The following is a 57,671-nucleotide window of genomic DNA, read 5'->3' on the forward strand; positions in this document are numbered from 1 at the left end:
AATATTGATAATCACGATAACATAAGCTTTATGATCAATAATGAAGGGAGTGGCTATTTCTGGGCAAGATACTTGATGCAAAAGCACTAACAAGTGCCATGGATACAAGGGCAAAACATTATCAGGCACTCCGTGAAGAAATGGTTGATTTAAAAAAGGCATTACAAGGTGTTCCCAATCTCGGTGACGACTTCACTGGAAAAGGTGCCGATAACATTAAAAGTTTTTATAAAGAACTAGCAGGTAATGTGGACATGTTTATTAGCTTCATTGATAAGCAAAAAGCCTTTCATGAAGGTGTTTCTGGGACATTGGATGATACGAGCTTTGACGGCGATACCTTTATAGAGGAACACTTTTTAGACAACGCAGTCCATATGGGCATCAAAAACGCGAAAAGCATTGTGAAGGATCAAAAAAAGGCACTCAAAACCATTTTTCAAGACATTGATGACCTCATTTCCCTAGAGGTATTTGATAGCCAAACCTTTGATGAAAAAATAGAAGATGCGGAAGATGAACGAAAAAAGACGGTCAAAGATCTGAGAGAACTTGATCAAAATCTAAAAGATGAATATGCATTGTCAGAGACGGAGCAGCAAGCTACAATGGCATTGTACGCTGAAATGATCAATGCGACAAATGACGGAAAAGCGATTTCACCTATGAATTTTGATAAGAAAGCGTATCAAAATAGCGACATCTACAAGGCAAAAAGTGATATTGAAAAGCAAACTTCTGAATATCTGAAAATCAAAAAAGAACAAGAAGAAGCCCGTGAGATTGCGAAGGAACAAGAAGCACTCGCCAAACGTCCTTGGTATGAAAAAGCGCTCGATTATGGTGGGAATATTGTCAATGAGCTGACAGGTGTGAACGATGCAAAACGTGCCGCAACCGGCGTCGATCCAATCACAGGGGAAGAGCTCACCGCAGGCCAGCGAGTCGCCGCAGGCGGCATGGCAGCAGCAGGCTACATCCCAATTGTCGGCTGGGCAGGTCGCATTTTCAAAGGCGGAAAAGCCGTCTATAAAACCACCCAAGCGACATCAGCCGCAGTCAGAGCAGTCGACATTTACAAGGATGCTGAAAAATATAATACCCATACAATGAAGCACATTTATCATGGCGAAATAAACAAACGAGGAAAAGCAGTTGGTTATCATCATGAAAGTATGCAGGGTGGTAAGGTTATTCCAGGAAGTGAAAGTTTACCTGATAAAAACGGTATTTATAGAGCTAAAGTTGAAATTGATGGAGTTGAAAAAGTAGCTAAATCAAGTTTCTTTCCTAAGGAATGGAATCGCGTTGATGTGTTAAAAGCTATCGATGAAGCTTACCAAAATAAACAACAGATAGGTCCTAACAAATTCAAAGGTGTAACATCATCAGGAATGAAAATAGAGATGTATCTGAATAAAGATGGTTCAATAGCTACAGCATATCCACTATATAAAAAATAATATGAAGGTGATTAACATATATGAGATATTCATATGAATTTAAGGAAGACCAATTTGGTGATTTAGCAATAATACTACCAGAAGAAATAAGTATTTTCTCAGATTTTATTCAAGATATTTCAACAGAAGACGAAGTGGATGAGTATATAGGATATATTCAAAATGTGATAGATGGAGTATATGAAAACTTTGAAATTACATTGAATGCTACCAGTGTCAATATCAAAAAATATGAGACAATAGCTGAACATCATTATAGGATTGAAGAACCCCATGAAAATAAAATTGAAACGAAGGAGTTCAGAGAGCTGTTGTTAATTTGGAGAGAGAAAATACCAGAAATATTCAAAGATTAAACATCATTATTGATGATTATCAACATAATGATTCAGGCACTGTATTGCTACAAAGTGCCTTTTATTTGGTTAGAAATCTTAAGATGTTTGAATATAAAAAGAGTAAGGTAACCCTAAGATAGGTGACTAACATGAGTAAGGTCCGAAAAGAGAAAATGGAGAAATTAAAAAGAAAAAGCAGAAGAAAGCACTTAATGAACGAATTAAGCTACATGACACTTCCAGAAAACCCTTTTTTAGATATCGAAGAAAATCATTTGTTTTGTCAGAAGGTATTTGCTTTCCTTCACTCGAGAGAACATAAAATTCAAATACATGGAGATAACTATCGAGAGCATATTGAAAAGTCTACACAAATGTTAAAGGAAATCGTCAGCAGGGTGAAAGTGACTCCTAAACAAGGTAGACTGATATTTTTTCGGGAGCATGAGATTGAAGCGATATTAGTGAATGTGAATGAATGCTTTACTCATTTAAATCAACTTCTTGAGCAAACGAAATTTTCAAGTGGATATGGGGATTTCATTTTAGGTTGTGTATAGAGCGCACAGAGTATTTTTATGAGCTAAGTACTTGGGGGCTGTGAGAGCTCATTAAATTTAACATCACGAATTTACTTATGATACCTCTAATATCAAAAAGTCCCCTGTATCGATCAAGCGATTTTTCTCTAGAATCATTTCCCTCAAATTTAAGCAATTCACTATCATTACCTTTCACATTCGTATAAAATAAGAGCTAGTGAAAAATTGAAGAGATGCTTGATAAATGAAGGACATGTAAGCTGTGAGCTGCATGAGATGATAGATGTTTGCACGTGAAGGTTGCGAAGCGGTTTCTCCTCACACATGAGATCTTGTAAGCGTAACCATTATTTGTCACTTCATTGAGATGGTGTTGAGGAGTGTGTCGGCATGAGGAATCCGTATGTGAAAACGGCTTCTAGTCTTTATATGAATTATTTTTTATTAGGTATGGTCAATATTATATTGGCTTCAAATATGCCATTTTTAATCAAGCAGTTAGATACCAATAGTGCGGGAATTAGTTATATGATCTCGGCACTCGGCATTGGCAGGGTGCTCACGTATGGTCTATCAGGCGTGCTGTCAGATCGGTTTGGCCGAAAGCCGGTGGTTTTGGTTTCAGGTGTGCTGATGGCGGTGTTCCTCATCGGGATTCCATTGTCTCCAAATTATCAAATCGCCTTTGCGTTTGCGATTTTGGCAGGGGTAGCGAATTCAGCGATGGATGCAGGAACGTATCCAGCCTTAATGGAGGCTTTTCCGCAAAACTCGGGCTCTGCGAATGTAATGGTGAAGGCTTTTATTTCGATTGGGGCGACCATTCTGCCACTGGCTATTTTCTTTTTAGCGGAGCATGATTTGTTTTATGGAATTGCGTTTTTTGTTCCTGCTCTGATCTATCTGGTGAATGTCTTGATGCTCTGGACATTGCCATTTCCGAATCATCGCAAAGTAGAGCAAGTCCAAGTGACGGAGCATGATGGACTTCCGCGCTTCTCGTCAGAGCCTACATTTTGGAGAGAAGGGGTCGCACTCATTGTGATCAGCTTTACGTCAAATGGTCTTTATGCCTTGCCGCAAATTTGGCTTCCTACGTACGGTGAGGCCATATTGGGGATGGCTTCTGGCAGTGCAGTGAAACTGCTTAGTTACTATAGCATGGGTGGTTTGCTGTCTGTCTTATTGCTCGCATTTCTTTTGCGCCGCTTTGTCCGTCCGGTGACCGTACTGCTGATCTATCCAATCATTACACTTGCTTCTATCTGTGTGCTATTGGTCGTGAAATCCCCAGTCTTAGGAACCATCAATGCATTTGTATTGGGATTTTCAACAGCCGGTGTCTTCCAGCTGACATTAACGGTGATGGCTGAGTTCTTCTGGAAGAACAAAGGAACGATGACTGGGATTATCTCAACAGCCGGCGGGGTATCGGCTATCGTCATCCCGGTCGTAACAGGATTGATTGAAAGTCACTCGACCATTTTACAAATCTTTATGTTTGATGCGGTTGTGGCTGTTGTGGCGATTATTGGTGCGATGTATATTCTGTATCGATACCGTCAAATCATGATACATGAATAAAAAAAAGACGACCTCCGCTCAGGAAGTCGTCTTTTTTTTGTTTAGAAACGGTCGTTTTCAAAAAGAATCTGTTTCACTTGATCAACTGGCATATCTTCACCAGTAAAGAGTTTGTAAGCAAGAGCACCTTGCCATAGCATCATGCCAAGACCGTTAATGGTTTTTGCGCCAGCTTCCTGTGCTTGAGCAAGGAGCTTTGTTTTTTGCGGGTTGTACACGACATCTGTCACGATTAAATCTTTACGCAATACATCAAGCGTATCATCGATGATGCTGAGTTGATCTAATGGTTTCATGCCAAGGCTTGTCCCATTTGCTAAGATCGCACTCTCTGCTACTTCACGACGGAAAGCGTCTTTGTCTTCAAGTGGGAAAATGTTTGCTTTAACACCGAATGATTTCATTTCTTCGTTAATGTACGTCACATTTTCTTCAGCTTGAACAAAATATTGATCATTGCGAGCGAAAATACTAATTTCACGAATACCAGATTGTGCAAGTTGAATCGCAATCGGAGTAGCGGCACCGCCTGAACCAACCAGTGTCACCTTTTGTCCCGCTAATTCAACGCCATGCTCAATCAAGTTTCTCACGTAGCCAAGACCATCTGTGTTGTAGCCAATTAGTTTGCCATCTTTGTTCACGACGGTGTTACTTGCGCGAGTATATCTGGCAGAATCGTCTAGTTCGTCTAAGTAATCCAATACTTTCATTTTGTTTGGCATGGATACGTTAAATCCAGTTGCACCCATCGCTTTCATTCCGTTTACTGCTGCTTCTAGTTCATCATTTCCTACTTCAAATGCTAAGTAAGCATAGTTGATGCCTGTTAATGTATAGCCAAGGTTATGCATCCGTGGTGAAAGGCTGTGTCCAATTGGTGTAGCAAGAAGACCGACTAATTTTGTTTTTCCATCAATATTTCGTTCATGTATGTTTGTCATCGATTGACATCTCCTTTAATTATCTAAATAATTTTTTCATACGTCCAAGAACAAAGACTGCTAACAATACGCTAATGACCGCAATGATCATATCGAAAAATAACGTCATTTTTATATCGTACGTGCTGACCAACCCACTTGTAATGAGTGGCACAAGAATAAACGCTGAGCTTGCTGCAATGTTGACGTATGATGAAGCGGTTGCTTTGTTTGTAGGGAATAATTTCATCATAATACTCATGGCTAGCTGGAAGATTCCTGCTGTAAATAATCCTAAGAAAAAGGTGCTGACAATCACAATGCCGTATGTTTCAATTTGGAATAATGCAAGCATCGCAAGAAATGCTCCAATTGGATAAATGATTGCCACCATAATAGGTGAAATGAATTTATCTAATACGATCGAAAGCAATAGAACAGACACAAGTGCACCAATACTAAAATAAGAAAGAAGCTGTGTCGCTTGTTCTGTGCCAAGCCCAATCAATTTCAACCCAAGTTGTGGAAGCCACGTTTGCCATACGACAAACAATGCAGTAGACGTGAACCCCATGAGTACAACAGCTAAGCCTTCACCAATCATTTTAGGTTCTTCCTTCAATTGATCCTGTACTGGAAGATCATCTTGTGAAGAGATTTGCTTATGGTTCGGGAACGGCATAAAGACTAAGTAAATCCCTACGAGTAAATAAAGAAGTCCTAGTCCAAAGAACGCCCAGCCCCAGAAGATGTCATGTGCAATAAGGAACGCCAAGATAAATGGAAGAACAGTCGCTCCAATTGAAACGGACGCCTTCACTAAAACAGAAGCTGAACTTGCCTTTTTAGGAAACGATTCTGTCAAAGCAGGATATGTTCCCGAATCAAGTAATGAGTTTGCAATCCCAGCAGATATCGCAAAGATAAATGCCAGTGTATAACTCGTTGTCGTTGGAATACCGATTAAGAATAATAAGTAAAGAAAGTTTCCTGTAATAATGACAGGCTTACGTCCCCAGCGGTCTGCTAACCGGCCTGAGAAAAAGAGAGCAACCAGTTTACCAATTCCGATCGCCGATACAAGCAAGCTGATTTTCGGAATATCCACATGGTAGCGTTCAGATAAGCTGTCCATGTTGGATGCCACAATAATATTGATCATGCCGAGCATGAAGTAGTTTAAATACATGCCAAGTGACGATTTAATATAAGGATTTTTCATGTTCCCACTCCTATATTTGAAACCCCTTTAGGGTCAAATTCTTTGTACACCCTTTGTTATTTCCTTAAAAGTAAATAATATTATGCCCATCACAACACCCCTTGTGTGATTGATGAAAAAATAATGAATATTCATCTGTTCTTCAATTAAGTACATCGTTCTACTATAAATATAAAAAATAATAACAGTCTTAATAAGAAAGTGGATCTTTATGATTTGATCAGAATCAGAAATGATCAATTTTAACTGTTGTTGAATAAAAATAACGATCTGATGAGATGGGTATAACGATATACTAAAAGAAGCAACGAGATAAATATACTCCTGCGTTTTAAATGTGTCAAGTTTATGACTTTGTGATTTAAAAAAATAAAAATGAAATAAAGAAATGGTTGACTTGATCAATAAAAAAAAGAGAATTGCTGCACGCAATTCTCCCTTTCATGATGATGTAGAGGTTTCTCTAATATGAAGTTGAGGCTTTAAGATCACTCGCTGTAGCTCTTCATCCTGCTCGTTCATTTTTTGATATAAAAGGTTCGCTGCTTTTACCCCGATGGATCGTGGGAATGATGAAACAGTGGTGAGCGGCGGGTGATATAGCTCCGCTTCAGGGATGTTATCGAATCCAACAACATCAATGTCTTCACCAGGCTTGATGTCACGAGCTGCCAGTTCCTGAATGACCCCAAACGCGACTAAGTCACTAAAGCAAAAAATAGCAGTAGGAGGCTCGGGCTGGTCGATGACTTGGGTAAGGGCTTCTTTCCCGCCTTCACGAGTAGGTACCATATCGATAATAAGAGATTCATCAATCGTCAGGTTCGCCTCATCATGGGCTCTTTTGAATCCTTTCATACGTTCAATCCAAGTCGATGAGGATTTGATGCCGCCTAAAAAGGCAATACGTCGATGTCCTTTTTGAAGAAGGTGATGTACCGCCATCCAAGTGCCTTGTTCATAATCAGCGCCGACATAGTCACAATGCACATCCGCTAATTCACGGTTTGCCAGTACTTTTGGGGTGCGAATTTGATTTAACTGTTTGACCGTCCGAGTTGAGCTTTTCGAAGCTAGGTTTAAAATAATCCCGCCAACTCGGTGCTCTATCATTGTAGAAATGAGCCGTTCCTGCTTATCGACACTGTCAAAGGTTGTACCAAGTAAAACGGTATAGCCAAGTGATTCAAGTGTGGTTTGCACGCCGATTAAAAACTCAGAAATAAAGGTATTTGAAATATCCGTGACGATAACACCGACAATATTGGAGCTTTTTGACCGCATGTTTGCAGCAACGCGGTCGTACACGTATCCTAAATCCTCCATGGATTGCAGTACTTTCTTTCGAGTGGCTTCAGAGATTCTAGGATTGTTTCGAACAACGAGTGAGGCCGTTGAGGTCGAGACACCGGCATGCCGGGCGACTTCCTGTAATGTGACACGTTGTTTGTTCAATTTTTTCATTTGTCTTCACCAACTTCAAAGGATTGCCTAACTTGGTTCATGATCAAGATGGATTTCTCCATCAAACGAGCCGAACATTCTTTGTTTTATTATACCTTAATCAGGTGTGTTGATGAAGTGATGTCATCTTACGTCAGATAGGGAGGGAATAAAATCTTAAAAGATTACCATTGACAGCTTTCTTCTAGAGGCGTAAAATATAAAATTATTCAGAAATAGCAACATTTTAAGTAAATAACGAAGGCTATGATTGCTGTGGGTCACACTATGGCAGGAGCAGCTTCTGGAGAGACCGCATGTATGTGCGGCGCCGAAGGGTTCACAATCTCAGGCAAAAGGACAGAAGAGTACGAAATATTGTATTTGTGATGCATGGATGATGCCATGTATTGCTTTTCTCTATTTTGCTATTCTTTTATGACCATGAGATTGGAGCGCATCCAATCTCTTTTTTTATGGACTTTTTCAGGGTTCATTATATCAGTATAAGATCGTGTCGTAGGAGGGCGTTGAAATTGGCACAACAAGAGTTAAAGCGAGATTTATCAAACCGCCATGTTCAATTGATTGCAATTGGCGGAACCATCGGAACAGGGCTTTTTTTAGGCTCCGGAAAGGCCATTCAATTGGCAGGTCCGTCGATCATTTTTGCCTATTTAATTGTCGGAATGGCCATCTTTTTTGTCATGAGGGCACTTGGAGAATTGCTCTTATCAAGGGCGGGCTATCAGTCATTAACCGATATTGCAGAGGACTATCTTGGCCCATGGGCTTCCTTTGTGACAGGGTGGACGTATTGGTTTTGCTGGATTATGACAGCGATGGCTGATGTCATTGCGGTCGGTGTGTATGTGCAGTATTGGTTTGACATTCCACAATGGATTCCTGCAATCATTTGTTTGTTGATTTTACTAGGGTTTAATTTATTAACGGTGAAGCTTTTTGGAGAAATGGAATTTTGGTTTGCATTGATTAAAGTCATTACGATTCTACTGTTAATTGGCGTAGGGATTGTCCTATTAATCATTGGATTTCAAACAGATGCCGGGCCTGTGACGGTCACGAATCTTTGGTCACATGGCGGGTTATTTCCAAATGGTGTCACAGGCTTCTTATTGTCATTCCAGATGGTGATTTTTGCGTATGTGGGAGTGGAACTTGTCGGTGTTTCCGCAGCAGAAACAGCAAACCCTCAAAAAAACATTCCGTCTGCGATTAATAAAATTCCATTAAGAATTCTATTTTTCTATGTGGGTGCCATCTTTGTATTACTATGTATCAACCCATGGACCGAGCTCAGTGCATCAGAAAGCCCTTTTGTGAAAACCTTTGGACTGATTGGTATACCAGTAGCAGCAGGGCTTATTAACTTTGTCGTCCTGACTTCTGCGGCTTCCGCTTGTAATAGCGGCATGTTCTCGACGAGCCGTATTTTGTATAATCTCAGTCATCAAAAGCAGGGACCATCTTCCTTTGGCCGTCTAAATAAGCACGCTGTCCCAAGCAATGCACTTTTTGTTTCAACGATTGTGGTATCGGTCGGGGCTCTTTTAAGCAAGCTGATTCCCGAACAAGCCTTTGGCATTGTCACAACAATCAGTGCCATTTGTTTCATTTGGGTATGGAGTATTATTTTAATTTGTCATTTGAAATATAAGAAGACTCGGCCTGAACTGCATGAGGCATCTACTTTTAAAGCGCCATTCACTCCTTTTGTGAATATCGTTGTCCTTGTGCTATTTGCGGCCATTCTTGTCATTATGCTATTCGCTGACGCAACACGCCCAGCACTGCTATTGACACCCGTATGGTTCGGATTCCTATTCTTCATTTATGCACGAAAGAAACGCCGTTCAGCATAATGTACGTATAAAGCACAGCCTTTTCAAATAGCTGTGCTTTTGCTTATTTACCGATTTCTAATTTTCAACATATAATATGCATTTAAAATGATCATAACAAGTCCAATGACGATAATGGAGAAGAGCTGAGAGTGATTGGCTCCGAGGGAATACAAAATCATAATAAACATGGCACCAGTCAATAAAATATTCATCATTTGATAGGTATGAAATAGCCCGTCGAGCATCACATGTTTTTCACCTTCGTCAGAAATAGCGAGCAGTTTTTTGCCATAATCCTTGTCGGATGGACTTGGTAGATTGCGATTCGGATAGACGAGTTTTAGGACAGAGATCGCCGTATAAGAAAGGATAATGGTGATCAAAAATAAAGCAGCATTTACAACAATCAGCCAGATTAGTTGCTCGGTTACAATGGCCATTCCAATAGCAACAATGGATAAAATCGTACTCACGGTATTGGCTAACGTTAAATCAGTAAAAGTTCGGTACTGCTTTGCCTCGAGTTCATCCTCCTCATCACCAGACACGGAAAGAGAGACTCTTTTCTTCATACGTGAAATTCCTGAAAAACAATAAATAATGAATAGGATCGTCAAGCCAGTGATCACAAGCGTTGCTTCAAACGCAGCATCTAGAAGTGCCAACTCAAATTCGGCTGCCAGCAAACAGTAAGCGCCGAGAAAGCCAAGGAGAGCACCTAAGAGCATTTTATATACAGTTTTCATGTGAGTTCATCCTCCTCGAATAGAAAAATACGTTCAATGGGTTCCTGAAAAATGCGTGAAAGCTTAACAGCGAGCAAGAGAGACGGCATTAATTCATCTCGTTCCATTAAGCTGATGGTCTGACGAGAAACCTTTGCACGCTTTGCAAGCTCAGTTTGGTTCAAACCATCACGTGCACGAAGCTCTTTTAGCCGATTTTTCATTCTGTCACCTCAACTTTGATCGAAATCTTTCCTTGATTGTAAAGCATGATATTCATTTTGACAAGTAAAGTTGTCAAAATGATAAAAATAATTGTCAGAAAGATCATCTTTATTCAAAAGGTGAACAATGATACGCTAAAGGAAAGAGAAACAGAAAACAGGTGAGGCCCGTGTTTATTGATCAATTAAAAAATGACTTACATCAATCACAGCCGTTGTTTATTGGAGAAGAGACAGCGTTTAAAGCGGCAGTCCTTGTCCCTTTGGTGCAAGTAAACGGAGAATGGCATATATTATTTGAGGTACGATCGCTGACCATGAGAAAACAGCCTGGTGATATTAGTTTCCCTGGAGGCAAACTCGACGGCGGTGAAACAGCACAAGAAGCTGCACTGCGAGAAACACATGAAGAACTAGGCATTCCGCCTGAATCAGTCGAGATCCTTGGGCAGCTCAGCCCTTACATTGCTTCTCCATCCTTCGTGGTCTATCCATATGTCGGCATCATTGATGAGCAAAAGGTAAAGCACTCGTTTAATCAAGAGGAAGTGGAGGAGACCTTTACTGTACCTTTATCATGGCTCAGCCAATATGAGCCGTACTTACATCATGTGTCCGTTCAGCCAACACCAGCTGAGGATTTCCCCTATGAAAAAATCATGAATGGTGAGAAGTACCGCTGGGGAAGTCGTTCGATGGAGGAATGGTTTTATGATTATGAAAACTACACCATTTGGGGATTAACAGCCCGTATATTAAAGCATTTTGTGACCGTTGCGAAAAGAAATTCCTAGAGAATCGCTCTCTAGGAATTTGTTGTATCCAGACGTTCTTTCGCTGTTTGTTTTCCTTTACCAATTGGAATAGGAGCTCTCGCTTGGCTCAGTCCGTAGGAAGGCATGTTCACGTAGACAGATTCATACGAGCCGGCTTGAACTTGATACGTTTCATGATAAATGCCCACTGCGTCATTGGTCCGTGCTCTTTGGTTAAATGCCTTCCAAGCCGCCAAATGCTTTTCCATCTTGGCATAGGCAAGGAGGTCATCTGTTGACTTCCAATATTGGATCATGGCTGTATTGCGTAAGCCGAAGTAATTTTCTGTCCCGAGGAAACCAAGCTCGTCTTGATGGGTATACAGTTCTTTGATCATGCCAGGCATCGCCATGAACACAGGCAGCCATTGGTGGATGGCCCAGCGTTTGTTGATCCTCATTCCGATGATGAACACAACAATCGAGTCAGAATTGTCTGTTGTAAACCTGCCAGCACGTATGTCTTTTTTCATTCGTTCACCCTTCTTTCTTCATCTGTTCATATGTTTCCACGCACCAATCAATTCCTGCTTGAGCCACTCTTTTGCCATAATCTAAAGTAAACAGCCAGTACTTCGCATCAGCTTCATCTGGATAGAGCTCCTTGATGTTTTGTTCAATCGAAACGTATGTCTCATAACGGATACGGAGCCCCCTCTCATAATCCTGTAGAAGCACCAGCTTTTTCTCAAACGAAAGATATTGTCCAAAGAATAACTTTAATAACACTTCATTTCGTTCTGCTGGTAACTGATCGAGCGGCTGCGCCAGCCATTGCCTCAAAGTGTCCAGTCCTTTTTCAGTCAGATGATATTCCCGCTTGTCTGAGCGGCCAGTTGTAGAAGCAGGTGAAACCTCAGCAAGTCCTTCTTCGACTATAAACTTTAAAGCTGGATAAATTTGTCCATAACTAATTTTCCAAAAATGATGCAAGCTCTTATCAATTAATTGCTTCACTTCGTAACCTGACTTACAATCTGTCGTTAAAATCCCTAAAATCGCATACGTCGTATCATTGTATTTTTTCATTACATCAGCACACCTATCTAAAAGATATATCATTTAGATATATAATAAATTTGAAATGAATAAAAAGCAAGAAAATAATAATTGATAGATTTATATTTTTGAAATATAGGAGATAAATCATAAATATGGTAATATATACTTGATGTGTAAAGAGCTTGCGCATCTATTCATAAAAGAATGGAGGGTGTACAAATGAAGTTGAGGAACATAGGAATATTGTTCATGATTGTTGCACTATTGATTGGTGTTGGAAGTTTTGGAGGAAACAAAGCATCTGCTAAAAAAGAATCACTGAATCAATCTTATGCATATGCCTATAAAACAAAGGACAATGTCAGTTGGCTGAAGGTGACTGAAAAGAAAGGCAAGGTCACGGGTTACCTAAACGGTAAGGGTGTGAAGATTGATCCAATTGAACCGTTTATGGTGAAAACAAAATACAAACTAACGGGGAAAACCACCAAAAAAGGATACAAACTTAAAGTCAAACAAAAGAAGAAAACAATCGTATATGACATCTATTTTTCTGGAAAAGATCTCATGGTCAAAAAGCAAGGAGCAAAGAAAAGTAAACGCTATCAAGCTGTTGATGAGAAGAAATTAAAAAAATACAAAAAAGCCATTGATAAGCGCTATGATGAGTACGTGGATACAGCAGAAGACCGTTACTATGAGATCATAGGGAAATACACAGATAATTTAAATAAAGCCTACGGCTATCTGTATACAGCAAAAAACAATTCATATCAAATTTTTCTTGATATCGAAGAAGCCCTTTTTGAAGGGGAATTTTCAGGGGCTATTACAATCTCCAAAGCCACAGGGAAGAAAAGCAAGCCATTGAAAAAAGAAAAATATCAAGCAGATGGAATCACAGGCTTTAAAAGCTTTTGGGTCTATCCCACACCAAAAATAAAGGGTGGCCTGTCTAAGATGATCGGATCATCTGATGTAAAAGCTGCCTATATTGAGTTGCCGTTTTGGAAAAAGAATGAAAAAATGAAACTCAAAGCTGTGAATAAGAAACAATATAAAAAGCAAGTAGAAGCATTTAAAAAAGCCGCAAAGAAAAAAGCAAAGAAAAAATAAAGATAACATTCAATCAAGTCAGATAGGACATATAAGACTATCTGACTTTTTCTATTTCAATTTCCTCTAAAGTAAAACGAGGTCGTTATGGTGACATTAGACTTATAAAAAATATTTTTTAAATTCAAAAATATATGTTGACGCTTACATTAACTCAATATATACTAAAAACAAATCCAATATTGATAAATTAGACATGTGACTGGTCATGCAGGCAGGATCTAAAAACGATGAATTTCTTGAATTTGTCGTTTTAGGTCCTTTTTTTATTGCTAAAATATAGGTCTCATGTATGAGAAAAGGGGGAGAAAAGATGGATTATACACAGGTTGCCAAAGACGTCTTACAGCATGTAGGTGGCAAAGAAAACATTGCTCATCTTGAACACTGTTCAACAAGACTTCGCTTCACACTGATTGATCAGAAGAAGGCAGATGTACCGGCTCTAGAAAAAACACCAGGTGTCATAGCTGTCAGAATGTCAGGTCAATGCCAAGTAGTCATTGGGAATGATGTCATCGAAGTGTATCAAAAAGTTACAAGTTTAATGGGGGGCAGCTCATCAGGGCAAGAAGTGCCTTCCAATCAGCCAAAAGAAAAAAGAAAAGCAGGCGCAGTTCTGTTAGATTTCATTGTCGGTGTCTTCCAACCGCTAGTTCCAGCTATCGCAGGTGGAGGGATTTTGAAATCATTTCTTCTCCTTTTCTCTTTATTAGGCTGGGTGGATGCAAAGGGTCAAACATATCAAATACTAAACATGGTCGGTGACGCACCTCTTTACTTCCTGCCTTTACTAGTTGCCGTCACGACTGCAAATAAATTAAAAGTAAATCCACTCGTTGCCCTATCGGCAGTCGGTGCACTCCTTCTTCCGAATATGACAGCAATGCTCACTGAAGGAGCGCAATTACTGTCGTTTGACGTAAAAAATATAGCCTATGCGTATCAAGTATTTCCGGCAATCCTATCTGTATTGCTTTACGCACAGATGGAAAAATTCTTTACTCGATTTTCACCAAAACCGATTCGTATCTTCTTCGTACCAATGATGTCATTGGTCATTACAGTACCAGTTACGTTACTTCTGTTAGGGCCGCTTGGTTTTACAGCAGGACAAGGTTTTTCATCTCTCATTCTTGCAATGTTTAATACAGTAGGCTGGGTAGCTGTCGCTATTTTAGCAGCAGTTCTTCCATTCATGGTGGCATCAGGCATGCACAAAGCGATGGTTCCTTATGCGGTCACAACGATGGGGAACCTTGGCAAAGAAGCGCTTTACCTACCAGCATCACTTGCGCATAATATTGCGGAAAGTGGAGCATGTTTCGCTGTTGCACTACGGACAAAAGATAAAGTACTCAGATCAACAGCCATTTCGGCAGGAATTTCAGCATTTTTTGGGATCACAGAGCCGGCTTTATATGGTGTGACACTTCAAAATAAGCGAGTCCTTGGGAGTGTCATGATTGGTTCGTTTGTTGGCGGGATCTTCATTGGATTAGTTGGTATACAAGCCTTTGTGCTTGTTGGTCCTGGATTAGCAAGTATGTCGATGTTCATATCAGACGAGCTCCCGCGAAATCTTATGTTTGCTGTCATTGGGTTCGTCATATCGTTTGTTGTCGCATTTGTCGCTGCCTTTATTTTAGGTAAGGATCGCACAGTAGAAGAAAAAACAACTGATCAAGATGCATTTGCTGAACAAATTGGAGCAGGTGAAACATTCAAGAGTCCTGTCATTGGTCAAATGATCTCCCTGTCTGAAGTGAAAGATGATATTTTCTCTTCAAAGGTTATGGGAGAAGGAATTGCCATTGTGCCTTCAAAAGGAGCACTTTATGCACCAGTAGATGGTGAGGTCACCTTGCTGTTCGAAACAAATCATGCACTTGGTATGAGAACAGATCAAGGGGTTGAAGTATTATTCCATATTGGCATCGACACCGTTCAGTTGGAAGGTCAGCATTTCGATCCGAAAGTACAGGTAGGAGATCGTGTTCAAGCAGGAGACTTACTAATTGAATTTGATCTAGAAAAAATCATAGAAGCAGGATATGATCCAGTTACACTTGCTGTGATCACAAATACAGATCAATATGATATTAAAGTACAGCCATTACAAGAGGTTAATCGTCAAGATACATTGATGGTTGTAACACAATTAGGAGGCTAATCATATGACAACAATTAAAGGTTTTCCAAAAGGATTTTTATGGGGCGGTGCAATTGCCGCAAACCAAGCAGAAGGCGCCTGGAATATAGATGGAAAGGGCCCGTCTGTTGCAGATATTGCGATGTACCGTTCAAATTTGAGTGTAGAAGATTATGAAGGACACCTAGCAGTTTCTTCTGAAAATATAGATCGTGCCATTAAAGATCCAGACGATAAAAAGTACCCAAAACGTAGAGGCGTTGATTTCTATCATCACTATAAAGAGGATTTGGCTCTCTTTGCTGAAATGGGCTTTAAAACACTTCGTATCTCAATTGCCTGGAGTCGCATTTTCCCAACTGGTGAAGAGACTGAACCGAATGAAAAAGGGCTGCAATTTTATGAGCGTGTATTTGCAGAAATGAAAAAACACAACATAGAACCGATCGTGACGCTGTCTCATTATGAAATGCCATTAGCACTTAGTGTGAAATATAACGGCTGGGTTGAAAGAAAAGTCATTGATCTTTTTGTTAAATTCGCCAATGTGTGTTTTGAACGCTATAAAAATGATGTGAAATATTGGCTCACCTTTAATGAAATTGATAGTATTCACCGCCATTCTTTTATTACAGCAGGAATTATTCCTGATCGTTGTCCAGAAGGAAAAGAGGAAGAGATGGTTTACCAAGCACTGCATCATCAATTTGTCGCATCTGCTCTCGTAACAGCAGATTGCCATCGCATCATACCAGGCAGTCAAGTAGGGTGTATGCTGACAAAATTAACAACGTATCCGCATACGTGTCATCCGAATGATGTGGAACGAGCTTTGAAACAAAACTTAGAAAACTATTTCTATGCAGATGTTCAGGTATTTGGTGAATACCCGCCACTGATCAAGCGCATGCTTGAGAGAAAAAATATTCATATCCAAATGGAAGCAAATGACCTTGCCATTTTAAAAGAAAACACAGTAGATTTCATCTCGTTTAGCTACTATATGTCTTTAACTGAGTCAGCCGATGAAGGGTTAGAAAAGACCGATGGCAATACCATTCGTGGGGTCAAAAATCCTTACCTTCCATCTACTGATTGGGGCTGGCAGATTGATCCGGTTGGTCTGAAAATATCTTTGATAGAATTGTATGATCGTTATCAAAAACCTCTCATTATTGTAGAGAACGGCATGGGTGCAAAGGATGTTGTTGAAAGTGATGGATCTATCCATGACGACTACCGTATTAACTATTTCAAAGAGCATTTCCGTCAAATGAGAGAAGCAATTGAAGAAGGCGTCGATCTCTTTGGATATACGAGCTGGGGCTCAATTGATATTATTAGTGCAGGTACATCACAAATGTCAAAACGCTATGGCTTTATTCACGTAGATCAGGATGACGATGGAAATGGTACATTAAAACGTTCTAGGAAAGACTCATTTTATTGGTACCAAAAGGTCATGGAAACAAATGGTGAATCGCTTGATTGAAAAACCACAATCATGAAAACAGGTGATGACGATGTTTAAAATCAAAAAAGTTTTAAACTCGAGTGTGGTCCTGGCTGAAGATCAGAACCAACAGGAGATGGTTTTGTTCGGCCGAGGGATTGGCTATGGACAGAAACCGGGTCAAATGATAGAAGAGAAGAAAGCGGACCAAGTCTTTATGTCAGTCGATAACATGAGAGCAAAAGAATTTCTTCAACTGTTAGATTCAATGCCTCATGAGTTTATAGATTTAACACAGCACATCGTCCAATTTGCAGAAAAACGTTTAAACTCAAAACTAAATTCAGGTGTTTATTTTACCTTAATGGATCATTTGAATTTTGCAGTCGAACGACATAAAAAGAATATTAATATTACGAATCGCGTGTACTGGGAAATTAAAAATTACTATACTGAAGAATTTGAAGTAGGGAATTACGCACTTGAGTTAGTCAATGATACATTGGGCATTCAATTACCAAAAGAAGAAGCGGCCAATATCGCCTTTCATTTAATTAATGCATTAGGTGAAGAATCTGATTCGACAGATGGCATGAAATATGCCAAGATGATCGGGAGTATTGTCAATCTCGTGCGATATACGTTAAATATGAAAATGGATCAAGAGAATATTCATTACAGTCGGTTCATTACACATGTGAAATTCTTTGTAGAAAGATTTTATGCAAATAAATTATTATCAGATCAAGAAAATGAGTTATTTGAACAAATTGCACACTTGTATCCTCAAGCGATGGATGTTGCTTTTAAAATCAAAGATTATATTAAACAGGTGCATAGTATCGTTATTCCTAATGATGAGCTTACTTATCTTGCGGTGCATATACACCGCCTCATGTCTTATCAACAATTAAAATAAATGTGGAACCACTTGCCTTGTGATGAGGCGAGTGGTTCTTTGTATTGCGCCAGTTTATGTCCCGATTGGCCGTTCTGTTGTACCAGGATTCGTATCATTTAATGTATTGAAAGACACTGTTTGTCCGAAAACAACGATGGCTAAAGTGAAAATCAGTAAACTCATTTTTTTCATCAGAATTCCTCCAGTCAATTATAGGATGTTCCATGTGATAGGCTTCCTTTAAAAAGAGATAGGCTTGATGAATTGCTCCCAACTCTTCAAAGTGTCTGGCAGCCAGTGCACTTAATTCACGGGCACCCTCAGCATCTTTTAATTCTTTCAAAATGCTGATTTCATCGAAACAGGTTTGAGCTTTTTTGACCATATCTTCAGTGAAATATAGATGATAAAGCAAATTCATTTTTGCTGTATAGATGGGGTTTTTCTCCGTTGCATGTTTTTGTTTGACCAATTCGAAATAATAGAGAGCTTGTGTTCTTTCATCGATGGAGAGCAGCTCTTTTATTAACATAAACATGGAGTGAGGGAAATAACACGATGAAAGGTAGTCATCATCGCTAAGAGCCTTTTCTAGGGCATCGATACATTTTTTTGATTCTCCAGCTTCTGCATACAGAATGCTGATATTATGATAAAGCTGTGAAGTTAGAAAATGATCGTTTAGACTGTTTGCGATGTGTAATGCTTCTTTGTAGTAGCCCTCTGCTCTTTTGAAGTCACCAATATCCATAAAATTAGCAGCGGAGATCACAAAGGCTGCAGCCAGTCTTCTTTCATACCCTTCATGACTTTTAAAAATATCAATAGCATTCTGAATATAGTGAAGTGAAATCAGACTTTGACGAAGCAGCATATATAAGTTTGCAATCTTCGTATGGAATTCTGCTACTTCTATTTCATCAGGAATGTTTTGTAGTTTTTTCTCGGCAATTTTAAATAGTCCGATCGCTGATGCATAGTCTCTTTTATATGAAGCGTAAAGGGCTTTGTAAAGGTAAAAATAGTATTCAATTAAGTCGTTTGTTTTAGAGGGGCAATCTAGCTCTGTCTGTTCATTCAGTTTTTTACCTCTTCGTTCATATAATATGAGTTTATACTTGCCTTCTAGCAATGAATAATAAGTCAAGACCTCCTGATTCTCTTCCATTTCTTGAAGTAATTCTTTTAATTCTGTGTACATTTCCTTTGCACTCTGTACATCATGCTTACGAATCGCAATTCGCCAATCATTTAAACGGTTCCCCACCTGTTCAGCTGAAATGATAGTCATCAAAATTTCACCTCTTTATGATCCTTTCGCCTGTTTCACTAAAAAACGATATCACAATTTTTGGTAAAATATAATCGTTTCTGCGAGGTGATTGACAAGAGGTAATAAAAAGGACCTTAGGTCATGTGATGTACGATATTGTAACGGTGAATGATTGTTTGTACAAATGCATAAAATCTTTTTTTGGTAGTCTAAAAAAGTGATACCTACAATCGATTTTATGATGATGTTCGAAAATATCACCCGTATATTTGAAGTAAAGCAATTTTAGGCATGGAAGACGGAAAATGGAAGGTCGATCTATTAAAGAAAATCAGTTATGATGTTGCTAGATCATATTAGAAAAGAAGCTGATAGATGCAGACAAAGATGAATACCAAACACAAACTCTAGCCTTTTAGAAAGGACGTTGAAATGAAAAAAAGATTTCAAATCTTAAACTGGCAAATCACAGTGATGATCACGACGCTTTTAATCGTTTTAGTGACTCTTTATATGTCAAAGAGATACTTTTATAGCAAAGAAATTAAGTTGCTGACAGAATCTTGTCAACAAGCAGATGGCAAAATCATATTAGAAACAAATAGTTTGTCTATGGATTATTCGTTTGAGTGTAAGCAAAAATAAAACAGGCAGCTTTCTGCCTGTTTTTACTCCAATTAAAAGTCTAAATCTTGTAACCACTTGTTTAATACTGCTTCTCGTTTGTCAGTGGTGAAGCGATCATATTTTCCTAAGTTTAAATTGGCAACAATTTCTCCATCAATCATAAACAAAATTCTTTCAGAGCAAAGAGCCACTTTTGGATCGTGTGTGACGAGAAGTAGAGTTGTTCCTTCAGAGTGGATTTGTGAAAAAATATTCATGACTTCCTTTGTGGTACTGGAATTAAGAGCACCTGTTGGTTCATCGGCGAAAAGAATGTCTGGTTCATTCATAAGAGCTCGACAGATAGAGGCTCTTTGGAGCTGTCCACCAGATACTTCTGACAAATATCTATCTGCTAAATGATCAATTTCAAGTTTCTCCATTAGATATTGAGCTCGTTCATTTACTTCTTTTCTCGGCTTTTTTTTCGCTAAGTAAGCTGCAGCAATAATGTTATCAAATAGATTGAGATTCTTTAGTAAGTGGCTATGTTGAAAGACGAACCCCATCTCTGTTAAGCGCAGAGCAGTTAACTGCTTGTCTGTCATTTTTGACAGTAAATGGTCTTTATATTTGATTTCTCCTGCTGAGGCTGTTTCTATACCGCTAAGCTGATAAAGCAGAGAAGTTTTTCCACACCCGGAAGGTCCCATAATGGTCACGAATTCCCCAGGCTTTATTGATAAATGGATATCTTTAAGAATGTTTTGTTTCTGCCCTTTTAATGAATCGATTTGCAAAGACAATCGCTTCGTTTCAATTAAGTGTTCCATGTGAAACATCTCCTTATGAAAGTGTATGACGGCTGGTTTTACTAGAAAAAAACGACTTCAATAACCACGAGGTTACAGCTAAACTCACAATAAACAGCCAGATAGGGTACATGACTGACACCCATTGTGGTGCTAACCACTGAAGGCTTGATGCCCCTAAAGATGCCCCGCCTACACTCATCAAAGCCGGTCCAATGGTATGGACAGCGATTGTTCCAATAAAGGTGCCAAAAGAGAGAACCACGATAAAACTTGTTAAGTATTGACTTGTTAAATCCTTTATAGAATATCCAATCGTTCTTAACATGTGGTTACGACTTGCATCTTTCGCCTTTAACATGTGCAGAAACATCGTTAACATCAAGCTGGCTGTTCCAAAAGCAGCGATTGTTGAGAATAGTGCAATCAGCTTTACTAGAGATGCTGTGCTGCCAATGGTTTGATGAACGTATTCTTTCATATCTGTCACTTTTGCAGGAGACATACTTGTTTCAAATGCTGCCTTTTTTTCTGCAATATCTATTCCTTGTTTCAGTTGAATTTGAATGGTTTTCCAAAGGGCTGATTGAGGAAAAGGTTGTGATAATGCTTTTGCTGTTTTTCCTCCGTTGGTGACGTCCTGGTAAATGCCAGTCACCATTCTTTGAATTTCATGCCCATTTGTTACGAGAGTGATTCTTTCTCCTACCTTTTTCTGAAGTGAATCTGCACTTAGCACTGATAAGGCAATTTCTTCATCCTTTAAAGGTTGTCGCCCTTGTAAATAGGTGAGAGGAAATGCTGAGAGATCACCTGTTTCTAAATAGATTGTTTCTAATGTATTCTCCTTTGTTTTGGACTGGAGAGAAGTTGTTTCATATACGGCAGATGATTGAATGTCTAGATCTTCGTGAATCGTAGACTCGATTTTATTTGTACTTTTCTCTAAATCATGTCCTTGCCGTATATCAATTCGAAGGTCACTTTTGCCAGAGCCAAGATATGTGATGAAATCCGGTGATTGTAAAGTATGCCATAGCTGAATAGGCATCAGCATTAAAAATGTACAAATTGCGATAATACAGGCAATCGTTGTATACAACTTCATTCGGGAGATCAGATCTTTCAAACCAAACCATATATTGATGGGGAGGAACCTGTTTCTCTTGAGGTGCATTGGTATTTGTTTTTTATGATTTGGTGAAGTGACGCCATCTTGAAGTGCTTGAGCTGCCGATATTTGACCAAACTTTCTTAGGACAGCATAGCTACATGAGATGACGATCATTGCCGTCAAAATAGAAACGAAAAGCGGGATCAGCCATTGAGCAAAAGAAGAGTAATTCCCCATATATCGCTGAATATTGGCCGTAAACATATCACCACATATAAGCGTTAACACATATCCTGCTATACACCCTGCACAGGCAAGCACAGCATACTTCCCAACGTATAATTGCTTAATTTTTGATAAAGGAATCCCCAGCACCTTCAGTATCCCAATCTCACGTTCATCCTCTTCTATAGCAGCAGTCATAGCAAGACGGAGGGAGAGAAGGGAAATACTAATGAGCAGAAAGCAGACTAGAAGAAGAATGGCAATGACCATGCCATCTGTCAGTGCATTCAGCATGCGAAGCAGGGGCAATGTGACTGCTGGTCCCTGTTGTGGCAGCTGAGATGATTGATAGAGTGATTGAAAAGCATCTGCCTGCGCAGCATCATGCAGTAAAAATTCGATCAAGTACTCCTTTTTTTGAAACTCGTGATTCAGTGCGTCCCAATCCTCGTCATGAAGGAGGAATCTTTTTGAACTGACAAGGCTGGGGTTCATTTGCGCATCTCGTAAGAACGCTTTGATTTGAAAAGAGAATTGATGCGACCCTTTTTCAATCATTATCGTTTCACCTATCTTGAGGTGATACTTTTGTTGAAAATAAATAGGGACAGCCACTTCACCTTTATTTACAGTTAGCTTTTCATTTCGTTCGTTTAAAAGAAAATCAAAATAACGATTTTGTTTTACAAATAAATGATCCATCACACCTGCTTTTGCAGGCTCATGTCCGAACTTGATGCTGGTATGTTCAATTGGAATCATTGGGACAATTTGATGTGCTTTTATCAGGGGCTGTTTGCTTGAAAATGTTTCGATCGCTTGTTCATCTAGGCTGCCATCGTGCATTTGGACAAAGTCTGGCGCTTTGGCAGATTGAAGTAGATCTGAAATGGAACCGTTCAGTTGTACCGTCATTTGCGCGGCGTTTGTTGCTAAAAACGATGTCATCATGATGCAAAGGGTCAAGCCGATTGAAATGAGACGGTGGCGGGTTAAGTCTTTCTTTATAAACGTCAATCTCATGAGGCTGATTCTCCTTCAGGTTGAAGCATATTTTTTGTTAGGAAGGCAAGTGCAAACATCAAGATACTGACTATTAACACGGTTACATACATGTTGGCTGAAAAAGTGTTGAACAAGAACCCATACATCATTTGGCCGAGTGGAGCAGCACATTGGGAGACCATTGTCAGATTGGCCATGACTTTTCCTAATTGAGCATTTGGTGTTTTCTTTTGGACATGTGAGATGACAACAATCGAAATCATTGTGAGCAGCATGGCAATTGGAAGACACCCTGCTAAAAAGAGAAAATACGCTGGATATGTGCCAAATTGAAGGGCCGTTTTTGATGTTGAAAAAGCCACAGGCAGTAAAATGATTGCGATGACGAGCAGCCAGCGATATAAAGTAGGAATGCGCCAATGCTTTGCTACAAGTCCAACTAGCAGGGCCCCTGCGATGACAGCAAACTCAATCAAGCCCATTCCAATCCCATACATGATGTCACTGCTTTTCATTGAGACCCTTAAAATGATTGGACCACCAACGATAAAAAATGGTGTGAGGATGAAATTTAACATTGCTGCGAGCAGCATGGCTCTTTTTAAAAATGGCTGGGTGCCAATATAAGAAAATCCTTGTTTCATATCTTTCATGAGCACTTTGGTCATGGACTCCGTTAGCGGGCTAGGTGAGAAAGAAATATTTAACCGTAAAAGCATACATGCGGATAGAAAAAATATGATGGCACTAGCCCCAATGATAGATTGACTCCCGATAAGTCCGTACAGAACTCCACCGATAATAGGAGCGAGAACACCTGAAAGGGCCTGCACACCATTGACGATGCCATTTGCTTGTTCTAATTTTTCTTCTTTCACTAGCTGAGGAATGCTGGACATCACAGCAGGAGCATAGAACGTACTCATCACACCAAGAAGTATCATGACGGCTCCGATGATATAAAGTGAATCATTTCCTGAAAATAACCAGAGATAAAAGGCCAGAATCATGATGCCAGTGAGGACATCAAATAAAATCATCAAGTTTCTTCTGTTAAACCGATCAGCGATTGCCCCTGCTAATGGGGAAAGGAGGAGTGGGACATTGGATAAAGCGAAAAGTAAGGCATATAAGTCAACACGCTGTGTCATATCCAGTACGTGTAAAGATAAAACAAACCGAATCAAGGAAGACCCGAAAACGGAAATAATCTGTCCGAGAACAAGGTACATAAAGTGGCTGGAACCTCTATTGGATAACAAAAACATAAATATCACTCTCCCTTTAGACCGACCGTCAGTCTATAATGTATGCAGGATTGGTATTGAAGTGACCAATCACTGATTATTTTCATCTCCCTCTCCAGTTAATCGCTTGAGAAGGAAGGAGAAGCTTCCCTTTTCTGCATGTAACGAGGATTCGAGGAGATCGATAAAAGCTAGAGCTCTTTGTATACTTTCTTCTGCGGTCCATTGAAATAGGCCCTCATCAAAAATGACCTGTGCAGAAGCAAGAAGAAATTCAATCGTCTCTTGCGGGTACTTCGTTTGGAACGTCCCTTCTTCTACACCTTGCTGAATGACATCTGCCAATACTGGTGATAGTTCTTTTATGGCTTTGATCAAGCTTTTTTGATGCATTTCTGCATTCGAAGGTTGATGAAATTGTTCGATCATGCCTTGTTTGTTGCTTCCTTGTTTAGGAGACTGCTCCATGATGATACGAAATAGTTTATCGACGACTGGCAGGTCTGGATCAGCCGCAATACGCTTTGCCACGATGATATCTGTTTTGATGATCCTATCAATAATGGCATCCATCACTTCTTCTTTGGATGTAAAGTAATAATAAAATGTGCCTTTTGCAATGCCAACAGCTTTTAATATGTCAATAATCGTTGTTTGCTGATAGCCTTTGGTTGAGAAAAGCACCTCTGCTGCGTTTAAGATGTCATTTTTGCGTTCTTCAGGATGTTTAACGGTTCTCATAAAGCCATCCTTTCTTTTAACTAGACTGTCGGTCGGTTCCTTGTTTTGATTAAACACTTTTCACCGTACCTTTGTCAACGGCTGTTTTTTGAGAACTTTGCATTTATTGTGCAATAACACTATGATACATTGAATGAAAACACCTTCAGGAGAGATGCTGCATGCAATTTTTAACCAGTGAATTGGCTCAAGAAATGGTTGAACGTACGATGCATATTTTACATAAAAACATCAATGTCATGAATGCAGATGGTGTGATTATTGGTTCTGGTGAACGAAAAAGGATTGGACAGAAACATGATGGTGCACGACTTGTACTGACGAGCGGGAACAGTGTGGAAATTGACCAGGAGAAATCCTTCCGTTTAAAGGGAGTGATGCCCGGAATCAATTTGCCTATTTGCTTTCGTGAACAAGTAGTTGGTGTGATTGGGATTACTGGTGAGCCAGAGGACATTCGGCATCATGCAGAGCTGGTGAAAATGGCAGCTGAGCTGGTGTTAGAACAATCTTTTCTGCTTGAACGAGTTCAGTGGCGGCAGCGAATAGAAAGTGAAATTGTCAATCAGTTGATTTCTGATTCTGACGTGGGTGATCATCAGCTAAAGAATCGAGCTACCTGGCTGGGGATGGAATTAGATAAGCGCCGAATGGCGATAATTTTTCAGCCAGTTCCATCCTCCGAGGACACTGTGCACAAAATGATGCATGCGATTCAATATGATAAGAACGAGGCTGATTTACTAGGCATGACCTTCCTTCATGAATTGATTCTTTTAAGGCAACCTATTCCTGAACAAAATCTGAAGCTTGTGGTCGAGCAGCTACAGAGAGCGATGGTGAGAGCAGTAGGTAGGCAAGTGCTTGTAGGTGTAGGGACTGTCGCTGACGACATGAGCCTATTGCCTCTATCTTTTCAGCAGGCGGGGGATGCTCTACGGTTGGGGAAGGTTCTTGATTCAGATGAAAGTATATTTTTCTTTGAATCGTATCAGCTGGAAAGCTTATTCATGAAAGCAGGAACCGCAGAGGAGGAAAATAGATGGACTGATTTTTACAAGTCACTTACACAAGAAACGGAGCTCGTCCATACGTTAAAGGTTTACATTGAAGAGGGGGGCGATTTGCAAAGATGCGTGGATCGTTTATATATTCATCGCAATACACTGCGATATCGTTTAGATAAAATACAAGCAATCACCGGAAAAGACCCTCGTCATGTGAAACAGTTGATGGAGCTCTACATGGCGCAGTTGATCAGTCAACTACCTTGATTGTGCATTTGCACAATTGAATAAAGTGATAAATAAAAAAAGATCATCTAGATTCACAACTCGATCCTACTTAGTAAACGCTTACAATTGAGAAAAGACAATTTGGGGGGATCGAGAATGAGTGGAGATGTGACGGTAAGTACACTGGGAGCCATGATGGCGCTTGTGATTGCTATTGTTCTCATTTTAAAAAAGGTATCACCTGCATATGGCATGCTGGCAGGTGCATTCATAGGCGGTTTGGTTGGCGGCGTAGATATCGTGCAGACTGTGAATGTCATGATGGATGGAGCTAAGGACATGATTCCGGCTGTTCTTAGAATTATGGCCGCAGGTGTACTGGCTGGCGTTTTGATTGAGTCAGGTGCAGCGTTAGCTATTGCTGAGGCTATCGTGAAAAAGCTTGGAGAGGCGAGGGCCCTTTTAGCACTCGCACTTGCAACGATGATTTTAACAACGGTGGGCGTTTTTGTAGATGTAGCAGTTATCACAGTAGCGCCAATCGCGCTTGCCATTGCCAAACGGGCAAAGCTTTCAAAAACAGGAATTTTACTTGCCATGATTGGCGGCGGGAAGGCAGGAAATATTATGTCGCCGAATCCGAATGCGATTGCAGCCTCTGATGCTTTTGGTGTACCCCTTACTTCCATGATGGCCGCAGGTGTCATTCCGGCTGTATTTGGATTAGCTGTCACATATGTGTTAGCCAAAAAGCTCGCAAATAAAGGGACACCCGTTCTTGAAGAGGAAGCTGATCAAAGCAAGGTTCAAGTGCCTGCTTTTTTCCAAGCACTTGTGGGTCCGGTTGTCACCATTCTATTGTTGGCCTTAAGGCCGTTGTTTCAAATCAATATAGATCCAATGATTGCTTTACCGATTGGGGGCATTGTAGGCGCTCTATTCATGAAAAAAGGAAAGTTTCTCAATGATTATGCGATGTCAGGGCTTCATAAAATGTCAGGTGTAGCGATTATGTTATTAGGGACAGGTACATTAGCAGGAATCGTATCCAATTCTTCCTTGAAAGAGGTTTTTATTCAAGCGCTTGATGCTTCGGGACTGCCTCCTTATTTGCTTGCACCAACGTCGGGAATTTTTATGTCAGCGGCAACTGCTTCGACAACAGCAGGAACGGCGGTCGCTAGTGGAGTATTTAGCGGTACACTGATTGGGCTTGGCGTATCTGCGCTTTCAGGTGCAGCCATGATTCATGCTGGCGCAACGGTGCTTGATCATATGCCGCACGGGAGTTTTTTTCATGCAACAGCAGGAAGTGTTCAAATGGACATCAAAGAACGGTTGAAATTAATGCCCTTTGAATCGTTAATTGGTTTGACTTTAACCGTTGTATCGACCATTATCTTTGGTATTTTCCAGCTGTTCGGCTGAGGATATGATGAGAAACGAGGGATTTTAGGGTGAAAATTGTGATTGCACCAGATTCATTTAAAGAAAGTTTATCTGCATATGAGACAGCAAATGCCATTGAACGAGGATTTCGTTCTATTTTGCCAAACGCAGAGTATATCAAACTTCCAATGGCAGATGGAGGAGAAGGGACGGTTCAATCATTGGTTGATGCGACAGGCGGGCACATTGTCAATCACATGGTAACGGGTCCGCTTGGCGAACCTGTGGATGCTTTTTTTGGCATGTTGGGTGATGGTCAGACCGCTGTCATAGAGATGGCTGCAGCCTCAGGAATACACCTTGTCCCGCCAGAAAAACGGAATCCGTTATTCACAACGTCGAGAGGAACAGGAGAATTAATGCTTGCGGCACTGGATAAGGGCGCAAATCATTTGATCATTGGGCTTGGCGGAAGTGCAACGAATGATGGTGGGGTTGGGATGATGCAAGGATTAGGTGCAGCTTTCCTCGATAAAGCAGGACAAGACCTTATGCCGGGCGGCGGGTCACTGAATCAATTAGCTTCTATCAATCTATCTGGACTTGACCCGAGACTGCAATTCGTCCGGCTGGAGGTAGCTTGTGATGTGGATAATCCTTTAACGGGAGAGAGAGGGGCGTCTGTCGTATTCGGCCAGCAAAAGGGAGCGGATGAAGAAATGGTTCAAGTGTTAGACAAGAACCTATCTCATTTTGCATATGTAGCAGAAAAGCAGTTGAATGTATCTTTTGCTGATGCAGCAGGTGCAGGAGCAGCGGGAGGACTTGGTGCGAGTTTATTAGGCTTTTTACAGGCTGATCTGCAAAAAGGAATCGATATTGTGCTGAAGGCCGTTCATTTTGATGACGTCATCAAGGAGGCAACCCTTGTCATTACTGGCGAAGGACGGATTGATCGGCAGACCATTTATGGAAAAACGCCGATCGGTGTAGCCAAAGCAGCAAAGCAGTATGACCTACCTGTGATTGGCATCGCAGGCTCCCTCTCAAAAGACAGTACAGTCGTACATGATCATGGAATTGATGCACTTTTTAGTATTGTTCCAGGTGTCACCTCTCTTTCTGATGCGATGCAAGATGCGGCTCTTTACGTAGAGAGAACTGCGCGGAATATTGCGGCTGTGATGACATTTGGAAGAGAGAAGTAAATGCTGAAAAATGTTTCCTTTTCTATCACATTCCTTTCTATAGAAATGTGGTAAAATCGTATTAAATGAAATAGAAAGTTGGGGGAAACACAAATGTCTAATCTACCGAATTGTCCTTCGTGCAGTTCATCCTATACTTACGAGGACGGCAGTCTGCTTATCTGCCCTGAATGTGCGCATGAATGGTCACTAGAACAAGAACAAGCGGCTGAGGAGCAGCTTGTTGTCAAAGATGCGAATGGGAACCTGTTAAGTGATGGCGACACGGTCACTGTCATTAAAGATTTAAAAGTGAAAGGTTCTTCTTCGGTCTTAAAAATAGGAACGAAGGTCAAAGGCATTCGTTTAGTCGAAGGCGATCATAACATTGATTGTAAAATTCCTAGCTTTGGCGCTATGAAGCTAAAATCAGAGTTTGTGAAAAAGGTATAAAGAATGAAAAGAGGCTGTCGTTAAGAGGCCTCTTTTTTCATTTCATTATTTATAGGTGAAAGGAATAATCTTAAACAGAATTCCATACATATATACCTGTTGAAAAAGATTCATTTTTTAAAAAATCAAGCCTCTTTTCACATAAAAACCCGCAGTTTTCTTAACTCCACCTTAAAAAAGGCAGATGATTCGCTAAATTTTGGCTAATTCCCTTCACAATTTTTTGGCATTGCTGTACCATATGGAAGTGTTCTTCTATTTTTGACGGATCATGGTGTTTATCTGGAAATAGATGATAGATGATACTTAGACAAAGAAGGAGAGGTAACGTGACGAACGTTTTAGAACTGCATAATGTATCTAGGCATATTCGTGGGAAAAAGATTGTTCAAGACTTGAGTTTTTCTGTCCAGGCGGGCGAAGTCTTTGGCTTTTTAGGACCGAATGGCGCAGGGAAAACGACTACCATTCGCATGATGGTCGGACTTTCTCCGATTACATCTGGTGACATTCTGATTAATGGACATAGTATTCAAACCTCCTATCAGCATGCGATCCAAGATGTCGGTGCAATTATTGAAAATCCAGAAATGTATAATCATTTAACGGCAAGACAAAATCTTGTTCATTTTGCCAGAATGAATGGAAAAGTGGATGAAGGACGAATTGATGAGCTGTTAGAGCTAGTCAGTTTGCAGCATGTGAAACATAAGCGTGTCCGTACGTTCTCATTAGGAATGAAGCAGCGCTTGGGCATTGCACAGGCACTTATACATAGACCGAAACTGCTTATTTTAGATGAGCCGACCAATGGACTTGATCCAGAGGGCATTCGAATGATACGGGATTACTTAAGAAGGCTTGCGAAGGAAGAAGGACTGGCTGTCATTGTTTCAAGTCACCTCATGTCAGAAATGGAATTGATGTGTGATCGTTTTGCCATTATCCAAACAGGTAAGCTGATTGCCATTGAGGATCAGCGTGCGGAGACGAAGCAGGATGATTTGGTCAATTATCGAATGAAGGTCGCATCCGAAGAGCTTGAAGAAGCACAGAAGCTTATTGGTGCATTTCAGGAAGGCGTCACTGTAAGGGAAGAGGAGCAGTACTTATTCTTCTCCATGCCAGAAGAAAAAATGCCGGAATTGATTCGTCATTTGAGCGGTGCGTCTATTCATTTGTACGAAATCAAAATAGAAAAACAAACACTAGAAGATAAGTTTTTAAGTTTAACAGGTAAAAAGGGGGCAGACGTATGATTCGCCTCATTCAAAACGAGTGGATGAAGATCAGTTATCGTGTTGGTACTTGGATTATGGTTGGACTTCTTGTTTTAGGTATGATCGCCACGCTGATCTTTGCAGTGAAAACAAATGACGAAGATCAAGCTTCAGGTGATTGGAAAACCGAACTGAGAATGATGAACAAAGAGAAGAAACAAGAATTGAAAGAAAATGACTTAGCATTTTATAAGAGGACCCTTGAACAGGAAATAGCGATCAATGAGTACCGAATCAAACATGATTTGCCTCCTGCGGATCAATTCGGTAAAAATGCATGGTCTTATGTGAAGATCAATGCTGATTTGCTTCAGTTGGTTGGTGTATTTGTGATTATCATTGCAGCCACGATTGTCTCGGCGGAATATAAGCATGGTACAATTAAATTATTATTGATTCGTCCACCATCAAGAATGAAGATTCTCTTATCTAAATACTTTACTGTTCAACTTTACTCTCTATTTTTGATTGCGGTCCTATTTATTCTGTCATTTATCCTAGGTGCGATATTCTTTGGACTCAGTCATGATTATGTGTATTTGTCCTATCAAAATGGAGAAGTCATTGAACGATCTCAGCTTGCAAATATGATCTCTTATTATTTGGCACATTGTGCTATGTTTGTTGTATTAGGGACACTTTCTTTTGCCATTTCAACGGTATTTAGAAGTGAGGCCATATCTATTGCAATCAGTGTGTTAGCTTATATTGTTGGAGCATCCATCACAAGCATTTTGATGTTCTTCTTTGATTGGGCGAAATACTTATTGTTTGCCAATGATCCTGCACAATATTTCGCGGACACACCTACTTTTATCGAAGGCATGTCTCTAGGGTTCTCATTAACCGTCCTAGTCATCTATTGGGCTATCTTCTTGGCTATAGCCTTGATTGTCTTCCAAAAGCGAGAAGTGAAAACAGGTAGTTAATCTAATCTTTTAGGAGGTTTACACATGATTAAACGTAAAGGTGAAAAAGTAATAGGGATTATTAGTATTGTCCTCAATATCATTGGTGTTGGTTTTGGGGCATTGCTCCTTTCTATCGACCCATCATTTTATGATCAAATCAATGAAGTCCTGCAAGAGGAAGGTGAAACATTGCCGATTGAAACACTTGAGGCTGGGATGAGTGCCTTTGGTATCCAGTTCATGGTGGTTTCGGCCATTGCAGCTGTGTTAACGCTTGTGGGTGTGATTTTCCTGAAAACAGATCAACGTGCTGTGATCTCTGGTATTCTCTTCTTGGTTTCAGCCATCACTCTTTTAATTGGAACAGTCGGTCTTGCGTTCGTTCCAATGATCTTGTTGATCGTCATTGGATTGATGTCACTTATTAAAAAGCCGAAAACAGACATTCACACGAGTGAATATCCTTCATAATAAAAGAAAAAGACATGCGTCCATGTGCGCATGTCTTTCTTTTTTTAAATTATGCCAATCAGCATGGCAATGAACAGCAAGATGATACTAAATCCCCACATCCAAAAGAAAGAGTAGCGGATATGTTTCCCCATATCGACCCCTGCAAGGCCAACAGCAAGCCAAACAGCGGGAGCAAGTGGACTGACAAAGGTTCCGATGATGTTCCCAATCATCATGGCATATGCCGCAGAAGTTCCAGGTACGCCAACCTCAGATGTGATCGATTCGACAATTGGCAGAAGTGCATAATAATAGGCGTCTGTACTTGTCAGCATATCAAGCGGCACCCCAAGCATACCGACAATGATATGTAAGAATGGTAGTAGGAAGGCAGGTAGAATATGAATGCTGTCAACCGCAATGGCTTTCAGCATACCGGTTCCTTCAAGAATTCCTAAAAATGAGCCTGCGGAGAAAATAACAGCCGCCATCATCAATGCACTAGGTGCGTGTGCCTTGATTCTTTCCATCTGTAAATTCACATTCGGATAGTTAACCAAAAGTGCTAGTGAAAGACCAATCATAAACATATAACTAGCAGGAATCACGTTAAGCACGAGAAGGACAACAACAGCCAAAAACAGAATGAGGTTCACCCAGATGAGGTGATAACGCTTTAGAGAGGCGTCACCTGTTTCACTAATAGATTGGATGGCACGATCCCAATCTGCGCCTTCTAGTTGAACAGCGGCTACTTCGTTTGCAGCAATTTTCACTCGAATTCGTTTTTCTTCCCTCTTTCCTAAAATGAACGCCATCCCTAACACGAGCACGACCCCAATCAGCTGAATCGGAATGAGCGGTACCCAGAGTTCAGATGGATCCATATTCAAGACACTTGCTGCCCGTCCAGTGGGTCCGGCCCATGGAATCATATTGGTTAATCCGGCACTTGTCCCGATTAATAGCAGCAGTAAGTAAGGACTCATATGTAATTTCTTATAAAGCGGAAGCAATGCAGGAACAGTTAATAAAAAGGTCGTAGCCCCTGCTCCGTCTAAGTGCGCGATGACCCCAATCAAAGCAGTTCCCATCGCAACTGTGACAACATTTCCTTTGGTCAGCTTAATTAACGCTTTAATTACAGGTTCAAAGAACCCTGTATCTTGTAAAATGCCAAAAAATAAAATGGCGAAGATAAACATGGTCGCCACCGGCAATACTTTGATAATCCCTTCTTCAAAAAAGGTTTGAATGTCATTGATACCAAATCCCGCAATGAGCGCCCCTATTAAAGGCACCATGACCATGGCGACAATTGGACTTGCTTTCCCCCAAATCAGCAATACAACAATCGTTAAAATAATCAACAATCCAACAATCGTTAACATAATACCCTCCCCCTACAATAAACCGTTTACATTTGTTTGCTCTTTTTAACACAATGCAGTCCCTTAGCTGCATTGAAAAAAAGAGTATCAAAAATATGAGCAGTAGGCAACCGCTTTCATACCTATACAATGGTAAAAAAGGATGGTCAATCCAGTCAGGACGCGGTGTCAAACATGTCAAAAAATTTAGATAAAAAATAACACTTCAAGTGCATATCTACAATTAAAAGAATTTATATAGGTATTTAGAATTATTAAAATCAAGAAGCGTCCAATGAATGGACGCTTCTTTCAATCTATTTTTTCAAGATGATGTATTCGTAAGAATCAAGTTGAAGCTGTTCGGGTATATGCTGTCCAGTCAGTATATTCTCATAGATTTCCTCTGAATCTAGTGAAATGTTTTGCGGCTGTTCTGTAAAATTCATCATAAACACATATTCCTGTGTGCCATCCGTTCGTTTTTGTACACTGACTCCCTCTGGGATCGGCGAGGATAAGATGGGCTGTATGCCAATTCCTGCGATGATATCCTCATAAAACTCATCGTAAAAAGCCTGTTCATTTTCGGAAGCCATATAGTACGCTTTTCCATTTCCAAATGGGTGGACAGTAAGAGCTGGCTGTCCTTCATAGCAGCCATTCTCGAAATGCCCTAACACAGAGGCCGATTCAGGATGAATGGATTCGCAATATTGGCCGACATGGTAGGTGCGTCCATTCCCAGTGGACATTAAAACGTGTTCATCTGACATCAATGTGTTGATTTCCTCTGTCCAAATGCCAAGTACATGGCGGAGAGGACCCGGGAAACCGCCGAGGAAACAGAGATCGTTTTCGTCGACCATGCCGCTCCAGTATGTCGCTACAAAAATGCCGCCCTCTTTGACAAAAGCTTCAATCTTTTCTGCGACGCCTGGTTTGATCATGTAGAGCATTGGCCCAACTAGCACTCGATAGGATGAGAAGTCCTTTTCCATTCCGACAATGTCAACAGGGATGCCCTTTTTCCAGAAGCTGCGATAGTGAGTTTGACAAGCCTCCACATAGCGTTTGTTTGTATTATTTAAGGCTTGAGCATCATCAATCGCCCAGTGGTTTTCCCAATCGTATATGATCGCGACCTCAGGTTGAACGGATGTGCCCGCAACCGGTTGCAGCTGCTGTAGTTGTTTCCCTAGATCAGCCACTTCTTGAAATACACGTGTATGTTCATGTCCTGAATGATCCACAACTGCTCCGTGGAATTTCTCAGAGGCACCTCGCCCCTGTCTCCACTGGAAATACAGCACGGAGTCTGATCCGTGGGCGATCGCCTGCATAGCAGATAGATGAGCCATTCCTTTATGTTTGACTTTATTCACATCATGCCAGTTTACGAGGCTAGGCGTGCTTTCCATGACGAGGAACGGCTGTCCGTCCTTTAACGAACGATACAAATCGTGAACGAAGGCGACGTTTGACGCTAATTCGGCAGTTGTTTCTTTGCCGCTATGCCACGCAGGATAGCTATCCCATGAGATCACGTCGACTTCCTTTGCAAATTGATGATAATCCAGCCCAAGGAATGGACGCATATGCGGATAGTCGCCCATAAAGTTGGTGGTCACTGGGATATGAGGCGTTAATTCTCGTAGCGGCTCAATTTCATTTTGATAAAAATTAATCGTTTGAGCTGTGACGAAGCGCTTCCAATCTAGGTTCATGCCGTGAATCATGTGCTCCCCATGTGGTGCAGGTGACTCAATTTGTGACCAATCACTATAGGTGTGGCTCCAAAATCCCGTCCACCATGCTTGATTCAATGCTTCAAGGTCATGGTTGTATTTGTCTTTCAGGTAATGTCGGAATGCCTCCTGGCAAAGATCGCAATGACATTCGCCGCCGTACTCATTCGATATGTGCCACATGATCAGTGCTGGATGATCCTTATAGCGTTCAGCAAGTAAACGATTGAGTGTATTCGTTTTTTCACGATAAACTGGTGAAGTGAAGCAATGATTATGCCGAAGCCCGTGTAAGTTACGCTGGCGGTTCGCTTCGACGCGTAATACTTCTGGATATGCTTGCGAGAGCCAAGCAGGTCTTGCCCCGCTAGGTGTGGCGAGAATGGCGTGAGCCCCCTGCGCTGCCAAGCGGTCCATGATGTCATCCAGCCATGCAAAATCGTACTGACCTTCTTCTGGCTCTAGCTTACTCCATGCGAAAATGTTGATGGAGAATGTTTGGCAGTGTGCAAGCTTCATTAATCGAAAATCTTCGTCAATGATCTCCGGCATATGAAGCCATTGATCTGGATTATAGTCGCCACCATGCATAAAGCCTTTCACATTTGGGTGAACGAGTGGGTAACGCTTTCCCATTTTGTCACGTCCTATCATTTTAATTACGGTGTCATTTGTTTAAATACATCAAGAGAAGGCAGTGCTTTTCCGTTGAAATCAAACATCGCCTGATTTTCCCAAGCATTCCCGACCGTACCGGTTGTTTGAATATAAGCCAGCCCGTATTGACTAGACCACGGAGCGCCTTTCGCTGGAATCCAAAGTGGCTCCCAATAAAAGAACCCTTTTCCGCGATTGTTTTTCACTTGAGAAATTTTTTCTGATACATCTCGTATAAAAGATGCCTGGCCCTGTGGTGAAGCTGGATAACCAGCTGTTTTGACAGAGTCTTGATTAAAGGAGTTCTCTAGGTTGTCACCATTTGCTGTCGTGAATCCATAGGCTGTTTCCACGACAATGACGTCTTTGTTATAGCGGGCGCTAATATCATTCATATTGTTAGTAAGACCGCTAAATCCGCCGTCCCAATACGGGTAGTAAGATAAACCAATCGTATCGAATGAGACGCCTCGTTTTGTGATTTCATCAAACCACCAGCGGGATGCGCCATTGTCCCCTCCATGTGCAAGGTGAAGCATCACTTTCATGTTCGAATCGACAGAGCGTACAGCATTTGTGCCAGCCTTTAGCAAAGCAGCGAGCCGGTCAAATTCACCGCCGCCTTCACCCCAGCTTTTGCCGTTTGGCCACAGCATGCCTGAGTTCAATTCATTCCCGACCTGTACCATGTTCGGCAGAGCATTTTGCGCTCTCATCGTTTTTAATACATCACTTGTGTAAGTGCCGACCGCCTTTTCTAAATCGCTTTGTGAGAGGGACGCCCAAGCTTTCGGTTTGAACTGTTTACCAGGATCGGTCCAGAAATCACTGTAGTGAAAATCAAGCAGCACTTTCATGTTTTGAGCCTTTGCGCGTTTTGATAAAGCGATGGCTGTGTTTAAATCATTTGTCCCGCCGTTATAGGCACGGCCTTGGTTGTCGTATGGATGGTTCCACAGTCTGATGCGCACATAGTTGACGCCTTTATCTTTTAATAGTTTAAGCGGATCAACCTGCTGTCCGTTCTGATCGTAGTATCTGCCTCCGCTTCTTTCCACTTCCGCAAGCATGGAGATATCGGCTCCTTTGATGAAATCACCTTGCAATCCATTAATCGGCTTAACAGAAATCGTATCAGCTTTTGCTTCAGGCAGAATACCTAACCCCATAAGAAAGAAAACGACAACAGTGACAAGCATCCATTTCTTCATCAAATCTCCCCTTATCCTTTTGTCCCGCCTTGTGTGAGGCCGGATACAAATTGTTTTTGTAAAACAAGAAACAATAAAGCGACTGGAACAGCGATCAGTAAAGCCCCGGCTGCAAAGGTCGTGTAGCTGGCACCCATTTTGTCCGAAACAAGATTGTACAGACCGATTGGGAGCGTATACATTTCGGGTGATCGAACAATGACACTTGAGATGATGAAATCACCCAGTGGGCCAGTGAATGAGTTGATAGCGACAACAGCTAAAATCGGCTTGGCGAGCGGCATAATAATTTGGATGAAAATCCGGAAATGCCCTGCGCCATCCATTCTGGCTGATTCATCGAGATCCTTCGGAATCGCATCTAGATAGCCTTTCATTAAATACGTATTCATCGGAATTTGTCCACCTGCATAAATTAAAATCAGCGCAAGGTGGCTGTTAATCAGTCCAAGCATTTGAGCCAAAACAAAAATGGCAATCAGCGCTGAAAATTGAGGAATCATTTGCAGCAGTAAAAAGAGCAGGAGCCCATTTTTCCGTCCTTTGAATCGGAACCTGGAAAAGGCATAGCCTGTAAAGCTGACAAGAATCAGCGTCAAGATCATTGTGGCAATGCTGATCTTCATTGAGTTCCAATACCATTTTGCATAAAGTGCCCCTTGACCAAAGAACAGCTCGGTGAAGTGGCTGAACGTTGGATTCTTCGGAAACATGCTTGTGCTCATGAGGCTGTTCCCAGGATTAAAGGAAGCACCGATCGTCCAAAGAAGTGGATACATAATACAAGCGGAGGCAATGAAAAGGATAAAATAAGTGATACTTAGACGAATGAGTTTTTTTTGTTTTGATCCCATATCACATCATATCCTCCTCTTTGAATGAATTCGTTCTCTTAAACTGCCAGAGTGCAATGGCAATGACAAAGATCGAAAGTAAGATCGTGACGGCGGCAGCGAGTGCATATTGAGAGGATTGCATCGTTAGTTTGTAAATCCAAGAAACCAATATGTCCGTACCCCCAGCTGTTGAGCCTGCAACAGGTGGTCCTCCGCCATTAAATAAGTAGATGATATTAAAGTTGTTAAAGTTAAAGGTATATTGCGTGATTAATATAGGTGCAATTGAGTAAAGGACAAGCGGTAATGTGATGGAACGGAATTTTTGAAAAAAGTTTGCTCCATCAATGGTCGCAGCCTCGTATAAGTCTTCAGGAATGGCCTGCAAAACACCGGTTGTCATAATGAAAACAAAAGGAAATCCAAGCCAAGTCTGCATCGCAATGAGGGCAATTTTGCTCCAAAATGGATCTGTCAGCCACGGCTTTGGATCAATCCCAATCGATGCAAAAAGCGTATTGTTGATGGCACCAAACGTGTCGTTGAACAGTCCGGCAAACACCAAAATGGTCACAAAGCCCGGAACAGCCCAAGGCAGAATCAAAATCGTTCTAAAAAACCGTTTCCCTTTTAAATCCTTCTGATTGAGCAGAACGGCTAGAAAGATGCCGACGGCACATTGAAGGGTCGAAGCAGCCAATGTCCATACGACGGTCCAGCCAAGTACATCAATGAATGTGTCTCTCCAAATATCGATCGAAAAGATATTTTGAAAGTTTTTGACCCCTACCCAATCGATGAGGTTGGCAGGAGGTGAGTGGTATAAGTCGTAGTTCGTAAAGGCAAGCGCAAAGCTAAACATAATTGGAAAGACAACAGAAAATAGAAGTAAAAAGAAAGCAGGAGTGCTCATTAAGTAAGGAAAGCCTTGGTCGATGAGCTGATGATATTGGGTACGGATGGAATGAAGCGGAACCCCTTGATCACGTTTCTTTCCGTTCATAAATGCATCACGCATCATGAGTATGTAAAAGCCGATACCAAACCCAGCTGTTAAAAGGGCAATAATCCCCTTTGCTAAAAGAAAAACAGAGTTGTCACGAGGCAGCATCGTACCAAGTGTGAACAGTCCCCAGAAGCCAATATTGAATAAATCATAAAATACAATCAGAAAAGAGACGCCGAACAGGAAAAAGAGTGCCCCTTTGCCATACTGTTTGTTGTATATTTGCCCCATCCCGGGTATGAAGGAGAACATTAGCGCCCGTCTCCGGTGTGTCTTTGATTCAATTGTGTGTGTGCGGTCTAGTTCAAGGTTACCCGTCATGTCTAACACCTACTTCGTATGAAATTAGATCAGACACGGGCAGCTTCATACACGCAAAGCTACCCGCGTTCGATGTTATTTGGAGTGATTCGCTTTAATTTGAGAATCAATTTGTTTGACCGCATCATCAAATGCTTTTTTCACATCTGTACGGCCGGTTGCAATCAGCCCTAATGCGCTGTCAATTGGCTTCCACACCTCTTCCATTTCTGGATTGTTCGGTGTCAGTGTGGCATATTTCGTTTGTTTTGAAACAGCATTCGCATTTGCATTTTCAGTAATGATTGGATCTTTCATCAGTTTTTTCACTGGTGGAATTTCCTCTGTCACTTCAAAGCGCTTCTTCGAATTTTTTTCGTTCGTGATAAACTCAACAAATTTCTCAGCAAGTTCTTTATTTTTAGAATAAGAGGAGACGTTGTAGCTCTTCACGCCTAAGAATGAGCTCATATGTTTTCCGTTAGGGAGTGTTGGCAGTTCAGTCACGCCATAGTCAATACCAGCTTCTTTATATGGACCAAATGACCACGGACCAGAAATAAGAGCCGCTGCCTTTTTCTCTGTGAATAAGGAGTTGAGGACGTTGATGCCTTGTTCACCAATGATGCCTTTCGGGAAAAGTCCTTCGCTAAAGAATTTCTGAATGTATTCTCCGCCTTCGATGGCGCCATCGTTATTCAGACCGATATCATTGACATCATAAGAGCCATCGCTTTTCTGTTTGAAAATATAGCCCCCTGATCCGCCTAACACACTTTGTGCGTAGTAAATTTCATCCCATTTCGCGACAAAACCGTATTTCCCGTCCTTTGTCAGCTTTTTCGAAAGCTCATACCAGCCATCAAGTGTAGTAGGTGCCTTTTTCACAAGATCTTTGTTATAAAAAAGCACGGTGGTTTCAACGGATTTTGGCAGACCATACAGCTTGCCATTAACCGTTTGTGATTGAATAGATTCGTCTGTGAAGGAATCTATCACTTTTTGATCTGGTTTGATTTCCTGTAATAGCCCTTCGGTTACAGCTGATCCAATCTGATTGTGAGGCACGGTGATCACATCTGGACCTGTCCCTGCCGCCCCATCTAGACGGAGAGCTTCTAGTTGATCGGCATACGCTTTTTCGACCACTTTGATTTTCACACCGTTTTGTTTTTCGAATTCTTTGACAGCGTCTTGAATCCCATCAGACTTTTTGACATCCTCCCACACTAGCAAGGTCTTTGTACCTGTAGATGCGGGCTGTGTACCGCTTGAATTGTCATCCCCTGGTCCGCATGCTGACAGCAGCAGCACAGCAGTACCAACGACTGCCGATAATGTCGCCCATTTTCCCTTTTTCATTCGTAATCCCCTCTCGTTCTTTTTTCACAGATGATAAGAAAACGCTTTCTTAATGTGAGAATATCAACTTGAGTAAAAAAAGTAAACACATTTTATTAAATTTATTAAGTAAAAATTTTTACTAGTTTAGGAGAGAAAAGAAGCCCTCCACATTGGGCGGGGCTTCCAGCTGTTTTATATGGTGCTTTTCCGAAAGACAGGTTCTGACGCAATCAGCACGGTTTTGGGCAATGTTCTGCCATCAACAAGTCTTTCTAAAAGTAAATCGACCGCTGTCTCACAAAGTAAAGATGTATGGATGTGATAGGTTGTGAGCGGTGGTGAGACATATTGAGAGACGTGAATATCGTTGATACTAAAGACGCTGACGCGATTCGGCAGGGAAAGTCCACGCTCATTTAATGCTTGTAAACAGCCAATGGCAAGGGGATCACTTGCGACACAAAAGGCGGTGGGCAGATCATCACCAAGCTCGTCGATCGCTTTCATCATCAGCGAATAGCCTTCATCTACCGAGAAATGGCGACCGATATAGATCAATCGCTCATCCAACACATTGTGTGCCGTCATATACTCGCGGAAAGTCGTTTCACGAATATCTGGTATATGCACATTCGTATTAAGATCAAGGTCTGTCCCGCCAATGAATCCAATCGAGTGGTGCTTTTTTTCGATGAAGGAATCAATGATCTTTTCAACAATTCGTTTCAAGTTAGGCTTTACAGAATCAAAGCGGTCTTCATCAGGCGACGTATCAATAAAGACGATGTGATGGGTAATTGCATATAATTGGTCAAGCTCTGACTTTTTAAATCGACCGATGGCAATGATCCCTTCTGTAGAAGGATCAATGGAGTGAAGACCATCAGTTGGATTGTAAGCGGTAACATTTAAACTCCGGGTATTGCTGAGTTTCTCAATGCCCAAACGAATGGATTTAAAATAAATATCTTCAAGCTCTTCCTTTTCGGTCATCCAATAGAGAAAGGCGATTTTTTTTAAGGAATGTTTGAATGTCTTTTTTTGATAGGACAAAGCTTCTGCGGCTGCGTATACTTTTTCACGTGTTTGATCCGTGACTGATAGGTTGGGATCCTGGTTCAGTACGCGAGACACCGTCGCAATTGATAATCCAGCTTTTTCAGCAATGTCCTTTATTTTTGCTGCCAAATCAGCACCTCCTATAGAAAATATCTCCTTTCAGTATAGAGTCTTTAAAAAAATTAGTAAATATTTTTATTAAATTGTTTTCGTTTAGATGGTTCTTTACGAGCCGGCAAGGAATTAGTAAAATATATGTCATGAAGGTGTTGGATTAAGATTTCTGATAGGAGAGGGACAGATGTATTATGATGCACTGAAGACATTTGTGACAGTCGTGGAAGAGAGAAACTTTACAAAAGCAGCCCAGAAGCTGCGGATTTCTCAGCCGAGTGTCAGTCTTCATATTAAGAACTTGGAGCAGGAATTCCAGACCGTTCTGCTCAATCGTTCGCCAAAGCAATTAACTGTTACACCCACTGGGGATATGTTGTACCATCGTTCAAAACAAATCATTCGTTTATATGAACAGGCGAAGCAGGATATTTATGAGCATCATCATCTGGCAAGAGGAAAGCTGACGATTGGAGCGAGCTTCACGATTGGTGAGTACGTGCTGCCGCAAATATTGGCGGAGTTTCATCAGCTCTATCCACATGTTGATATTGAGGTGGCCATTGATAATACAGAAGCAATCGCAAGACATGTCCGTTTGTTCCATGTCGATATCGGCCTAATCGAAGGACAGACCAATGACAAAGAACTCTCTGTGGAAACCTTTCTAGAGGATGAACTCTACATCGTGGCCCCATTAGACCACCCGTTTGCAAAGAAAAAGGATGTCACGATTGATCAATTGCAAAACGAAACATGGATCACGAGAGAAGAGGGATCAGGTACAGGGGAATACTTACAGCACGTCCTGAAATCAAATGGACTGAAAGCGCGGACCTTTGTGACATTTAGCAGCAACCAAGCCATTAAAGAGGCTGTGATCCACGGAATGGGACTTTCCATTTTATCAAAATATGTCCTCCAGCGAGGCAGCATTGGCGGTGAATTGGCTGTCATTTCTGTGAGAGGAATGGATTTCAAACGAAAATTCTCCTATGTTGAGTCACCGATGACAGGTGGGAATAAAAATAAGGAATTACTTGTTGAATTGTTAAGGAAAGAGAGAAAAGACGCTTCTCCACAGTAGGAGAAACGTCTTTTTTTATAATCCTTTTATTTGAATTTCATCGACTGGAAGGAAAATTTCACCTGTATCTGTGTATTTGATCGTGATTTGATCCCCTTCTTTCAAATAAATGACAAGAGGTTCTTTTTCAGATGACATGGTGTAGTTTTTCCCATCGTCTAATAGGAAGGTGACGGTTGTGTAATCACCGGTATTTTCTTTATACACACGTTTGACCTTGCCTGTGGCATCTTTCTTTTCTTGCTTAGATGAGCTGTTGACTGTGCCGCTGCCCTTTTGAAGAGCTGTTTTATAGGCTCTCAGTGCTTCATTTGGTGTAGAAGCGTACGCAGCGATTTCAGGATTGGCCGCAGAGACAATAAAGTAGTTTTGCAGGAACCCGTTTGAATCGAGAACAGGTGTGAGCCAGCTGGCTTCTCCATAGAAATTATAAAGAATCGGCATGCGCCCTTTCCATTTCTTCTCGATAAATCGTTTCTCAATAATTTGCAATGCTCCTTGAGAATCCATGTAGGACTCTTCAAGATTGCCGGTGTAATACGTGGCCTTTCCTGTCCGGGCATTTGTCAGTGCATATCCGAGCATGGAATCAACGCCCTCTTTCGGACTGGTGAAATCTGTGAAGTAATACATCTCTCCTTTTGAATCAAACACTGGACTCACATTGGCTTCTGTTCCCTCGTCTGAAGGCAGCTTCACATCTGATTTTCCAAACATACTGTTCCAGAAACCGTGAATATAGTTTCCGAAATAACTGTTTTGCAGACTAACCGCCTCTGGTGAAACAGCACCATCGATAAAGGCAGGTACTTGATCTAAAGAGTATTTCTTCGTTGCGCCAGTTTTGGCATCAACAACGACGACGCCTGACGCTTTAAAGCCGTTTCGGGCAGAGATGAAATCGCCAAATGTTCGAATGTAATAAGGCTTCCCATCATCATTGATCTCCAGCTGTGTGTCTCCGTAGAAAATCAAATCTGGATACTGGAGACGGATATGTCGCTCAATTTCTTTGTTGAAATAGGAGGAAGGCGTATAGACCATCTCTGTTTTCACGAACTTTGGATTAGCAGATGAGTCGGTCGCACTTAATGTAAAGTAACCCGGCGTACTGCCTGAACGAATCCATTTAAAGAAATCCGAGAATTCCACTGGTGCGATGTACACGTACTCACCATTGACCTTCTGAATTTGCAAGCTGCCAAGCTCGTAGTAGCTTGTGTTTGGAACCTGTCCGAACGATTTCTTCATTTTATTGCGAGCAAATTGCGGCGGTACACTCGCAGGTGTTTCTGTTTCATCGAACGCTTTGATTTCCACTTTTTGCTCCATTTTGGAGACATCGAATTTCTCATTCGCATTGAATAAAAAAGCTGTCGCCATATAAACACCAAGCAGCAAAAGAATAAGGAACAACACACCTTTAATCTTCCGCTCCAATCCGACTGACAAAAAGGCGCCTGCTGCTGTCACAACAAGTCCAATCAGCCATAATGATGAAGGGTTACGATCTAAATTGGTGATGTAATAAAAGCCAAAAATGCCGATGATGAATAGCAGTGCAAGACCCGCAATCCACATGAGCGGCACCTGTTGTTCCGTCCCTTTCTTTCTAAAAATCAACCTGAGTGGTGTGAGCAAAAGGGTCAAGACAAGACCGATCACAACCGAAAATAACAAAATATATCCCACAAACAAATCTCCTTTCAAATCAATCACTCTTTTAGTATATACGAGTGAGGCGGGGAAAAGATTCATCGGACTGAAGGTTCATTTAAATGCCGATCGAGTTGATCACGGATTGAACATCTTCTTTCAGTTCATGAAACGTGAGTCTTTGCTCAATTTTCTCTGTTAAGGCATCAATGGCTTGACCCGACATATGCGTTTGAATTTGCTTTTTATGTTTATAGACTTTAACAAGAAGCGTATCGAGCTGCTCCAAAATGTCTTCCGCTTCTTGACGGTCTTCTGCAAATTCATGTTGAAGCTGGTGCCGAATGGCTCTCATCAGCGCTGTTTTCTGTTCTTCTTTGATCTTTGTCTTCAAAGCAGCCAGCTCTGCTGGTGTCATGTCTTCTGTGTGAAAGTTTGCTTGAGAGAAGACGGAGCTTGACGTGTGAGTATCTGTCATTCTTTGCAAAAAACGATCTGCGTCTGTTGGTTGTTTCTTTGAAAATTCCATTCTTTGTTCTCCTTAAGAAATGCCCATATTCTTTGCCAGGGCTGTATCTGCATCGTGGTAATGTTTCCCCAGCTGGTTCATATCATCTGATAGTGAGTCGATCCACCTTTTCAAATTCATAGCGCCATCAATCGCTGTATCATATTTTTTGACTGAATAGAACTCATTCTCAAGACCCTCTGTTTTTAAGTGGCGAATCACGGCATCCACATCTGAAGCCGTCAGCTGGTCATAGGAACCAAAGCCAACAATCTGTTTGTATCTAGAGCGTACCCGTTCCACAGATTGATCTACTTTGTCATCGAGTTTCTCGATTTTGCGAATGATTTGCTGCATATGGTGATCGGCATATGTCGAGAATTTACGCCCAGTGTTCATGAGAACGTGGGACTTAATTAAAATCGCCACTACACTATGCGGATCAACATTTGATTGACTCAACTGATGTAACCTGGCCGTGGTAAGAGATGGATTTTTTCGCAGCATATCATCAATGGTTTGAACGGAGCCATCTGGCGAAAAGGTATAACGATCTAAGCCATGGCTGCCAGCGAGGGCTTCAAGAAATAAATTAGCATCTAGTGAAGGATTCACACTCATTGCCCGATTGAGGAGGTCTTTTATGAATTGGACGGCTTTTGAGGAGTCCTGGGAGTAATCGACACCTTCAGGTAGAGTGGCATCATACATCACTTTCACTTGACCGATTTCTGTCGTATGTCGATTTAATAGAGAAAGCCCGTCGTTTAAATTGATATATTCTGTTAATCTACTGCGGTAATCGCCTTTTAGTGCTCTGGCTTGTAAACCATCTGATAGATTTGGATAAATATTTGGATTCTCAAACGTCACGCCGCCTTGAATAAAATCATTTTTCACAAGAACATAGGAAGCATTAGACCCGCCGAGTGAATGCCCTGTGACATACATCTTGGCATTCGGCATTTTCTTATGTATATCTTTTGCATAACGATCTGCTTGAACCATTTGATTCTCTGCACCGTGTTCAAAAGGGATATTTTTAATCAAATACTTTGTATCTGAAATCATCCAATCCTGTACAATTTCATTTGTATAGGTAGTTGTCCCTGTTGTCACCTTAGTCGTCACTTCCTTTGACGCCTGTGACTGACTAAAAGGAGGAAGCTTTGTCAAAATGGTAGAAAGAAGATCATCTGACTCTTTTTTCCATGTTTTTTAATGGTATCTTTATATTGGCCTGCGCCAATCGGCTCCGAACCGCGGTAAGCGATGACTGCGTTTTTGATTTTGGTGAGGTTTCTTCCGCCATCTGAGCGATCGAAATCTTCTTCCGATACAAGTGTTAGTGAATTAAGACCTTTTTTTGTTTCTTGGTGGTCAACGACATACATTATTTTACCATTTTTTAAGTGTATATCTTTAGAATTTTCATAGTTGAAGATATCATAAGATGCTGATGATATTTCATTATATTCTTTATCGCTAAGTTGATTAATTGAATTTTTTTTGGTCAACATTTACACTCCTGTAATAATTATCATGTATATTATAAGATATTGTATGGTAAATATCTATAAAAAAGAGGTATAAAAACCTATCGATTAAATTTTTAAAAGGTGGGGTATTTTTTGTGAAAAATACATTTAAAGTTGTACTTATTGTTTTGATTACTACCGTTTTTATTCTAGTATTATCACTTGTTTTTCAAAAAGATAAAGAAAAAAAATCGAATGAATCAGGAGGTGAAACAATCGTGCAAGAGAAGAACGATTTAGAAAAAGCAGAAGAATTCGCAGAAGAAATGAAACCGAAAGTGGAAGAACGTTTACATAAAATAGATATTCACAACTTTATTAAAACCATTACGTTCGATAAGGGAGTAAACATTAATCCAATGGGTTATATAATAATTAGAGGGTATATTAATGGTAACCCAGAAAAATATGATTTCTCTGCATCATTAGAATATCGATCTAAGGAGGTAGGTACAATGACTTTTTCTCCTGAATTATCTTATCGCTTTAAAGACTGGGATAAATATAAAGATGAGCCTGAACTAAAGGAAAACTATCTTAAAAGACTCTCTGAAAAAGAACGCGAACAATATCTCAAAGACATTGGAGAAAAAGAGAAATAACAAGTGGACACTGCCGATTTATTTCCTAAATAGATTCCAAAAATAATATGCTATCATTCCCCTAACAACACTTTCAAATAAGGGAGAGATTTCAGCCATGGCAAATACAAAGAAATTGATCTTGGATGTAGACACTGGAATCGATGACGCGATTGGTATTTTGCTTGCAGTGAAAAGTAAGCAGTTTGATATTTTGGGGATTACAACTGTATGCGGGAATGTGTCTGTCGATGCGGCTACATTGAATACGTGTAAAGTGCTTGAGCTGGTTGATGCAGTTGAGATTCCTGTTATCAAAGGGGCGGCTGCACCTCTTTTAAGAGCGCCCCATTATGAACATTGGGTACATGGAGAGGATGGAATTGGCGGTGCTTTAAAGGATGCCCAGCCAAAGAAGACCGCAGATGAAGGTTTTGCGCCTGATTTTATCATTGAACAAGTGCTGAAGTATTCGCAGCAGGTCACGCTTGTGTTGACAGGACCTTTAACGAATTTAGCCCTTGCGTTGAAAAAATGCCCTGAACTGATTCATCACGTCAAAGAAGTCATTTTTATGGGTGGTGTCGTGCAGGGGCAGGGGAACGTCACACCAGTTGCGGAATTCAATACATATGCAGACCCAGAAGCGGCGAAATTGGTGCTGGAGGCTGGGTTCCCTTCATTGACTCAAGTTGGATTAGATGTCACAAGGCAGGTCTTGTTAACGGATGAGAGAATCGATGCCATTCAGAATGAAACTTTGGCAAGTTACATAAGAGAGAGTACAAGCATTTATCGCCAGCGCTATTTTGAACGGAATGGTGTGTGGGCGTGTGCGATGCATGATCCGCTTGCTGTGAGTCTTGCGATTAACAAGCAGCTGGTGAGCACACAGGCTTTTCATGTAGAAGTGGAGATAAAGAGTGAGCTTTGTGATGGTCAGATGATATGTGATTTTCAGCATCAATGGGAGAAAGAACGCAATGTTCAAGTATGTATGGATGTAGATGCTGAGGCTTTCTTTGAATTATTGATCCAAGTCATGAATTCTTAAAAAAGTAGTCTGTGCAAACAGGCTTCTTTTTTATAAGATGGGAACATGAGGGAATGTATGCGCTCACATGAATGAGAAAGGAGTGAAGTCAATTGGCTTTTGTCAGTTTAAGTAGTATTGAAAAGATACGAGCAGCAAGCAGAGGGTTGCCGCCAAAGCTTAAAGCAATTGCAGAACATATTACGAGTGAGCCCCACGACATCATCCATTTGTCTATTGTCGAGCTTGCCAAAAAGACAGCGAGCTCAGAGGCAACGATTTTTCGTCTCTGTAAAAGGCTTGGATTTGAGGGCTATCAAGATTTGAAGATTACTATTGCCCAGGAAATAGACCAAACAAAGCCTGATTATGTCGATGAAGAGATGAGTCTTGATGATGATACCGCCGTTTTTATGCAAAAGGTATTTCAGGCGAATATATCTGCATTAAAGGATAGCTTTCAATTGTTGAATCCAGACGATGTAGAAAAAGCCATACAAATAATCGATGAAGCTGAGCGCCTAGAGTTTTATGGGAGCGGTGGGTCTGGCCTCATTGCAACAGATGCTTTTCACAAATTTATGAGGACAGGCATCAATTGTATTGTTCATACAGATTCTCACTTTCAAGCGATGTCTGCAGGGCTTCTTGATCAACACAGTACAGTTGTCGGTATATCTCATTCTGGTAGAAACAAAGATTTACTCGATGCGATGAAAACAGCAAAAGAAAAAGGAGCAAAAACCATTGGTATTACGAGCTATCAGCGCTCACCATTGAGTCAACTAGCAGATGTCACCTTGTATACATCGACGCAAGAAACGGCTTTTCGAACAGAAGCGATGTCTGCAAGGCTGGCTCAGCTCACTGTTATTGATGTCCTATATTTCGCACTTGCGCATTTAAGACAGCAGGAAACATTAACAAACTTAAAGCAAATGAGAGAAACCATTTCTCAAAAAAGGATTTAATGGTTTCAAAAATAAATTTTTCTATTAGAGAAAAGTACTGTTGTGGTAAAGATTGTGAGGTTTTGAGTGAAAATAATTTTCTTTTCGGTCATTGAATGTCGAAAAAAATATTCCTATAATGGGATTTAATCAGGTAGATCAAAACCACAAAAATTATTTCAAATCAATGATTGGGCGTGATGCAGATGAAGGGAAACCAGGCGGTAATTGGTTTGGATATTGGTACAACGAGTACAAAGGCGGTTCTGTTTGGACCACAGGGAAAAGTGATAGCAAAACATTCAGTTCCTTATGATCTCATTCAGCCCCAGCCAGCATGGGTTGAGCAGAATCCTGAACATATATTAGAAGCCGTCATTGCGAGTGTAAGAGGCGCATTGACGAAAGTAGCATTTGATACAAAGAATCTCATAGGTGTCGGGATTAGTACGGCGATGCATTCCTTAATTGTGATGGATGAGGATGGCAAGGCTTTAACGAACAGTATCATTTGGGCAGATAACAGAAGTGCAGAACAAGCGAAACGAATTACTACGGACATGGATGGCTTTCAAATTTATAAAAGAACCGGTACGCCGATTCATCCAATGTCACCGCTTTCAAAAGTACGATGGATAAAGGAAATGACACCTGATGTCTTCAAGCAGGCAGCAAAATTTATTTCCATAAAAGAATATATTCTCTATCATTTCTTCGGTCAGTATGTCGTCGATTATTCAATCGCTTCAGCAACAGGGCTGTTCCGTTTGGAAACGCTTCAATGGGACGAGGAGGCACTACGCATTGCTGGAATTGAGGAAAATCAACTGTCTGAACTTGTCCCAACGACGTATCAGCTGAGAGGGCTTCAGCCAGAGATTGCGCTGCGAATGGGGATCGCGGAAGATACACCATTTGTCGTTGGTGCGAATGATGGTGTTCTAGCGAATCTAGGTGTTGGTGCCATTGGTAAAGGGGAAGTGGCTGTCACGATTGGGACAAGCGGTGCAGTCCGTACCGTCGTAGACAAGCCGGTAACAGATGAGCAATCAAGAACATTTTGCTATGCGCTGACGGACAAGCATTGGGTGGTCGGGGGACCTACCAATAATGGCGGAATCATGCTGAGATGGCTGAAGGATGAATTTGGTTCTTCGGAGGTGGAGGTTGCAAAGCGCCTTGGTGTAGATCCTTACGATCTCATGATTGATATTGCGGAAAAGGTGCCAGCTGGCTCAGAGGGACTGCTGTTTCTACCATTTTTAACAGGTGAACGTGCACCTTATTGGAATCCAAATGCGAGAGGCACTTTTTTTGGTATTGGCCTTCAGCATAAGCGGGAGCATTTTATTAGAGCCGTGTTAGAAGGCGTCATTATGAGTGTTTTCTCGATCGGTGTTGCATTAAGAGATTTAACTGGTTCAGCAAAGGATGTCCGGGCTTCGGGTGGTTTTGCAAGATCTCCGCTATGGCGGCAAATTTTAGCGGATACGATGGGTAGAGAAGTACTTGTTCCAGAAAGTTATGAGGCCTCGGCACTTGGGGCGGCTGTCCTCGCACTTCATAGTTTAGGTCATATGGAAGAGATGGAAGAGGTTCAAGAGTGGATTCGGATCTCTGCCCGTCATGAACCAAATATGAAGAACAATGAGACATACATAGAGCTATTTTATTTATATGAGCGCCTCTATGACAAACTAAAGGATGAATTTGATGTCATTAGTGCGCTGCAATTAAAACAAAATCGTTAAACATCAGGGAAAAGGTGGGAGAACATGCTTTTATTCATCGTGATTGCGGCGATTGTCCTTTTGCTCATTCTCATTACAGTCGCGAAGTTGAATCCGTTTGTGAGTTTAATTATTACCTCTATGCTTGTCGGCTTTGCCACAGGGATGGATTTGCAGGAAATCATTCAATCGATTAAAACGGGATTAGGAAATACTTTATCATTGCTGGCGATTGTTCTTGCGCTTGGAACCATGCTTGGGAAAATGATGGCTGAATCAGGGGGAGCTGAGCGGATTGCTCAAACTTTAATCGGCCGTTTCGGGACGAAGAATGTGCATTGGGCAATGATGTTCGTTGCCTTTATCGTGGGAATACCTGTGTTTTTCCAGGTCGGATTCGTTCTTCTCATTCCTTTACTCTTTACCATTGCGATTGAAACGGGCATATCGCTCGTGACGATTGGGATTTCGTTAATCGCTGGATTGTCTGTTGTGCATGGTCTTGTGCCGCCTCATCCAGCTGCAATGGCAGCTGTGGGCATCTATCATGCCAATGTGGGGAAAACCATCTTCTTTTCCATTATTGTCGGTTTGCCCACAGCTATCATTGCTGGACCGCTATATGGAAAGTGGATTGGCAAACGGATACATAAACCGGTTCCAGAGATGCTGAGAAAGCAATTCACTGAACGAAATGAAGATCGAAAGCTTCCTGGTTTTGCGAATACGATGTTTACCATTTTGGTGCCAGTAATTTTAATGCTGCTTGCCACACTGGCGGATGTTATTTTGCCAGAGGAAAGTATTTGGTTTCAGGTGTTCAAATATATCGGAGATCCAATTACAGCCCTGCTGATTGCAACGGTGTATTCTTTCTTCAGCCTTGGCTTTATGCAAGGGATGAGCCGTGACCGGGTGCTTTCCTTTAGTAATGAATGCTTAGGACCGATTGCTTCCATTCTGCTTGTCATTGGAGCGGGCGGGGCCTTCAATAATGTGCTCATCGATTCGGGTGTTGGTGATTATATTGCTGATTTAGCGAAACACTCGCCCATCTCACCGATTTTGCTTAGCTGGCTGATTGCTGCGGTCATTCGTGTGGCAACAGGATCAGCTACTGTCTCTATGATGACAGCAGCTGGTATTGTAGCCCCGATTGCTGCATCCATGCCGGATGTGAGCAGAGAGCTTCTTGTGTTAGCAACAGGAGCGGGTTCGTTGATTTTATCTCATGTCAATGACTCTGGTTTTTGGCTGATCAAAGAGTATTTTGGCATGACCATTAAAGAGACGTTCTTGACATGGACTGCTATGGAGACGATCATTTCCGTTAGTGCCATTGCATTTATTATGATCATTAATATGTTTATATAGCGAACGCAACAGCTTAGTTCTTCGGAATTGGGCTGTTTTTAGCTTGTTGCGATACCACTTTTTACGAATTGGGGTAAAATAATGATAGTGAGATGTGGGAGGCGGATACGATCGAACCATTAAAACATGTTTATCATGAATTATTTATTCAGGAATTAGCGGAGAAACTAGCACAAGAATCGACTGTATTTGATGCTGCTGAATTCCAGCGGCTCGTGCTTCAAGAGGATTGGCCACAGCTTGAGTTGAAAGGACGGATGAGAAGAGTCACTGAATCGATGCATGCCTGTCTGCCTGAGGATTACGTGCAGGCAATTGAAGTGCTGCGTCAGGTAGCACCGCATTTTTCAGGACTTAGTGCGCTTGTATTTCCAGACTACGTCGAGACTTACGGTCTTGAACATTGGGATATCTCAATGAAGGCGATCGAATTCTTTACACCGTTTTCCACTTCTGAATTTGCTGTTCGGCCTTTTCTCATTCAAAATCAAGACAACATGTTGGCGCAGATGCTGGTGTGGTCACAGGATCAAAATGAGCATATTCGCCGACTGGCTAGTGAAGGATGCAGACCACGTTTGCCTTGGGGGGTATCTGTTCCTGCGCTTAAAAAGGATCCCTCGGTCACGCTGCCGATTTTGGAAAACTTAAAGTCGGATTCGGCCAGGTATGTGCAAAAAAGTGTAGCGAATCATTTAAATGATATTTCTGCGATTCAGCCGGATCTGATGAAGCAAACGGTCAAAAGATGGTATGGGACCAATGAACATACGAACTGGATTGTCAAACATGCATCCCGTACATTACTAAAAAAAGGCGATCCAGATATTATGGCTATGTTTGGCTATGGAGACGATCCGTCCATTCAAGTAACAGATTTAAAGGTAGCGCAAAATTCCATTCGTATTGGAGAAAAAATGACCTTTCATTTTACTCTTCAAGTGGATAAGCCACTCAAGCTGCGTGTAGAGTATGCGATTGATTACGTTAAAGCTCGTGGTACCCGCAATCAAAAGGTATTTAAAATTACAGAATTTGAAACAGGCTCAGCGATACATAGAGAATTCGTCAGGTCCCAGTCTTTTCAAAATATGACGACGAGAAAGCATTATGAGGGAACCCATACATTAACAATCATCATCAACGGCATCCCAAAAGCGTCGGTTGATTTTGAAGTCACAGCAGCTAATGAAAAACCCCGCCAATGAGGCGGGGTTTGGCGTTTATGCCTTCTTTTTCATTAAAAACGAAGCAATAATAGCAGCAACTAAGAAACCGATGCTAATAATCGAGCTAGGCAGGTTTTCTTGTCTGAATAGGAACAAAACAAAGCTCAAACTTAGTACAAGACCTGCAAATAACGTCAAATACGGAAAGAGCCAAACCTTGAAATACGGCTCTTGTGGATATGTTGGACGCAATTTCAAATGTGCCAGACAGATACTGATCCAAATAAGAGAAACCGCAAAACCAGGAATAGCTAGCATATAACTAAAAATTTGGTCTGGGTATAAGTAAGCAAAGAATGTTCCGACTAAAAGAAACAGAACGGTCACCCATAAACTTAAGATAGGTACACCTCTTTTATTGACCTGTGCCAGCTTTTTCGGACCGCCGTCTGATTTAGATAGAGAATGAATCATTCTCGTTGTTCCATAAATTCCGGAATTGGCTGCAGATAGAACGGCTGTAATCAATACGAAATTAATGAAGTGAGAGGCGCCTTGCATACCTGCAGCAGAGAAGACTTGGACAAAAGGACTGTTATTTGGATCGATTTGATTCCAAGGAATGAGACCGCAGATAATCAAAATTGGCAATGTGTAAAATAAAATAATACGCCACATCATACTTTTGACAACACCAGGTAAGACCTTCTCCGCATCCTTTGTTTCTGTAATGGTCAGCCCGATCAATTCAGAACCCCCATATGAGAAAATAACCACTAATAATGATGCAAAGATAGCACCCCATCCGTTCGGGATGAAGTTTTGATAATTGGTGAGAGCAGGTGTGCTTTGTTCGTTTGGAATGATCCCAAATAATAATGCTGCACCAAGAATAATAAAGACAATAATAACGAAAATCTTCATTCCAGCGAACCAAAACTCAATTTCACCAAAGTATTTTACATTGTTTAAGTTAATTCCGATGACTAAAAGCGAGCAAAGTAAACATAGTGACCATAGCGGCACGTTCGGCATCCAATATTGAAGCAGACTGCCTGCTGCAATGATCTCGATGACACACACAGTGAGCCACATAAAACAGTAAACCCAGCCGACTACAAAAGAAAAACGTTGACCAAGCGCAATCTGTATAAGGTCGCGAAGGTTATTCCCCGGATAAACAATGGCCATTTCAGCCAAGGCTGCCATGACAATGAGAAGTAGCAATCCGGCAAATACATAGGAAAAGATGACTCCAGGACCTGCTAAACCGATTGTATCGGCACTTCCTTTAAAGATTCCTGTACCAATGACCCCGCCCAACGCAATCATGCGAATGTGACGCGGCGATAAAAGCTTTTTTAATTCTTGTTGTTCCTGATTCGCGCTCATGTCGTTCTCCTTTTTTAAAAATGCTTATGTTCCATTTTCTTTTTTCGAGACGCCAGTGTCAATATAAAAAAAGAGATTTTTCAGACAAAATAGACGGTTGATTCTATCAAATTAGCTTCTTATTTCCATAAATTCCTTCTTTAACCCAAAATCAAAATATTAAACCTCGTGAAAAAAGAACATTTGCCTTATTTATGACATAAACAATTTTCTGTTTTTGTCGATATATCATTTGTATTACTAAAGACCTAATAAAGAATTGTTTATAAATGTAAAATATTTGAAAATTGTACGAAAGAGCTGAAAGGGGTTATTGAAGATGTTTATGAGGAAAGCAAATGATCCGTCGTCGGGTATTCTTCTAAGTGAAAGCAGTCAATTAATAGAACAAATCGAGAAGGGAGATTTTTCAGCAAGGCTAGATACTGCTGCGTTCTCTTCTAGTCAAACGATAGAAGCAGTGGCTCAAATAAATGAAGCTTTACAAAAGATGCAGGAAGCGAATGAACATATTCATATGCGTATGAATTTAGTGACAAAAGCTATTCAAGTTGGCTTATGGGATATGACGGTCGTAGCAGGAGATCCGGTGAATCCAAAAAATGAATTCACATGGACAGATGATTTCCGGAAAATGATCGGCTTTCAAAATGAGCACGATTTTCCGAATGTCTTAGACAGCTGGGCATCTCGAATTCATCCAGATGAACAAGAATACACCTTGAATGCGTTCTCTACGCATTTATTGGATCATTCCGGGCGTACGCCATATGATATCGAATATCGCTTAAAGTTGAAAAACGGAGATTATCGCTGGTTCAAAGCAACAGGAACGACCATTCGTGATCGAAATGGTGTACCTCTTCGTGTGGCGGGGGCTCTTTTTGATATTCATGATCAAAAATTGAAAGAAGAAGAGCTGCAAGCATTCGTGACAAGGTATGACCTGATCAACCGTGCGCTTGTGGAAGCTCCTTGGGATATGGTCGTAGAGGCTGGCGATCCAGTCAATCCACACAACGAATTCTGGTGGTCTCCACAGTTTAGAAAAACGCTTGGTTTCACAGATGAAAAAGATTTCCCGAACGTTTTGAGCAGTTGGAGCGATCGTTTGCATCCTGAGGATCAAGAAATGGCTCTGCAAGCCTTTGCGGATCATTTAAATGACCACTCTGGGCGCACGCCATTTGACATTGACTATAGATTGCAGAGTAAAAATGGCGAGTACCGCTGGTATCATGCGAGTGGTGAAACCACTCGTGATGAGAAAGGTGTACCTCTTCGTGTTGCAGGAACCATTCGTGATATCACGTTAGAAAAAAATAAAGAGAAAATAGCTGATGAAATGGCTTCTCAGGTAGAACAGCTTTCAAGTTCAATTAGCGAGATGGTATCGGGTATTAGCTCTGTTACAAACCAAGCGCAGGAACTTGCTGTAGCTCAAGAGCAGTCAACGTCTGCCGCACACTTAGCAAAAAATAGTGCAGATGAGACGAAAAACATTTCTGACTTAATCAAAGAAGTGGCGAACCAAACAAACCTACTTGGTTTGAATGCTGCGATCGAGGCAGCTAGAGCTGGTGAGCAAGGACGCGGCTTCTCAGTCGTCGCAGATGAAGTGCGTAAGCTGGCGCTGCATAGTGCCAATGCAACGGAAAATATCGAATCAAGTTTAGCGGAAATGAAAACACAAATTGATGAAATTCTTGAAAATATCTCGAATATGACAGCTCTTACGCAAACACAGGCTGCTTTAACAGAGCAAGTGAATGCTGCAGTCGATGAAGTGAATCACATGTCTCAGCGTCTTGTGGCGTATTCAAAGAGTATTTAATCTTAAAAACCGCCCTCTCGTGAAGGCGGTTTTTTGATTAAAATGGATCTGCCGGGAAAACAATACCTGCATCTTTTCTTGCGGCTTCAAGGACTTTCATGACAGAGAGACTTTCTTCAAGCCACCCATAGCACTGTTCATGATCTTCTGTTTCAATGATGTGCTGGAAAGCTTCTGCTTCATAAAACAGGCGATTTGGATTCGTTTGTGCATTGAGTGAGATGACCCTGTTATCAACATGCAACAGCACTTCCTCACAGCCATTGGCCCCATTTTTCACATGAATGAAGCCTTTTTCTCCTTGAATCAATGCAAAATTCATGCTGCTTGTATCCTTACTGCCGACACTTGTCGCAATGAAATCATTGTAAGTGAACGTCAAAACACCAGATGTGTCAATGCCGTTTGGATGACGGTTGGCCTGGTAGCGAACCTGTTCTGGTGATCCAAAGAGATTCATGATGAAATGGACATTATAGATATTAATATCCATCAAGGCTCCTCCAGAGAATTCTGGGTTAAAGACATTCGGCGTTTCACCGGCTAGCAGCTGATTATATTTACTTGAATATTGACTATAATTGCATTGGACCAGTTTGATTCTGCCTAATTGATGAAGATGCTTTTTGATTAAATGATAGTTTGGCATATGAACGGTCGTAATGGCTTCAAATAGGAGGAGCTGCTTTTCCTTTGCGAGAGCGATTAACGCTTCCAGCTCTTTCACATTAGAGGTGAAAGGCTTTTCGCAAATCACATGTTTTCCGTTCTTCAGTGCAGCCGTGGCATGCTCGCTATGTAAACGATTCGGTGATGCGATATAAACAGCCTCTATGTCTGGATCTTCTAGCATGGCGGTTAAATCTGTATAAGTGGTTTGCACATCAAATTGATCTGCGAGTTTCTTTGCCGTTGCTTCCTTTCTTGAATAGACAGCGTGACAAGAGGCACCTTCCAGTTGTTCGATTGCCTGCAGGAAGCTTTCCACAATCACACCTGTTCCGATGGTTGCAATGTTCATTCTACTCAAAACCCCTTCCAAACTCGTTTGATGTCAAGTGAAGCTGTCTCTAGTATACCTGATGTTTGAACCGAACGTGCGACAAACACTGGGGCAGCTCTTACAATTAGCTGATGTTGGCTAATGTTTGTTTCATTAACAATTGAATGGCAGCCTTCCTCTTTTTTAACTCTTGAATGGAGTGTTGTATATCTTCGACTTTTTGTTCGAGCAGCTGTTCTGCTTCTGTTTTTGACTGTTTTTCAAATAGTGACGTGATCATTTCACGAATTTCTTTGAGTGAGAAATCTAGCTTTCTTGCTTCTGTGATAAAGGATAGCATGAGTACATATTTTTTATCATATAAACGATAGCCGTTATGCGCTCTCTTAGGCTCGGGGAGCACACCCTCATTTTCGTAAAAACGAATGGTTTCAATATGTACACCAGACATTTTTGACAATTTACCTCTCGT

49 protein-coding genes, 1 pseudogene and 1 riboswitch (1 of these 51 running past the window's edge) are annotated in these 57,671 nt (G+C 41.2%); of the genes and pseudogenes, 25 read left to right on the forward strand and 25 right to left on the reverse strand.

The features are described 5' to 3' along the window. The first annotated feature begins 59 nt into the window (after positions 1-59). From BA70_RS13760 to BA70_RS13775, 4 genes are all read left to right on the forward strand, one after another. Positions 60-1,463, forward strand: a complete 1,404-nt coding sequence (locus BA70_RS13760) for a T7SS effector LXG polymorphic toxin (RefSeq protein WP_275574591.1) — start codon at positions 60-62, stop codon at positions 1,461-1,463. A 20-nt stretch (positions 1,464-1,483) separates the two neighbouring features. Beyond that, positions 1,484-1,819, forward strand: coding sequence for a hypothetical protein (locus BA70_RS13765; protein WP_034323300.1), 336 nt, complete (start codon positions 1,484-1,486; stop codon positions 1,817-1,819). A 131-nt stretch (positions 1,820-1,950) separates the two neighbouring features. Further along, complete coding sequence (locus BA70_RS13770) at positions 1,951-2,361, forward strand: YxiF family protein (protein ID WP_239646672.1); 411 nt, start codon at positions 1,951-1,953, stop codon at positions 2,359-2,361. Positions 2,362-2,733: 372 nt separating this feature from the next. Beyond that, positions 2,734-3,927 carry an MFS transporter gene (locus tag BA70_RS13775; RefSeq protein WP_034323303.1) on the forward strand — a complete coding sequence of 398 codons (1,194 nt, stop codon included), beginning with the start codon at positions 2,734-2,736 and terminating at the stop codon, positions 3,925-3,927. Positions 3,928-3,968: 41 nt separating this feature from the next. On the opposite strand, the gene BA70_RS13780 is transcribed toward BA70_RS13775, so the two are convergent. The 3 genes from BA70_RS13780 to BA70_RS13795 form a co-directional block, all read right to left on the reverse strand. Further along, a complete protein-coding gene (locus BA70_RS13780; RefSeq protein WP_034323305.1) occupies positions 3,969-4,871 on the reverse strand; it encodes a shikimate dehydrogenase in 903 nt (300 codons plus the stop codon). Between the two features lie 19 nt (positions 4,872-4,890). Then, entirely contained in the window at positions 4,891-6,072 is a 1,182-nt protein-coding gene (locus BA70_RS13785) for an MFS transporter (RefSeq protein ID WP_034323308.1), read from the reverse strand. A gap of 441 nt (positions 6,073-6,513) precedes the next feature. Continuing rightward, on the reverse strand, positions 6,514-7,536 hold the full coding sequence (locus tag BA70_RS13795; RefSeq protein WP_034323312.1) for a LacI family DNA-binding transcriptional regulator: 1,023 nt from the start codon (positions 7,534-7,536) through the stop codon (positions 6,514-6,516). A 273-nt stretch (positions 7,537-7,809) separates the two neighbouring features. Beyond that, positions 7,810-7,889, forward strand: a riboswitch (glycine riboswitch). 162 nt (positions 7,890-8,051) lie between these two features. Here BA70_RS13795 and BA70_RS13800 point away from each other — a divergent pair. Then, positions 8,052-9,398 carry an amino acid permease gene (locus tag BA70_RS13800; protein ID WP_034323315.1) on the forward strand — a complete coding sequence of 449 codons (1,347 nt, stop codon included), beginning with the start codon at positions 8,052-8,054 and terminating at the stop codon, positions 9,396-9,398. Positions 9,399-9,445: 47 nt separating this feature from the next. Here the strand turns inward: BA70_RS13800 and BA70_RS13805 are convergent, their stop codons facing one another. Continuing rightward, on the reverse strand, positions 9,446-10,126 hold the full coding sequence (locus BA70_RS13805) for a DUF3169 family protein (RefSeq protein ID WP_034323318.1): 681 nt from the start codon (positions 10,124-10,126) through the stop codon (positions 9,446-9,448). Continuing rightward, positions 10,123-10,329: a helix-turn-helix transcriptional regulator gene (locus tag BA70_RS13810; protein WP_034323321.1), complete on the reverse strand. Its 207-nt coding sequence runs from the start codon at positions 10,327-10,329 to the stop codon at positions 10,123-10,125. The genes BA70_RS13805 and BA70_RS13810 overlap by 4 nt, the downstream gene beginning before the upstream one ends. 170 nt (positions 10,330-10,499) lie before the next feature. On the opposite strand from BA70_RS13810, the gene BA70_RS13815 reads away from it, so the two are divergent. Continuing rightward, entirely contained in the window at positions 10,500-11,123 is a 624-nt protein-coding gene (locus tag BA70_RS13815; protein ID WP_034323323.1) for an NUDIX hydrolase, read from the forward strand. An 11-nt stretch (positions 11,124-11,134) separates the two neighbouring features. On the opposite strand, the gene BA70_RS13820 is transcribed toward BA70_RS13815, so the two are convergent. Continuing rightward, on the reverse strand, positions 11,135-11,617 hold the full coding sequence (locus tag BA70_RS13820; RefSeq protein WP_034323325.1) for a DUF4188 domain-containing protein: 483 nt from the start codon (positions 11,615-11,617) through the stop codon (positions 11,135-11,137). A 4-nt stretch (positions 11,618-11,621) separates the two neighbouring features. Beyond that, positions 11,622-12,173: a PadR family transcriptional regulator gene (locus BA70_RS13825; RefSeq protein ID WP_034323327.1), complete on the reverse strand. Its 552-nt coding sequence runs from the start codon at positions 12,171-12,173 to the stop codon at positions 11,622-11,624. 192 nt (positions 12,174-12,365) lie between these two features. Between BA70_RS13825 and BA70_RS13830 the strand changes: the two genes are divergently transcribed. The 4 genes from BA70_RS13830 to BA70_RS13845 all read left to right on the forward strand — a co-directional run bounded on the left by BA70_RS13830 (position 12,366) and on the right by BA70_RS13845 (position 17,786). Further along, entirely contained in the window at positions 12,366-13,262 is an 897-nt protein-coding gene (locus tag BA70_RS13830) for a hypothetical protein (RefSeq protein WP_034323329.1), read from the forward strand. Between the two features lie 313 nt (positions 13,263-13,575). Continuing rightward, entirely contained in the window at positions 13,576-15,435 is a 1,860-nt protein-coding gene (locus BA70_RS13835; RefSeq protein WP_034323332.1) for a beta-glucoside-specific PTS transporter subunit IIABC, read from the forward strand. 4 nt (positions 15,436-15,439) lie between these two features. Further along, the gene (locus tag BA70_RS13840) at positions 15,440-16,906 is read left to right on the forward strand and encodes a glycoside hydrolase family 1 protein (protein ID WP_034323334.1); all 1,467 of its coding nucleotides are present in this window, start codon (positions 15,440-15,442) and stop codon (positions 16,904-16,906) included. A gap of 31 nt (positions 16,907-16,937) precedes the next feature. Further along, positions 16,938-17,786, forward strand: a complete 849-nt coding sequence (locus BA70_RS13845) for a PRD domain-containing protein (protein WP_034323337.1) — start codon at positions 16,938-16,940, stop codon at positions 17,784-17,786. Positions 17,787-17,880: 94 nt separating this feature from the next. Here the strand turns inward: BA70_RS13845 and BA70_RS13850 are convergent, their stop codons facing one another. The 5 genes from BA70_RS13850 to BA70_RS13875 all read right to left on the reverse strand — a co-directional run bounded on the left by BA70_RS13850 (position 17,881) and on the right by BA70_RS13875 (position 24,791). Then, positions 17,881-19,059 (reverse strand): Rap family tetratricopeptide repeat protein, encoded by a 1,179-nt coding sequence (locus BA70_RS13850; RefSeq protein ID WP_034323340.1) that lies wholly within the window; start codon positions 19,057-19,059, stop codon positions 17,881-17,883. A 659-nt stretch (positions 19,060-19,718) separates the two neighbouring features. Beyond that, a complete protein-coding gene (locus BA70_RS13860) occupies positions 19,719-20,480 on the reverse strand; it encodes an ABC transporter ATP-binding protein (protein ID WP_034323345.1) in 762 nt (253 codons plus the stop codon). Between the two features lie 13 nt (positions 20,481-20,493). Continuing rightward, a complete protein-coding gene (locus tag BA70_RS13865) occupies positions 20,494-22,821 on the reverse strand; it encodes an FtsX-like permease family protein (RefSeq protein WP_034323347.1) in 2,328 nt (775 codons plus the stop codon). After that, positions 22,818-24,071, reverse strand: a complete 1,254-nt coding sequence (locus tag BA70_RS13870) for an MFS transporter (RefSeq protein WP_034323350.1) — start codon at positions 24,069-24,071, stop codon at positions 22,818-22,820. The genes BA70_RS13865 and BA70_RS13870 overlap by 4 nt, the downstream gene beginning before the upstream one ends. Positions 24,072-24,140: 69 nt before the next feature. Continuing rightward, entirely contained in the window at positions 24,141-24,791 is a 651-nt protein-coding gene (locus tag BA70_RS13875) for a TetR/AcrR family transcriptional regulator (protein WP_034323352.1), read from the reverse strand. A 161-nt stretch (positions 24,792-24,952) separates the two neighbouring features. On the opposite strand from BA70_RS13875, the gene BA70_RS13880 reads away from it, so the two are divergent. From BA70_RS13880 to BA70_RS13910, 7 genes are all read left to right on the forward strand, one after another. Continuing rightward, positions 24,953-26,065 carry a CdaR family transcriptional regulator gene (locus BA70_RS13880; protein WP_034323355.1) on the forward strand — a complete coding sequence of 371 codons (1,113 nt, stop codon included), beginning with the start codon at positions 24,953-24,955 and terminating at the stop codon, positions 26,063-26,065. A gap of 117 nt (positions 26,066-26,182) precedes the next feature. After that, complete coding sequence (locus BA70_RS13885; RefSeq protein WP_034323357.1) at positions 26,183-27,454, forward strand: GntP family permease; 1,272 nt, start codon at positions 26,183-26,185, stop codon at positions 27,452-27,454. Positions 27,455-27,483: 29 nt separating this feature from the next. After that, complete coding sequence (locus BA70_RS13890; protein ID WP_034323360.1) at positions 27,484-28,623, forward strand: glycerate kinase; 1,140 nt, start codon at positions 27,484-27,486, stop codon at positions 28,621-28,623. A 93-nt stretch (positions 28,624-28,716) separates the two neighbouring features. Next, positions 28,717-29,055 carry a zinc ribbon domain-containing protein YjdM gene (locus BA70_RS13895; RefSeq protein WP_034323363.1) on the forward strand — a complete coding sequence of 113 codons (339 nt, stop codon included), beginning with the start codon at positions 28,717-28,719 and terminating at the stop codon, positions 29,053-29,055. Between the two features lie 329 nt (positions 29,056-29,384). Beyond that, on the forward strand, positions 29,385-30,314 hold the full coding sequence (locus BA70_RS13900) for an ABC transporter ATP-binding protein (RefSeq protein ID WP_034323365.1): 930 nt from the start codon (positions 29,385-29,387) through the stop codon (positions 30,312-30,314). Next, a complete protein-coding gene (locus tag BA70_RS13905) occupies positions 30,311-31,264 on the forward strand; it encodes an ABC transporter permease subunit (RefSeq protein ID WP_034323368.1) in 954 nt (317 codons plus the stop codon). Before BA70_RS13900 ends, BA70_RS13905 begins: the two co-directional genes overlap by 4 nt. Positions 31,265-31,288: 24 nt before the next feature. Continuing rightward, positions 31,289-31,717 carry a DUF4064 domain-containing protein gene (locus BA70_RS13910; RefSeq protein ID WP_034323370.1) on the forward strand — a complete coding sequence of 143 codons (429 nt, stop codon included), beginning with the start codon at positions 31,289-31,291 and terminating at the stop codon, positions 31,715-31,717. A gap of 44 nt (positions 31,718-31,761) precedes the next feature. Here BA70_RS13910 and BA70_RS13915 read toward each other — a convergent pair whose 3' ends face one another. The 7 genes from BA70_RS13915 to BA70_RS13945 all read right to left on the reverse strand — a co-directional run bounded on the left by BA70_RS13915 (position 31,762) and on the right by BA70_RS13945 (position 41,359). After that, positions 31,762-33,090, reverse strand: coding sequence for a CitMHS family transporter (locus tag BA70_RS13915; protein WP_034323372.1), 1,329 nt, complete (start codon positions 33,088-33,090; stop codon positions 31,762-31,764). 296 nt (positions 33,091-33,386) lie between these two features. Continuing rightward, positions 33,387-35,453, reverse strand: a complete 2,067-nt coding sequence (locus BA70_RS13920; RefSeq protein WP_034323375.1) for a beta-galactosidase — start codon at positions 35,451-35,453, stop codon at positions 33,387-33,389. Between the two features lie 23 nt (positions 35,454-35,476). After that, a complete protein-coding gene (locus tag BA70_RS13925; protein ID WP_034323377.1) occupies positions 35,477-36,685 on the reverse strand; it encodes a glycoside hydrolase family 53 protein in 1,209 nt (402 codons plus the stop codon). Between the two features lie 11 nt (positions 36,686-36,696). Then, positions 36,697-37,539: a sugar ABC transporter permease gene (locus BA70_RS13930; RefSeq protein ID WP_034323380.1), complete on the reverse strand. Its 843-nt coding sequence runs from the start codon at positions 37,537-37,539 to the stop codon at positions 36,697-36,699. Position 37,540: 1 nt separating this feature from the next. Then, positions 37,541-38,848, reverse strand: a complete 1,308-nt coding sequence (locus tag BA70_RS13935) for a carbohydrate ABC transporter permease (RefSeq protein ID WP_051691157.1) — start codon at positions 38,846-38,848, stop codon at positions 37,541-37,543. A 75-nt stretch (positions 38,849-38,923) separates the two neighbouring features. Beyond that, positions 38,924-40,189, reverse strand: coding sequence for an extracellular solute-binding protein (locus tag BA70_RS13940; protein ID WP_034323386.1), 1,266 nt, complete (start codon positions 40,187-40,189; stop codon positions 38,924-38,926). Between the two features lie 174 nt (positions 40,190-40,363). Further along, a complete protein-coding gene (locus BA70_RS13945) occupies positions 40,364-41,359 on the reverse strand; it encodes a LacI family DNA-binding transcriptional regulator (RefSeq protein ID WP_034323388.1) in 996 nt (331 codons plus the stop codon). Positions 41,360-41,531: 172 nt separating this feature from the next. Between BA70_RS13945 and BA70_RS13950 the strand changes: the two genes are divergently transcribed. Further along, a complete protein-coding gene (locus BA70_RS13950; protein ID WP_034323391.1) occupies positions 41,532-42,431 on the forward strand; it encodes a LysR family transcriptional regulator in 900 nt (299 codons plus the stop codon). Between the two features lie 15 nt (positions 42,432-42,446). Here the strand turns inward: BA70_RS13950 and BA70_RS13955 are convergent, their stop codons facing one another. The 3 genes and pseudogenes from BA70_RS13955 to BA70_RS13965 form a co-directional block, all read right to left on the reverse strand. Continuing rightward, on the reverse strand, positions 42,447-44,123 hold the full coding sequence (locus BA70_RS13955) for a hypothetical protein (protein WP_034323392.1): 1,677 nt from the start codon (positions 44,121-44,123) through the stop codon (positions 42,447-42,449). A gap of 82 nt (positions 44,124-44,205) precedes the next feature. Beyond that, the gene (locus BA70_RS13960) at positions 44,206-44,616 is read right to left on the reverse strand and encodes a hypothetical protein (RefSeq protein WP_034323393.1); all 411 of its coding nucleotides are present in this window, start codon (positions 44,614-44,616) and stop codon (positions 44,206-44,208) included. Positions 44,617-44,628: 12 nt separating this feature from the next. Then, positions 44,629-46,115 (reverse strand): annotated as a pseudogene (locus tag BA70_RS13965) (lipase family protein). A gap of 113 nt (positions 46,116-46,228) precedes the next feature. Between BA70_RS13965 and BA70_RS13970 the strand changes: the two are divergent. From BA70_RS13970 to BA70_RS13995, 6 genes are all read left to right on the forward strand, one after another. Beyond that, the gene (locus BA70_RS13970) at positions 46,229-46,735 is read left to right on the forward strand and encodes a DUF1433 domain-containing protein (protein WP_034323394.1); all 507 of its coding nucleotides are present in this window, start codon (positions 46,229-46,231) and stop codon (positions 46,733-46,735) included. Between the two features lie 97 nt (positions 46,736-46,832). Continuing rightward, positions 46,833-47,768: a nucleoside hydrolase gene (locus BA70_RS13975; protein WP_034323395.1), complete on the forward strand. Its 936-nt coding sequence runs from the start codon at positions 46,833-46,835 to the stop codon at positions 47,766-47,768. A gap of 92 nt (positions 47,769-47,860) precedes the next feature. Continuing rightward, positions 47,861-48,718: a MurR/RpiR family transcriptional regulator gene (locus tag BA70_RS13980; RefSeq protein ID WP_034323396.1), complete on the forward strand. Its 858-nt coding sequence runs from the start codon at positions 47,861-47,863 to the stop codon at positions 48,716-48,718. A 185-nt stretch (positions 48,719-48,903) separates the two neighbouring features. Continuing rightward, a complete protein-coding gene (gene gntK / locus BA70_RS13985; protein ID WP_078061732.1) occupies positions 48,904-50,448 on the forward strand; it encodes a gluconokinase in 1,545 nt (514 codons plus the stop codon). A gap of 24 nt (positions 50,449-50,472) precedes the next feature. After that, positions 50,473-51,801: a GntP family permease gene (locus BA70_RS13990; RefSeq protein ID WP_034323397.1), complete on the forward strand. Its 1,329-nt coding sequence runs from the start codon at positions 50,473-50,475 to the stop codon at positions 51,799-51,801. 92 nt (positions 51,802-51,893) lie between these two features. Then, on the forward strand, positions 51,894-53,009 hold the full coding sequence (locus BA70_RS13995) for a DNA alkylation repair protein (protein ID WP_034323398.1): 1,116 nt from the start codon (positions 51,894-51,896) through the stop codon (positions 53,007-53,009). A gap of 15 nt (positions 53,010-53,024) precedes the next feature. Here BA70_RS13995 and BA70_RS14000 read toward each other — a convergent pair whose 3' ends face one another. Then, the gene (locus BA70_RS14000; RefSeq protein ID WP_034323400.1) at positions 53,025-54,362 is read right to left on the reverse strand and encodes an amino acid permease; all 1,338 of its coding nucleotides are present in this window, start codon (positions 54,360-54,362) and stop codon (positions 53,025-53,027) included. Between the two features lie 319 nt (positions 54,363-54,681). On the opposite strand from BA70_RS14000, the gene BA70_RS14005 reads away from it, so the two are divergent. Then, positions 54,682-56,196 (forward strand): methyl-accepting chemotaxis protein, encoded by a 1,515-nt coding sequence (locus tag BA70_RS14005; protein WP_034323402.1) that lies wholly within the window; start codon positions 54,682-54,684, stop codon positions 56,194-56,196. Between the two features lie 37 nt (positions 56,197-56,233). Here the strand turns inward: BA70_RS14005 and BA70_RS14010 are convergent, their stop codons facing one another. Together BA70_RS14010 and BA70_RS14015 are read right to left on the reverse strand one after the other, a co-directional pair. Further along, entirely contained in the window at positions 56,234-57,217 is a 984-nt protein-coding gene (locus BA70_RS14010) for a Gfo/Idh/MocA family protein (protein WP_034323404.1), read from the reverse strand. 106 nt (positions 57,218-57,323) lie between these two features. Then, positions 57,324-57,671, reverse strand: the 3' portion of a protein-coding gene (locus BA70_RS14015; RefSeq protein WP_034323407.1) for a MerR family transcriptional regulator. 12 nt of this gene lie beyond the right edge of the window; only the last 348 of its 360 coding nucleotides appear in the window; the start codon falls outside the window, past its right edge — the gene reads right to left on this strand; its stop codon occupies positions 57,324-57,326.

Origin of the sequence: Bacillus zhangzhouensis (assembly GCF_000715205.1) — a bacterium.
In the GTDB taxonomy this organism is placed as follows: Bacteria; Bacillota; Bacilli; order Bacillales; family Bacillaceae; genus Bacillus; species Bacillus zhangzhouensis.

Bases quoted from the DNA above. Each gene is read 5' to 3' on its own strand.
- BA70_RS13765 (WP_034323300.1), top strand. From the start codon at position 1,484: ATGAGATATTCATATGAATTTAAGGAAGACCAATTTGGTGATTTAGCA.
- BA70_RS13770 (WP_239646672.1), top strand. From the start codon at position 1,951: ATGAGTAAGGTCCGAAAAGAGAAAATGGAGAAATTAAAAAGAAAAAGC.
- BA70_RS13775 (WP_034323303.1), top strand. From the start codon at position 2,734: ATGAGGAATCCGTATGTGAAAACGGCTTCTAGTCTTTATATGAATTAT.
- BA70_RS13780 (WP_034323305.1), bottom strand. From the start codon at position 4,871: ATGACAAACATACATGAACGAAATATTGATGGAAAAACAAAATTAGTC.
- BA70_RS13785 (WP_034323308.1), bottom strand. From the start codon at position 6,072: ATGAAAAATCCTTATATTAAATCGTCACTTGGCATGTATTTAAACTAC.
- BA70_RS13795 (WP_034323312.1), bottom strand. From the start codon at position 7,536: ATGAAAAAATTGAACAAACAACGTGTCACATTACAGGAAGTCGCCCGG.
- BA70_RS13805 (WP_034323318.1), bottom strand. From the start codon at position 10,126: ATGAAAACTGTATATAAAATGCTCTTAGGTGCTCTCCTTGGCTTTCTC.
- BA70_RS13810 (WP_034323321.1), bottom strand. From the start codon at position 10,329: ATGAAAAATCGGCTAAAAGAGCTTCGTGCACGTGATGGTTTGAACCAA.
- BA70_RS13820 (WP_034323325.1), bottom strand. From the start codon at position 11,617: ATGAAAAAAGACATACGTGCTGGCAGGTTTACAACAGACAATTCTGAC.
- BA70_RS13825 (WP_034323327.1), bottom strand. From the start codon at position 12,173: ATGAAAAAATACAATGATACGACGTATGCGATTTTAGGGATTTTAACG.
- BA70_RS13830 (WP_034323329.1), top strand. From the start codon at position 12,366: ATGAAGTTGAGGAACATAGGAATATTGTTCATGATTGTTGCACTATTG.
- BA70_RS13835 (WP_034323332.1), top strand. From the start codon at position 13,576: ATGGATTATACACAGGTTGCCAAAGACGTCTTACAGCATGTAGGTGGC.
- BA70_RS13840 (WP_034323334.1), top strand. From the start codon at position 15,440: ATGACAACAATTAAAGGTTTTCCAAAAGGATTTTTATGGGGCGGTGCA.
- BA70_RS13845 (WP_034323337.1), top strand. From the start codon at position 16,938: ATGTTTAAAATCAAAAAAGTTTTAAACTCGAGTGTGGTCCTGGCTGAA.
- BA70_RS13850 (WP_034323340.1), bottom strand. From the start codon at position 19,059: ATGACTATCATTTCAGCTGAACAGGTGGGGAACCGTTTAAATGATTGG.
- BA70_RS13860 (WP_034323345.1), bottom strand. From the start codon at position 20,480: ATGGAACACTTAATTGAAACGAAGCGATTGTCTTTGCAAATCGATTCA.
- BA70_RS13865 (WP_034323347.1), bottom strand. From the start codon at position 22,821: ATGAGATTGACGTTTATAAAGAAAGACTTAACCCGCCACCGTCTCATT.
- BA70_RS13870 (WP_034323350.1), bottom strand. From the start codon at position 24,071: ATGTTTTTGTTATCCAATAGAGGTTCCAGCCACTTTATGTACCTTGTT.
- BA70_RS13875 (WP_034323352.1), bottom strand. From the start codon at position 24,791: ATGAGAACCGTTAAACATCCTGAAGAACGCAAAAATGACATCTTAAAC.
- BA70_RS13880 (WP_034323355.1), top strand. From the start codon at position 24,953: ATGCAATTTTTAACCAGTGAATTGGCTCAAGAAATGGTTGAACGTACG.
- BA70_RS13885 (WP_034323357.1), top strand. From the start codon at position 26,183: ATGAGTGGAGATGTGACGGTAAGTACACTGGGAGCCATGATGGCGCTT.
- BA70_RS13895 (WP_034323363.1), top strand. From the start codon at position 28,717: ATGTCTAATCTACCGAATTGTCCTTCGTGCAGTTCATCCTATACTTAC.
- BA70_RS13905 (WP_034323368.1), top strand. From the start codon at position 30,311: ATGATTCGCCTCATTCAAAACGAGTGGATGAAGATCAGTTATCGTGTT.
- BA70_RS13910 (WP_034323370.1), top strand. From the start codon at position 31,289: ATGATTAAACGTAAAGGTGAAAAAGTAATAGGGATTATTAGTATTGTC.
- BA70_RS13915 (WP_034323372.1), bottom strand. From the start codon at position 33,090: ATGTTAACGATTGTTGGATTGTTGATTATTTTAACGATTGTTGTATTG.
- BA70_RS13920 (WP_034323375.1), bottom strand. From the start codon at position 35,453: ATGGGAAAGCGTTACCCACTCGTTCACCCAAATGTGAAAGGCTTTATG.
- BA70_RS13925 (WP_034323377.1), bottom strand. From the start codon at position 36,685: ATGAAGAAATGGATGCTTGTCACTGTTGTCGTTTTCTTTCTTATGGGG.
- BA70_RS13930 (WP_034323380.1), bottom strand. From the start codon at position 37,539: ATGGGATCAAAACAAAAAAAACTCATTCGTCTAAGTATCACTTATTTT.
- BA70_RS13935 (WP_051691157.1), bottom strand. From the start codon at position 38,848: ATGACGGGTAACCTTGAACTAGACCGCACACACACAATTGAATCAAAG.
- BA70_RS13940 (WP_034323386.1), bottom strand. From the start codon at position 40,189: ATGAAAAAGGGAAAATGGGCGACATTATCGGCAGTCGTTGGTACTGCT.
- BA70_RS13950 (WP_034323391.1), top strand. From the start codon at position 41,532: ATGTATTATGATGCACTGAAGACATTTGTGACAGTCGTGGAAGAGAGA.
- BA70_RS13960 (WP_034323393.1), bottom strand. From the start codon at position 44,616: ATGGAATTTTCAAAGAAACAACCAACAGACGCAGATCGTTTTTTGCAA.
- BA70_RS13975 (WP_034323395.1), top strand. From the start codon at position 46,833: ATGGCAAATACAAAGAAATTGATCTTGGATGTAGACACTGGAATCGAT.
- gntK (WP_078061732.1), top strand. From the start codon at position 48,904: ATGAAGGGAAACCAGGCGGTAATTGGTTTGGATATTGGTACAACGAGT.
- BA70_RS13990 (WP_034323397.1), top strand. From the start codon at position 50,473: ATGCTTTTATTCATCGTGATTGCGGCGATTGTCCTTTTGCTCATTCTC.
- BA70_RS13995 (WP_034323398.1), top strand. From the start codon at position 51,894: ATGTGGGAGGCGGATACGATCGAACCATTAAAACATGTTTATCATGAA.
- BA70_RS14000 (WP_034323400.1), bottom strand. From the start codon at position 54,362: ATGAGCGCGAATCAGGAACAACAAGAATTAAAAAAGCTTTTATCGCCG.
- BA70_RS14005 (WP_034323402.1), top strand. From the start codon at position 54,682: ATGTTTATGAGGAAAGCAAATGATCCGTCGTCGGGTATTCTTCTAAGT.
- BA70_RS14010 (WP_034323404.1), bottom strand. From the start codon at position 57,217: ATGAACATTGCAACCATCGGAACAGGTGTGATTGTGGAAAGCTTCCTG.